The organism is Streptomyces sp. NPDC002324 (genome assembly GCF_053593335.1).
In genome coordinates this window covers 1-56694 of sequence record NZ_JBSFCF010000008.1, presented here as the reverse complement: position 1 = coordinate 56694, position 56694 = coordinate 1, and the positions used below count along the sequence as shown (strand labels likewise).

46 protein-coding genes and 1 pseudogene (1 of these 47 only partly in view) are annotated in these 56694 nt (G+C 71.2%); 19 read left to right on the top strand and 28 right to left on the bottom strand.

Going from position 1 to position 56694, the window contains the following annotated elements:
- From ACWCRJ_RS13530 to ACWCRJ_RS13520, 3 genes are all read right to left on the bottom strand, one after another.
- On the bottom strand, positions 1 to 53 hold the 5' end (the start) of the coding sequence (locus tag ACWCRJ_RS13530) for a hypothetical protein (protein ID WP_237547582.1). Its footprint begins 232 nt before the window's first position; only the first 53 of its 285 coding nucleotides appear in the window; its start codon is at positions 51 to 53; its stop codon lies off the left edge, out of view.
- A 256-nt stretch (positions 54 to 309) separates the two neighbouring features.
- On the bottom strand, positions 310 to 1299 hold the full coding sequence (locus ACWCRJ_RS13525; RefSeq protein ID WP_450939440.1) for a serine/threonine-protein kinase: 990 nt from the start codon (positions 1297 to 1299) through the stop codon (positions 310 to 312).
- 415 nt (positions 1300 to 1714) lie between these two features.
- Positions 1715 to 3541 carry a phosphoenolpyruvate carboxykinase (GTP) gene (locus ACWCRJ_RS13520; RefSeq protein ID WP_450939439.1) on the bottom strand — a complete coding sequence of 609 codons (1827 nt, stop codon included), beginning with the start codon at positions 3539 to 3541 and terminating at the stop codon, positions 1715 to 1717.
- 348 nt (positions 3542 to 3889) lie between these two features.
- On the opposite strand from ACWCRJ_RS13520, the gene trhA reads away from it, so the two are divergent.
- The 7 genes and pseudogenes from trhA to ACWCRJ_RS13485 all read left to right on the top strand — a co-directional run bounded on the left by trhA (position 3890) and on the right by ACWCRJ_RS13485 (position 8901).
- A complete protein-coding gene (trhA, locus tag ACWCRJ_RS13515) occupies positions 3890 to 4648 on the top strand; it encodes a PAQR family membrane homeostasis protein TrhA (RefSeq protein ID WP_450939438.1) in 759 nt (252 codons plus the stop codon).
- Positions 4649 to 4798: 150 nt separating this feature from the next.
- Positions 4799 to 5573, top strand: a pseudogene (locus ACWCRJ_RS13510) (MFS transporter).
- Positions 5574 to 5577: 4 nt separating this feature from the next.
- Complete coding sequence (locus ACWCRJ_RS13505; protein ID WP_450939437.1) at positions 5578 to 6231, top strand: TetR/AcrR family transcriptional regulator; 654 nt, start codon at positions 5578 to 5580, stop codon at positions 6229 to 6231.
- A gap of 33 nt (positions 6232 to 6264) precedes the next feature.
- Positions 6265 to 6990 (top strand): Mut7-C RNAse domain-containing protein, encoded by a 726-nt coding sequence (locus tag ACWCRJ_RS13500; protein ID WP_450939436.1) that lies wholly within the window; start codon positions 6265 to 6267, stop codon positions 6988 to 6990.
- Between the two features lie 199 nt (positions 6991 to 7189).
- Complete coding sequence (locus ACWCRJ_RS13495; protein WP_450939435.1) at positions 7190 to 7825, top strand: hypothetical protein; 636 nt, start codon at positions 7190 to 7192, stop codon at positions 7823 to 7825.
- A 3-nt stretch (positions 7826 to 7828) separates the two neighbouring features.
- Positions 7829 to 8245, top strand: coding sequence for a phage holin family protein (locus ACWCRJ_RS13490; protein WP_450939434.1), 417 nt, complete (start codon positions 7829 to 7831; stop codon positions 8243 to 8245).
- The gene (locus tag ACWCRJ_RS13485) at positions 8221 to 8901 is read left to right on the top strand and encodes a DUF3618 domain-containing protein (protein ID WP_450939433.1); all 681 of its coding nucleotides are present in this window, start codon (positions 8221 to 8223) and stop codon (positions 8899 to 8901) included. The genes ACWCRJ_RS13490 and ACWCRJ_RS13485 overlap by 25 nt, the downstream gene beginning before the upstream one ends.
- Positions 8902 to 9089: 188 nt before the next feature.
- Here ACWCRJ_RS13485 and ACWCRJ_RS13480 read toward each other — a convergent pair whose 3' ends face one another.
- From ACWCRJ_RS13480 to ACWCRJ_RS13460, 5 genes are all read right to left on the bottom strand, one after another.
- The gene (locus ACWCRJ_RS13480; RefSeq protein WP_450939596.1) at positions 9090 to 11582 is read right to left on the bottom strand and encodes a galactose oxidase-like domain-containing protein; all 2493 of its coding nucleotides are present in this window, start codon (positions 11580 to 11582) and stop codon (positions 9090 to 9092) included.
- A 23-nt stretch (positions 11583 to 11605) separates the two neighbouring features.
- A complete protein-coding gene (locus ACWCRJ_RS13475; RefSeq protein WP_450939432.1) occupies positions 11606 to 12847 on the bottom strand; it encodes a glycosyltransferase in 1242 nt (413 codons plus the stop codon).
- Positions 12844 to 14646 carry an ArnT family glycosyltransferase gene (locus ACWCRJ_RS13470; RefSeq protein WP_450939431.1) on the bottom strand — a complete coding sequence of 601 codons (1803 nt, stop codon included), beginning with the start codon at positions 14644 to 14646 and terminating at the stop codon, positions 12844 to 12846. The genes ACWCRJ_RS13475 and ACWCRJ_RS13470 overlap by 4 nt, the downstream gene beginning before the upstream one ends.
- Positions 14643 to 15857, bottom strand: coding sequence for a glycosyltransferase (locus tag ACWCRJ_RS13465; protein ID WP_450939430.1), 1215 nt, complete (start codon positions 15855 to 15857; stop codon positions 14643 to 14645). The genes ACWCRJ_RS13470 and ACWCRJ_RS13465 overlap by 4 nt, the downstream gene beginning before the upstream one ends.
- Positions 15858 to 16117: 260 nt before the next feature.
- Positions 16118 to 18166, bottom strand: a complete 2049-nt coding sequence (locus ACWCRJ_RS13460) for a thioredoxin domain-containing protein (protein ID WP_450939429.1) — start codon at positions 18164 to 18166, stop codon at positions 16118 to 16120.
- Between the two features lie 235 nt (positions 18167 to 18401).
- On the opposite strand from ACWCRJ_RS13460, the gene ACWCRJ_RS13455 reads away from it, so the two are divergent.
- The gene (locus tag ACWCRJ_RS13455; RefSeq protein ID WP_450939428.1) at positions 18402 to 21686 is read left to right on the top strand and encodes a tetratricopeptide repeat protein; all 3285 of its coding nucleotides are present in this window, start codon (positions 18402 to 18404) and stop codon (positions 21684 to 21686) included.
- Positions 21687 to 21899: 213 nt separating this feature from the next.
- Here ACWCRJ_RS13455 and ACWCRJ_RS13450 read toward each other — a convergent pair whose 3' ends face one another.
- Both ACWCRJ_RS13450 and mca read right to left on the bottom strand, forming a co-directional pair.
- Positions 21900 to 22145: a hypothetical protein gene (locus ACWCRJ_RS13450; protein ID WP_450939427.1), complete on the bottom strand. Its 246-nt coding sequence runs from the start codon at positions 22143 to 22145 to the stop codon at positions 21900 to 21902.
- Positions 22146 to 22166: 21 nt separating this feature from the next.
- Positions 22167 to 23018, bottom strand: a complete 852-nt coding sequence (mca, locus tag ACWCRJ_RS13445; protein ID WP_046915681.1) for a mycothiol conjugate amidase Mca — start codon at positions 23016 to 23018, stop codon at positions 22167 to 22169.
- A 250-nt stretch (positions 23019 to 23268) separates the two neighbouring features.
- On the opposite strand from mca, the gene ACWCRJ_RS13440 reads away from it, so the two are divergent.
- Both ACWCRJ_RS13440 and greA read left to right on the top strand, forming a co-directional pair.
- Positions 23269 to 23667, top strand: coding sequence for a DUF4307 domain-containing protein (locus ACWCRJ_RS13440; protein ID WP_450939426.1), 399 nt, complete (start codon positions 23269 to 23271; stop codon positions 23665 to 23667).
- A 247-nt stretch (positions 23668 to 23914) separates the two neighbouring features.
- Positions 23915 to 24415, top strand: coding sequence for a transcription elongation factor GreA (greA, locus tag ACWCRJ_RS13435; RefSeq protein WP_013001180.1), 501 nt, complete (start codon positions 23915 to 23917; stop codon positions 24413 to 24415).
- A 118-nt stretch (positions 24416 to 24533) separates the two neighbouring features.
- Here greA and ACWCRJ_RS13430 read toward each other — a convergent pair whose 3' ends face one another.
- From ACWCRJ_RS13430 to ilvA, 3 genes are all read right to left on the bottom strand, one after another.
- On the bottom strand, positions 24534 to 25379 hold the full coding sequence (locus tag ACWCRJ_RS13430) for an ABC transporter permease (protein ID WP_450939425.1): 846 nt from the start codon (positions 25377 to 25379) through the stop codon (positions 24534 to 24536).
- A complete protein-coding gene (locus ACWCRJ_RS13425; RefSeq protein ID WP_450939424.1) occupies positions 25376 to 26392 on the bottom strand; it encodes an ATP-binding cassette domain-containing protein in 1017 nt (338 codons plus the stop codon). Before ACWCRJ_RS13425 ends, ACWCRJ_RS13430 begins: the two co-directional genes overlap by 4 nt.
- Positions 26393 to 26566: 174 nt before the next feature.
- Positions 26567 to 27796 carry a threonine ammonia-lyase gene (gene ilvA, locus ACWCRJ_RS13420; RefSeq protein ID WP_450939423.1) on the bottom strand — a complete coding sequence of 410 codons (1230 nt, stop codon included), beginning with the start codon at positions 27794 to 27796 and terminating at the stop codon, positions 26567 to 26569.
- Between the two features lie 164 nt (positions 27797 to 27960).
- On the opposite strand from ilvA, the gene ACWCRJ_RS13415 reads away from it, so the two are divergent.
- The 3 genes from ACWCRJ_RS13415 (at position 27961) to ACWCRJ_RS13405 (ending at position 29332) form a co-directional block, all read left to right on the top strand.
- Positions 27961 to 28455, top strand: coding sequence for a MarR family winged helix-turn-helix transcriptional regulator (locus ACWCRJ_RS13415; RefSeq protein ID WP_450939595.1), 495 nt, complete (start codon positions 27961 to 27963; stop codon positions 28453 to 28455).
- Positions 28456 to 28595: 140 nt separating this feature from the next.
- Positions 28596 to 29087 carry a sigma factor-like helix-turn-helix DNA-binding protein gene (locus tag ACWCRJ_RS13410; RefSeq protein WP_450939422.1) on the top strand — a complete coding sequence of 164 codons (492 nt, stop codon included), beginning with the start codon at positions 28596 to 28598 and terminating at the stop codon, positions 29085 to 29087.
- Positions 29084 to 29332 carry a hypothetical protein gene (locus ACWCRJ_RS13405; RefSeq protein ID WP_450939421.1) on the top strand — a complete coding sequence of 83 codons (249 nt, stop codon included), beginning with the start codon at positions 29084 to 29086 and terminating at the stop codon, positions 29330 to 29332. Before ACWCRJ_RS13410 ends, ACWCRJ_RS13405 begins: the two co-directional genes overlap by 4 nt.
- 16 nt (positions 29333 to 29348) lie before the next feature.
- On the opposite strand, the gene ACWCRJ_RS13400 is transcribed toward ACWCRJ_RS13405, so the two are convergent.
- Positions 29349 to 30503, bottom strand: a complete 1155-nt coding sequence (locus ACWCRJ_RS13400; protein WP_450939420.1) for a cystathionine gamma-synthase — start codon at positions 30501 to 30503, stop codon at positions 29349 to 29351.
- A gap of 143 nt (positions 30504 to 30646) precedes the next feature.
- On the opposite strand from ACWCRJ_RS13400, the gene ACWCRJ_RS13395 reads away from it, so the two are divergent.
- The 3 genes from ACWCRJ_RS13395 to ACWCRJ_RS13385 all read left to right on the top strand — a co-directional run bounded on the left by ACWCRJ_RS13395 (position 30647) and on the right by ACWCRJ_RS13385 (position 34677).
- Positions 30647 to 31765, top strand: a complete 1119-nt coding sequence (locus ACWCRJ_RS13395) for a hypothetical protein (RefSeq protein ID WP_450939419.1) — start codon at positions 30647 to 30649, stop codon at positions 31763 to 31765.
- Positions 31766 to 31942: 177 nt separating this feature from the next.
- Entirely contained in the window at positions 31943 to 33583 is a 1641-nt protein-coding gene (locus tag ACWCRJ_RS13390; RefSeq protein WP_450939418.1) for a M48 family metalloprotease, read from the top strand.
- A complete protein-coding gene (locus ACWCRJ_RS13385) occupies positions 33580 to 34677 on the top strand; it encodes a hypothetical protein (protein WP_450939417.1) in 1098 nt (365 codons plus the stop codon). The genes ACWCRJ_RS13390 and ACWCRJ_RS13385 overlap by 4 nt, the downstream gene beginning before the upstream one ends.
- A gap of 237 nt (positions 34678 to 34914) precedes the next feature.
- Here ACWCRJ_RS13385 and msrA read toward each other — a convergent pair whose 3' ends face one another.
- The 4 genes from msrA to ACWCRJ_RS13365 form a co-directional block, all read right to left on the bottom strand.
- Entirely contained in the window at positions 34915 to 35427 is a 513-nt protein-coding gene (msrA, locus tag ACWCRJ_RS13380; protein ID WP_450939416.1) for a peptide-methionine (S)-S-oxide reductase MsrA, read from the bottom strand.
- Between the two features lie 157 nt (positions 35428 to 35584).
- A complete protein-coding gene (locus ACWCRJ_RS13375) occupies positions 35585 to 36037 on the bottom strand; it encodes a DUF5707 domain-containing protein (RefSeq protein WP_450939415.1) in 453 nt (150 codons plus the stop codon).
- 569 nt (positions 36038 to 36606) lie between these two features.
- Entirely contained in the window at positions 36607 to 37449 is an 843-nt protein-coding gene (locus tag ACWCRJ_RS13370; protein ID WP_450939414.1) for an MBL fold metallo-hydrolase, read from the bottom strand.
- Between the two features lie 246 nt (positions 37450 to 37695).
- On the bottom strand, positions 37696 to 38739 hold the full coding sequence (locus tag ACWCRJ_RS13365) for an NAD(P)-dependent alcohol dehydrogenase (RefSeq protein WP_450939413.1): 1044 nt from the start codon (positions 38737 to 38739) through the stop codon (positions 37696 to 37698).
- A gap of 171 nt (positions 38740 to 38910) precedes the next feature.
- Between ACWCRJ_RS13365 and ACWCRJ_RS13360 the strand changes: the two genes are divergently transcribed.
- Complete coding sequence (locus ACWCRJ_RS13360; RefSeq protein ID WP_046916392.1) at positions 38911 to 39837, top strand: helix-turn-helix transcriptional regulator; 927 nt, start codon at positions 38911 to 38913, stop codon at positions 39835 to 39837.
- Between the two features lie 173 nt (positions 39838 to 40010).
- On the opposite strand, the gene ACWCRJ_RS13355 is transcribed toward ACWCRJ_RS13360, so the two are convergent.
- From ACWCRJ_RS13355 to ACWCRJ_RS13335, 5 genes are all read right to left on the bottom strand, one after another.
- Complete coding sequence (locus ACWCRJ_RS13355; protein ID WP_450939412.1) at positions 40011 to 43451, bottom strand: S8 family peptidase; 3441 nt, start codon at positions 43449 to 43451, stop codon at positions 40011 to 40013.
- Positions 43452 to 43678: 227 nt separating this feature from the next.
- A complete protein-coding gene (locus tag ACWCRJ_RS13350) occupies positions 43679 to 44362 on the bottom strand; it encodes an ABC transporter ATP-binding protein (RefSeq protein ID WP_450939411.1) in 684 nt (227 codons plus the stop codon).
- 60 nt (positions 44363 to 44422) lie between these two features.
- Complete coding sequence (locus ACWCRJ_RS13345; protein WP_450939410.1) at positions 44423 to 45928, bottom strand: ABC transporter permease; 1506 nt, start codon at positions 45926 to 45928, stop codon at positions 44423 to 44425.
- 148 nt (positions 45929 to 46076) lie between these two features.
- A complete protein-coding gene (locus tag ACWCRJ_RS13340) occupies positions 46077 to 47345 on the bottom strand; it encodes a L,D-transpeptidase (protein ID WP_450939409.1) in 1269 nt (422 codons plus the stop codon).
- A gap of 215 nt (positions 47346 to 47560) precedes the next feature.
- Complete coding sequence (locus ACWCRJ_RS13335) at positions 47561 to 47905, bottom strand: hypothetical protein (protein WP_450939408.1); 345 nt, start codon at positions 47903 to 47905, stop codon at positions 47561 to 47563.
- A 110-nt stretch (positions 47906 to 48015) separates the two neighbouring features.
- Between ACWCRJ_RS13335 and ACWCRJ_RS13330 the strand changes: the two genes are divergently transcribed.
- Positions 48016 to 48333: a hypothetical protein gene (locus ACWCRJ_RS13330; RefSeq protein ID WP_450939407.1), complete on the top strand. Its 318-nt coding sequence runs from the start codon at positions 48016 to 48018 to the stop codon at positions 48331 to 48333.
- 231 nt (positions 48334 to 48564) lie between these two features.
- Here the strand turns inward: ACWCRJ_RS13330 and hutH are convergent, their stop codons facing one another.
- The 3 genes from hutH to ACWCRJ_RS13315 all read right to left on the bottom strand — a co-directional run bounded on the left by hutH (position 48565) and on the right by ACWCRJ_RS13315 (position 52801).
- Entirely contained in the window at positions 48565 to 50139 is a 1575-nt protein-coding gene (gene hutH, locus ACWCRJ_RS13325) for a histidine ammonia-lyase (RefSeq protein WP_450939594.1), read from the bottom strand.
- Positions 50140 to 50638: 499 nt separating this feature from the next.
- A complete protein-coding gene (locus tag ACWCRJ_RS13320) occupies positions 50639 to 51811 on the bottom strand; it encodes a diguanylate cyclase domain-containing protein (RefSeq protein ID WP_450939406.1) in 1173 nt (390 codons plus the stop codon).
- A 150-nt stretch (positions 51812 to 51961) separates the two neighbouring features.
- A complete protein-coding gene (locus tag ACWCRJ_RS13315) occupies positions 51962 to 52801 on the bottom strand; it encodes an enoyl-CoA hydratase/isomerase family protein (protein WP_450939405.1) in 840 nt (279 codons plus the stop codon).
- Positions 52802 to 53421: 620 nt separating this feature from the next.
- On the opposite strand from ACWCRJ_RS13315, the gene ACWCRJ_RS13310 reads away from it, so the two are divergent.
- Positions 53422 to 53997 carry a hypothetical protein gene (locus tag ACWCRJ_RS13310; protein WP_450939404.1) on the top strand — a complete coding sequence of 192 codons (576 nt, stop codon included), beginning with the start codon at positions 53422 to 53424 and terminating at the stop codon, positions 53995 to 53997.
- A gap of 153 nt (positions 53998 to 54150) precedes the next feature.
- Here the strand turns inward: ACWCRJ_RS13310 and ACWCRJ_RS13305 are convergent, their stop codons facing one another.
- Both ACWCRJ_RS13305 and ACWCRJ_RS13300 read right to left on the bottom strand, forming a co-directional pair.
- Positions 54151 to 55314, bottom strand: a complete 1164-nt coding sequence (locus ACWCRJ_RS13305; RefSeq protein WP_450939403.1) for an adenylate/guanylate cyclase domain-containing protein — start codon at positions 55312 to 55314, stop codon at positions 54151 to 54153.
- A 212-nt stretch (positions 55315 to 55526) separates the two neighbouring features.
- Positions 55527 to 56399, bottom strand: coding sequence for a biotin--[acetyl-CoA-carboxylase] ligase (locus tag ACWCRJ_RS13300; protein WP_450939402.1), 873 nt, complete (start codon positions 56397 to 56399; stop codon positions 55527 to 55529).
- Between the last annotated feature and the right edge of the window lie 295 nt (positions 56400 to 56694).

The window sequence follows — 56694 nt, the reverse complement described above, 5'->3', positions numbered from 1 at the left end:
CGGAGGAAATGCCCGTCCGTCGCGAAGGCCACGAGAAGTCTTTTGGTGGTCATGAATCTCACCGTGACCATCCGCCCCGCCTCGGGGAGATCGAATCGCAGGGACACGGATACGGTGTCGTGGACCGTGTGGTAATTCCGCCGGGCGACCCAGTTCTGCACCAACTGCCGCCAGTGTGTGCCGAGGTCGTGTATCTCGGCGTTGACCGAGGGATACGCCTCGCGGCCCCCGGAGGACTCCCGGCCCGTGGACGATTCCCGGCCGGAGTAGGAGCCTTGGCCCGGGTGGGAGCTGTGACCCGGGTAGGAGTCAGGCACCGTCACGGACCACCGCCCCGGCGACCATGGCGTCGGTCAGACCGGCGTCGAGCAGTGCCTGTGCGTGGAGCAGCAGGCAGGAGGGGACGGACTCGCTCGTCGTACGGCGCAGGTGGCGCTCCTTCAGCTCCTCGTACCGCACCTCGATGGTCCGGGCCACCTGCGGGGGCGGCCACACCTCGGCGCTCGCGTCCTCCTCCACCAACTCGGCCAGGATCTCGGCGAGTCGGGGCCGGTCCTCGGGCCGCTTGGCCAGACAGCGGGCGATCAGGGGCCGCAGTCCCGCCGGTACGCCGTCCAACCGGGGCTCTCCTCGTACGACCTCCACGCGCACGCCTTCGCCACTGCCGTGCGGGGAGCGGCCGGTGAGCGCGTACACCAGGACGCCGCCCAGCGAGAAGATGTCGCTCGCCGGTCCGACCCGGTCGCCGCGGATCTGCTCGGGCGACATGAACGGCGGGGTGCCGACGACGACACCGACGCGGGTGAGGCCGGGGGCGCCGTCGACCCGGGAGATGCCGAAGTCGATGACGCGGGGGCCGTCCTGGGCGAGCAGGACGTTGGCCGGCTTGAGGTCGCGGTGGATCACGCGCGCGGCGTGGATGGCCTGCAACGCCTCGACGAGTCCGGCGCCGAGGGGGCGGACCTGGGCCTCGGGAAGGGGGCCGTCGGCGCGGACCGCTTCCGCGAGGGAGGGGCCGGGGACGTACAGGGTGGCCAGCCAGGGGAGTTCGGCGGTCGGGTCGGCGTCGACGACGGCTGCGGTGTAGGCGCCGCTGACCACACGGGCGGCGGCGACCTCGCGGGCGAAGCGTTCGCGGAACTCGGGTTCCGCGGCGAGTTCGGGGCGGGCGACCTTGACGGCGACCTCGCGGCCGGCGGGTGAGCGGCCCAGGTAGACCCAGCCCATGCCGCCCGATCCCAGGCGGCCGACTATCTTGTACGGGCCGATCTTCAGGGGGTCACTTACGGGTGTACACACCCCGCTCACCTCATTTCGGGGTTCGGTGCGGATGTCCCGAGTGTCCCGCGAAATCCGTTGCGCGGCAGCCCTTTTCGCCCCCTCCGCCCCTACCCGTCCCATCCTTCAGGGGCTGCGCCCCTTCAACCCCCAGCCGCCGACCCGGTGGGGGCTTGTCGCGCAGTTCCCCGCGCCCCTGAAAAGCAGGGGCTGCGCCCCGTGCTTTTCGGCCCGAAAGGGCCGTAGGCCCTCTAGGGGCGCGGGGAACTGCGCGAGAAGCCCCACCGGAGCCGCACTCGCCGACGAAACCCGCACCCCCGAGCGACTGGGCGCACCACATCCCGACGCGCGCACAAAAAATCCGCGATCGGCCGAAGGAGACGTCGCTGGTCAGGGCAACCCATATCCGGCCGATCGCGGAGCACACACGCGGACGTCAGCCCAGACGGCTCACCAGCGCCCGGTACTCGTCCCACAGCTCCTTCGGCGTGTGATCACCGAAGGTGTTGAGGTGTTCGGGCACGAGCGCGGCCTCCTCCCGCCACACCTCCTTGTCGACGGTCAGCAGGAAGTCGAGGTCGGACGCGGACAGGTCCAGCCCCTCCGTGTCGAGCGCCTCCGGCGTCGGGAGGATGCCGATCGGCGTCTCCACACCCTCGGCCTTGCCGTCCAGCCGGTCCACGATCCACTTCAGGACCCGGCTGTTCTCGCCGAACCCGGGCCAGACGAACTTGCCCGCGTCGTTCTTGCGGAACCAGTTGACGTAGTAGATCTTCGGCAGTTTCGCCTGGTCCTTGCCCTTGGCGACATCGACCCAGTGGCCCATGTAGTCGCCCATGTTGTAGCCGCAGAAGGGCAGCATCGCGAACGGGTCGCGGCGCAGCTCGCCGACCTTGCCCTCGGCCGCGGCGGTCTTCTCGGACGCCACGTTCGCGCCCAGGAACACCCCGTGGTTCCAGTCGAAGGACTCCGTCACCAGCGGGACCGCCGTGGCGCGGCGGCCGCCGAAGAGGATCGCCGAGATCGGCACGCCCTTGGGGCTCTCCCACTCGGGCGCGATGATCGGGCACTGCGAGGCGGGCACCGTGAACCGGGCGTTCGGGTGGGCGGCCGGCGCCTCGGCGTCCGGCGTCCAGTCGTTGCCCTTCCAGTCGGTGAGGTGGGCCGGAGTCTCCTCCGTCATCCCCTCCCACCACACGTCGCCGTCGTCGGTGAGCGCCACGTTGGTGAAGACCGAGTTGCCCCACAGCGTCTTCATCGCGTTGGCGTTGGTGTGCTCACCGGTGCCGGGTGCGACGCCGAAGAACCCGGCCTCGGGGTTGATGGCGTAGAGCTGCCCGTCCTCGTCGAAGCGCATCCACGCGATGTCGTCGCCGATGGTCTCGACGGTCCAGCCCTTGACGGTCGGCTCCAGCATCGCCAGGTTCGTCTTGCCGCACGCCGACGGGAACGCGGCGGCGACGTACTTCGACTCACCCTGCGGCGGGGTCAGTTTGAGGATCAGCATGTGCTCGGCCAGCCAGCCCTCGTCCCGCGCCATCACCGACGCGATGCGCAGGGCGTAGCACTTCTTGCCGAGCAGCGCGTTGCCGCCGTACCCGGAGCCGTAGGACCAGATCTCGCGGCTCTCGGGGAAGTGGGAGATGTACTTGGTGCTGTTGCAGGGCCACGGCACATCGGCCTGACCGGGCTCCAGCGGGGCACCGAGGGTGTGCACGGCCTTCACGAAGAAGCCCTCGGAGCCCAGCTCGTCCAGCACCGGCTGTCCCATACGGGTCATCGTGCGCATGGAGACGGCGACGTACGCGGAGTCGGTGATCTCGACGCCGATGGCGGAGAGCGGGGAGCCGAGCGGCCCCATGCAGAACGGGACGACGTACATCGTGCGCCCGCGCATCGCGCCGCGGAACAGACCCTTCTCCCCCTGGAAGAGGTCCCGCATCTCGGCGGGGGCCTTCCAGTGGTTGGTCGGGCCCGCGTCCTCCTCCTTCTCCGAGCAGATGAACGTCCGGTCCTCGACCCGGGCGACATCGGTCGGGTCGGACGCGGCGTAGTAGGAGTTCGGGCGCTTGATCGGGTCGAGCCTTCGGAAGGTGCCCTTCTCGACGAGCTCCCCGCACAGGCGCTCGTACTCGGCCTCGGATCCATCGCACCAGACCACGTTGTCCGGCTCGGTCAGTTCGGCGATCTCGTTCACCCACGCCACGAGTTCTCGGTGGGCGGTCGGGACGGTTGAAGGGGGAGCCGCGATGTCGCGCGCCACGATTGCTCCTAAAATGAGGGATTTTTTGTGGGAGGCCCCGTGGGGGCTGCGACCCGGATGCTTCATCAGTGGTGCCCTTGGCGCTCATCCGGTGCCGACTGCACTCATTTGATCATCCGACGAGAGTGCCCATATGTCCATAGGGCCTCACACGTGAGCATGGTGACCATCACCACTCACCCAACCGCGCCCGAAAGGTTTCTTTGCGTCACCGCCGGTTCACCGCAGGTATCCATACGAGCGGCCGGACGCCCTCCGAGGGCTACCCGTGAGACGATGGCCACTTCCGAGCGGGCGAACAGGACGCGCGGTCCCGTAAGTTACGGTTCCGTAGGTACGATGCAAGGTATGACAGCGTCCGTCCCCGATGCGCACCCGGAGACGCCGGCCGACAGCCGCACGTCCGACGCGCGATCCCTGCCGCATCAGATCGCCCACCAGATCACCGACGAGATCCATCAGATCACCGACGAGATCAAGCCCAGACTCCGCGGCTGGCTGCATCTCGGCATGTTCCCGGCCGTACTCGTGGCCGGTCTGGTACTCACCGCCCTCGCCGACTCCACACGCGGACGCATCGCGTGCGGGGTCTTCGCGCTCACGGCCTGCCTGCTGTTCGGCGTGAGCGCGCTGTACCACCGGGGCACCTGGAGCCCGAAGATGGACGGCGTCCTGCGCAGGCTGGATCACGCCAACATCTTCCTGATCATCGCGGGCTCCTACACCCCGCTCACGATGCTGCTCCTGCCCGGCGCCAAGGGTCAGTGGCTGCTCTGGGGCATCTGGGGAGCGGCGGTCGCCGGCATCGCCTTCCGGGTCTTCTGGGTCGGCGCCCCGCGCTGGCTCTACACCCCCTGCTACATCGCGATGGGCTGGGCGGCGGTCTTCTTCCTGCCCGACTTCATGCGCACGGGCGGCATCGCCGTCCTGGTCCTGGTGATCGTCGGCGGCCTGCTCTACAGCATCGGCGGAGTCATCTACGGCCTCAAGCGCCCGGACCCGTCACCGCGCTGGTTCGGCTTCCACGAGGTGTTCCACTCCTTCACGCTCGCCGCGTTCGTCGTGCACTACGTGGGGATCTCGATGGTGGCGTACCAGCACGCCTGACCCTCCGGGACGACCGGACACGCCCACTCTTCCGTGGCCGCGGCTCTCAAGCCGCGGCCACTTCCGCATGCCCGCCCGCGCAGCACTCCCCGTACCGATCAACCATCCAGCAATTGGCATACGCCATCTTTTGAGAGCTATTGTCATTTCATAGAGACTGCCATCACCCCTTCCCGGGCTCGGCCCGGCCCCCGCCGCTGGTGGGCCCTCGGCGCCCTCGTCGCGAGCATGCTGGTACTCGGTTTCGACATGACGATCCTCAACGTGGCGCTGCCGACCATGGCCGGACAGCTCGGCGCCACCACCGGTGAGCAGCAGTTCATGGCGGACGCGTACATCGTGGTCCTCGCGGCCCTGATGCTCCCGGCCGGGCTCCTCGGCGACCGGTTTTCGGGCGACGGCGGATGCTGATCACCGGGCTCGGCATCTTCCTCGCCGGGTCGGTGGTGGGCGCACTGGCCCAGTCCGGCGCCCTCGGCACCCCGCCCGCCGACCGGGTGGGCTGGGGGTCCCCCCACGCCCCTAAGGCAGCGGGGGAGGCTCCGGCCTGCTGATGACCTTGCGTCAGGTGGGCGGCGCGATCGGCATCGCCCTGCTCGGCAGCCTGCTCGCGGGCGTCTTCCGGGACCACATCGACACCGCCGGGCTGCCCGCGCCGGCCGCCGACACGGCCGGGGACTCGGTGGTGGCCGCCCACATGGTCGCCGAACGGACGGGCGCGGCCGATCCCCTCACCTCCGCGAACGCCTCGTACGTCCACGGGATGGGCCTCGTCCTGCTGGTGTGCGGCGCCACGGCCCTGGTCGCCGCGCTGCTGGCCATGGCTCTCCTGCCGAGCGCGCCGACGGCGAACGAGGGCGAGAGCACCGGCGGCGCGGAAACCGGGCCTGACCTGGCCGACTCGCGGGCCGATGCCCGACAATGACCGCATGACGGCCGCACGCCCCAGCACCCCCACCGGCACCCCCACCGGCACTCCCGCCGACCGCCCGCCGCTCGGACTTCGTGAGCGGAAGAAGATCAAGACCCGCGAGGCGATCCGCGCCGCGACCTACGCGCTGGTCGAGGAGCAGGGCTACGACGCCACGACGATCGAGCAGATCGCCGACCGGGCGGAGGTGTCGCCGTCGACCGTCTTCCGCTACTTCCCCACCAAGGAGGACATCGTCCTCACCGACGAGTTCGACCCGGTCCTCCTGGAGGAACTGCGGACCCGGCCGGCGGACGAGCCCTGGACGGACAGCATCCGTCACGTGATGCGGGAGGCCGTCCGCACGGGCGTCGAGGAGGACGCGGCGGTGGCGCGGCTGCGTACGCGCCTCATGGTCCAGATCCCCGCGGTGCGCTCGCGCATGATGGAGAGCATGTCGGTCACGGGCCGCATGCTCTGCACCGCCGTCGCCGAGCGCACCGGCCGGGACCCGGACAGCCTGGAGGTACGGGTCTACGCCATGTCCCTGATCGGCGGTCTGCTGGAGACGTCCCTCTACTGGGCCGAGAACGACCACCGCGACGACTTCGCCGAACTCGTCGACCGCACCCTGACCACGCTCCAACACGGCCTGCCGAGGGGAAATCCCTGAGTCCGCCCCCCTCCCCCGTGCCATCCTGACCTGGTGAAAGCCGCCGAGATCCATATCGAAGTCGCCCCCGAACTGGCCCTGTTCGTCCCCCACGGCCGCCGCGCGGGCGCGACCCCGCTGGCCACGGACGGAATCTCGACCCTGGGCCACGTGGTCGAGTCCCTCGGCGTCCCACTGACGGAGGTGGGCGCACTGGTCGTCGACGGCCGCGAAGTCCCGGTGTCCCACATCCCGACGCACGGCGAGTCGGTCACCGTGCGCCCGGTGGAACGCCCCCAGCGCGTCCCCGGCGCCCCGCTCCGCTTCCTCCTCGACGTCCACCTCGGCACCCTCGCCCGACGCCTGCGCCTGCTGGGCGTGGACACGGCCTACGAGTCGACGGACATCGGCGACCCCGCGCTGGCCACCCGTTCCGCCGCCGAACAGCGGGTGCTGCTCAGCCGCGACCGGGGCCTCCTGCGACGACGCGAACTGTGGGCCGGCGCGTACATCTACAGCACCCACCCGGAGGACCAACTCCAGGACGTACTGGCCCGCTTCGCCCCCGACCTGCACCCCTGGACCCGCTGCACCGCCTGCAACGGCCTGCTCAAGCCGGCCACGAAGGAGGAGGTCGCCGACCGACTGGAGGGCGGCACCCAGAAGTCGTACGACGTGTTCGCCCAGTGCGACGCATGCGGCCGGGCGTACTGGAAGGGCGCGCACCACGAGCAGTTGGAGGCCATCGTGCGGGAGGCGTTGAGGACGCGTACGGGCTGACTTCGAGCCGAGTGCCGAAGCGCCGCGCAGGCAGTCCGATCGGGCACCGCGCACAGCCACCACACCTGCTGCGGTGCATATGCCGGCCGCCGACCCATAAAACCCACCGAAAGGGTGTGAACGGGCACAAAACAGTCACTCGCTTACACAACGGATCAAACGGATCAATAGTTCGTGATCTTGTGAGGAGGAGTGGCTGATGAGCGAGGCAGCGCAGGGCGACACGACGAGGGTGCGGCAGACCGGGGAGACGGCCAGGGCCGAGGCGTCCGCCACCGCCGATCAGGCCAGGCAGGCCGCGGGACAGGTCGCGGGTACCGCCATGGACCAGGCCAGGACCGTGGCGGACGAGGCCCGGCAGCAGGTAGGGGCGGTCGCCCACGACCTGCGGAGCCGTGCGATGAACGAGGCCGAGGAGCAGACCCGACGGGCTTCCGGTTCGTTGCGCCATTGGGCGGACGACCTGGCCGGGATGGCGGAGAACGCCCAGGGCGACTCGCCCGCCCGTAGCCTCGCCGCTCAGGCGGCCGACGGCGGGCGCCGGGCGGCCGACTATCTGGACGAACAGGGAGTCGACGGGATCCTCACCGACGTGCAGGACTTCGCCCGCCGGCGTCCCGGCATCTTCCTGGGCAGCGCGTTGCTGGCAGGGCTGGCCGTCGGGCGGCTGGTGAAGGCGGCGAAGCCCGACGGGGCGGGTGAGCGAGGACAGCAGCCCGCGGCTCCGGCCTCGGGGCTGCCCACGGCGCTCCCGTCCGGTCCGCCGCCGGAGCTGCAGCCGTCCGTCGGCATGCCCCCGGGTGGCGCGTCCGCTCGCCCCTATTCGGAGGTGTGAGCGATGTCCACGCTCCACGCCCGCCCGGTGGAGGTACGCGGTCGGGACGCCTCGGTGGGCGAGTTGCTGTCCGCCGTGACCTCCGACGTCCAGACCCTGTTCCAGCAGGAGGTCGAACTGGCCAAGACCGAGGTCAAGCGGGAGGCGACCAAGGCGGGTAAGGCGGCCGGCATGTACGGCGGCGCGGGCTTCGCCGGGTACATGGTTCTGCTCTTCCTGTCGGTGGCCGCGGTGCTGGGCCTGGCCAACGTGATGGACGGCGGCTGGGCCGCCCTGATCGTGACCGCGGTGTGGGCGGCGGTCGCGGCGGTGTTGTACCAACGGGGCCGCACCCAGATGCGCACCGTGCACCCGAAGCCCGGACAGACAGTCGAGACGTTGAAGGAGAATGCGCAATGGGCACGTCACCCGACCAGATGAGGGCCGAGATCACCGCGACCCGGGACCGGCTGTCCGCCGACGTGGACCGGCTCGCGGATCGGGCGAGCCCCCGCCGCATGGCCCGTCGTCGCACCCGCAGGATGCGCGGCGCGGTCTCGGGCCTGGGAGAACGGGTCATGGGATCCGCCTCCCAGACCGCCCATGGAGTCGGCGGCAGCGCACAGTCCATGGCCGGATCCGTCCAGGAGGGCGCCCAGCAGGCGGTCGACACCGCGCGTGAGGCGGGGGGCCAGGCCGGTGAAGCCGTACGGCAGGCTCCGGACCAGGTGATGCGCCAGACGCAGGGGAACCCGCTGGCCGCCGGTCTGATCGCCTTCGGCACCGGTTTGCTGGCGGCCTCGATGCTGCCTGCCTCCCAGATGGAGCAGGAGAAGGCCACCGAGCTGATGCAACGCGGCGGCGAGGCGCTGGAACCGGCGAAGCAGGCCGTCCTCGATTCCGCGCAGAACCTGAAGGAGGGCGCCAAGGAGGCCGCCCAAGGCGCGGCGCAGGAGGTGAAGGACACCGCCGCGGAGGCCGCCCGCGCCACGCAGGACGAGGCCCAGGACCAGGCCGCCCAGGTGACCGAGCAGGCACGCGACTCCGGAAGGCAGGTCGCCGACGAGGCCCGGCCGCCACAGTCCGGCCCCGGCTGAGCGGCGCCGCAGGCGCCCGGTGACGCGCACACGCCTCCCCGGCTCCGGCCGGGCGGTGACGCGCGGTCCGCCCTGCCCCTGGCATGGCCCGGTGCCGCGCACATCGTCCGTCCCGCGTCACCGCCACGGCCCCGTATCCGGCGGACCACCGCCGGATACGGGGCCGATCGTGCCGACCTCATCGATCGTCAGCCGCGTTTCACATCCCCCTTCCCGCAAGCCAGACCATCCCTGTTCCGGTCCAGCTTCAGCGGGTCGTCCCCGCCGTTGACCTTCAGACGGCCGTAGTCGTTCTCCTTCAGCCACTCGCAGCGGGACCCCGTCGTCTTCTCGACCTCGTCGGGGAAGGTGGTCGGAACGCAGATGTTGGCGCTGCCGTAGTGGCGGTCGCAGCCGGAGATCGTCGGGCTGACCTTCTTCGACCTCGTCTTCTTCTGCGGGCCGGTGGTCCTGCCCTTCGGGGCGTCCGCGAAGTCGTGGACATGGGCCGAAGGGGCGTCGCCGGAGGCCGCGGCCAGGGCGGACGGGCCCTGGAGGTGGACCCATTCCGCGACGGACGGGACGCCGTTGGCGTCCACCGCGAAGAGCATGTACCAGCCGGGCGGCGCCAGGTTGGGGTTGCTCGTCACGTTGAGGTCGATGTTGTTGCCGTCGACGGACAGCGGCAGGTCCACGAACCGCTGGTTCGGGTCCGAGGAGTGCGTGACCGCCGCGGGGCGGATCAGTTCCGCCTTCACGATCGGCCGGTCCACCGTGATCCGCTGCGTGTCGCCGTACACCCACTCCTTGTCGATCACCGATGTGATCTTCGGGCGGGGACCCTTCAAGAGGTACGGCGGGGTGTAGACCGACACGTCGTGGTTCCAGGTGCCGTTGCCCGGGTTGTCGCCCGTCGTCATGACACGGCCGTCGGGGAGCAGGAACGCCGAGGAGTGGTAGCCGCGCTCCTCCGGGTCCGTCGCCACCGGGTCGAAGGTGTTGGTCGCCGGGTCGTAGATCGACGACTCGTAGACCGGGTCGGCACGGTTGTGCAGGGCGCCGCCCGTCTCCAGGACCTTGCCGTCGGGCAGCAGCACCGCCGAGACGTACATCTTGCCCTGGTTGCCCGTCTGGGCGACCTTGCCGTTGCCGAGGTCCACCGTGCCCTGCGGGATCGGCGGGCCCGCGACGTACGCCGGGTTCGCGGCCTTCAGGTCGATGACGTCCGTCAGGCGGTTGGCGTCGGGGTTGGACTCGATGTTGCCGCCGCCGAGCGTGAGGACCTTCTGGTCCTGTGCGGGCGGCAGCAGCACGCTCGCGGACTGGTCGCGCTGATCCTTGTTCTGCAGGCCGGGGATCTGGGTGATCGTGTTGGCGCCGTAGTCGTAGATCGCGCTGCCCGTGCCGGGGATGTTGTTGCCGAAGACATGGCTGCCGGAGTAGAAGAGGCGGCCGTCCTGCATGAGGATCATCGACGGGTACAGGCCCCAGTACGACCAGGTCTGGTGGACCTTCCAGAGTTCGAGCCACTTCTGCTCGGCGTCCGACCACAGCTCGGCCGTCACCGAACCCGTGGAGTCCTCGCGCAGTCCGCCGAAGGAGATGACGTCACCGTTGCCGAGGATCGTCGCCGACGGATACCAGTGGCCGTCGTTCATGTCGTTGGTCTTGCTGTAGGACTCGGTGACCGGGTCGAAGACGTACGAGTCCTTGTAGCCCTCGTAGCCGTGACCGCCCGCCACCGGGTACGCCTTGTTGCCGCTCATGACGAGGACCCGGCCGTCGTCCAGTTGCACATGGCCCGCGCAGAACATGTCGTCCGGAGTCGGGATCTGCTTGTACGTGCCGTTCTTCGGGTCGTAGACCGCGGAGGTGAACGTCCCCGCCTCGAACATCTGCTCGCTGTTGCCGGAGCCGGCGATGAGCAGCACCTTGCCGTTGTTGAGGACGACGGAGTGCATGGAGCGGACGGGGTTCTTGGTGGGCAGCACGTCCCAGCGGCCGTTCAGGCACTCGTCCGGCGTGCCCGTGCACTGCGGCTGGGGGACGGGGTCGGCGACCTGGTCCATCGTGTAGTCGTCGGTGGTGACCGAACCGGTGCCGTAGACCGAGACGCCCCAGGTGATCCGGTCGGTGCCCGCCGGGATCTCGGGGGTGCGGACCGTCGCCTCGGTCCAGCTCCCGGCCATGTCCAGCGTCTTGAGGTCGGTCCAGTACTGCCAGCCGGCCGTGGTGTCGTGCCGGAAGAGGGTGACGGACGTGTCCGGGGTCGTCGACTTGTACCAGAGGGCCAGGTCGTACTGCTTGCCCACCGTGACCGTGGGCGCGCAGGCCGCCGACTCGGTGATGAGGGCCTTGCGGTCACCGGAGACCCGGCGGGTCAGCTCGACCTTCATGGCCTTGGTGCCGGAGTGGGCGCCCGCCACCGTGGTGAAGGTGAAGTCGTTGTCGCCCCAGCCGGACTTCTCCCAGCAGTACGGCATGCCGTCGGTGCCGGCGGTCTCGAAACCGGGGTTCTGGACCAGGTTGGCGGCGGACGCGGACTGGGGCGAGACCAGCAGGAGGCCGGCGGCGAGCGCCCCGACCGCCAGCAGGGCCGTGCTCCGTCTGACCCTGGGCAGGGGCCCGGGTCTGCGGCGGATCCCGAAGCGGCCCCGCAGACGGAAGCGGCCCAGATGCGAACGGCCCCGCAGATGGCTCATCGGATGGCTCATCAAATGGTTCTTCACACGGCTCTCCTTGCCGGCTCGGCCTGCTTCTGCTCGGCCTGCTTCTGCTCGCCGTGCTCCCCACGGCGAGACGCCTTTCGCGGCAGATAGACCAGCGCCTCGACCGCCACGAAGCGCAGTACGAACGTGGTCACCAGGGCGAGCGCGGTCGCGGACAGCGCCCCCATCCCGAAGCGGCCGACGAACAGGGCGATCAGCGGGATGCGCAGCACCAGATCGGCGTTGGCCAGCAACGCGAACCGGCCGACGCGGTCCCACCCCTTGCGGTGCCTGCGCCGCTCGCGGAAGCACAGGTGCTCGATGAGGAAGAAGTTCCAGAGGACCCCGAGCTGGTTGGCGAGGATCTCGGCCGGGAGGTAGTGCATGCCGGCCGAGGTGAGGGCGTACAGGCCGGCCAGGTTCGGCAGGAAGCCGGTGACGCCGATCAGCCCGAAGACCAGCATGCGGGCCACGGGCGAGGCGGTACGCAGCCCGACGAGGTGGCGCAGGAACCTCAAGCCCTCCCGCGCGGTGGACTTGGACTCGCCGGCGTACCGGTCCTGGAAGACGAACGGCACCTCGGTGACCCGGCGCGGGCGGCTGCGCACGGCGAGTTCGAGGAGGATCTTGTAGCCGAGCGGCTGGAGGATGTCGGCGGTGACCGCGCTGCGGCGGATCGCGAAGAAGCCGCTCATCGGGTCGCTGATGCCGTGCAGCCGGCGCGGGAAGAGGGCCTTGGTGAGCCAGGTCGCCCCTCGGGAGACGGCCACGCGGTAGCTGCCCGCGAGCCCGGCCCGGCTGCCGCCCTTGATGTAGCGGGAGGCGACCACCAGACCCGCCGACGACCGCTCCCCGGTCGCCACCAGCTCCGGTACCAGTGACGGCGGGTGCTGCAGGTCGCCGTCCATGACGACGATCCAGTCGGAGCCGGCCGCCCTGATGCCCTCGACGACCGCGCCGCCGAGTCCGCCGACCGGTTCGTCGCGGTGCAGCACGGTCACGGGGAACGGACAGTCCCGCGCGGCCTCGCCGATCACCGCGGGGGTGTCGTCGGTGGAGTCGTCCACGAAGACGACCTCGCAGGGCAGCCGGGCGGGCACCGATTCCGTGATCCGGTGCAGCAACTCCCGTACGTTGGCGGACTCGTTGAAGGTCGGTACGACGATGGTGACGGCGCCGGGCTCGGGAATCTCGACGCCGCGTACGGCCGGGTCGTCCAGCTCCCCGGGGGCGGTGGACTCGTAGCTTCCGCTGTTCATCGGTCGCCTCCAGCGGCCTCGGTGTCGCGGACGCGGTCGGGGTCGGTGTCAGGGGCGGGGTCGGGGTCGGGGGCGTCAGCGGCCTCGGTCTCGACGCGATCGTCGTCCGCCTCCCCGGCTCCGCCTGCGCGGTCGTCGCCGCCGGCGGTGTCGATCCTGCGGATCTCGATCCGGTCCTCGCCGGTGCCGAAGGTGGCGACCGGCGTCGAGTTCTCCATGGCGCTCCTGACGTTGGGCAGGTCGACCGCGTCGCGCCGAACGGTCGGGGAGGCGACCACGTAGTCGAGGTCGCGCCAGCCGCGCGGCATCGTCTTCGTCACCGCCGGGTCGAGGTCGGCCTTGTAGAACCAGATGACGCCGAGCCCCGGCTCGTACCCCTCGTGGACGAGGTCCAGCCAGAGTGCGTCGTCCACCAGGACCCGGGTGCCCTCGGGATCGTCGACCTCACGCCCGAGCCACTCGGCGGCCTTCTGGTAGGGCGCGTTGGCGTTGAACGTCATCGCGGTGTGGTTGCCCTCGTACCAGCGGGGGGCGACGTACGCCGTCGCGAGGGCGGCCAGGGCGACGGCGACCGTGTAGCGCGCCCAGGTCAGAGGCCGTCTCTCCGTCGCGCCGCGGCCTCTGCGCAGGACGCCGTGGGCGACGCTCGCCGTACCGCCCGCGAGGACGAGGGCCAGGAAGGGCAGGGCCTGCAGGACGTACATCGCGGGCAGATAGCCGGGGCGCAGGGCCATGCCGGCGAGGATCGCGACGGCGAGCGCGGGTCCGGCGAGGGCGCGCGCGGTCACCGACCAGCGCCAGGTGACCAGGAGCAGCAGCGCGCCGGCGAGGCCGCCGAGGGGCAGGACGCGGTCGTAGTACAGCCAGGACTGCAGGACGCCGTGACTGCCCGTGCCCTCGGTGAGGATGAAGCCGGAGCCGGGGCGGCTCATCTGGTAGACGATGCCGTCCCACAGCGAGACATGGCCGGCTCCGGGGAACAACTCGCCCTTGAGCAGGGCGAACAGCGGGTACGAGGCGCCGATCAGGACGCAGGCGGTGACCGCGCCGGTGAGGGCGAACTTCCGGGTGTCGCGATGGCTGTGCCGCCACATGGTGAGCAGCACGGCGGGCAGGACGAGGAGCATCGTCTCCTTGGTGAGCACGGCCGCGGCGGCGGCCAGCCCCGCTCCGAAGTGGTGCCAGAGGTGACGGCTCGGTGAGGCGGCGAGGCAGAACGCGAGGAGCGTCCACATCACCGCGATGTTGTCGAGGAAGATCTCCCTCTGGAGCACCACCGACAGCGGGGACAGCCCGAAGAGGACCATGCCGAGGCCGGCGGCCCAGCGGGGCAGCGAGAGGCGGCGGCCGAGGACGTAGACGAGGACGGCGCTGACGGCGCTGACCGCCAGCATCACCACGCGCATCGAGCCGACGGTCATCGACTCGGGGGCGAGCTGGGCGGGGATCCAGGTCAGGACGGCGAGCTGGATCCAGCCGAGGGGCGGGTGGTCGTACCAGTAGGTGTAGTGGGCGAGCCCTCTGCCCTCCTGCACGGCCCAGGCCTGCGCGAGGTAGGTGCCCTCGTCGTCGCTGAGGGCCGGGTAGTCGGCGATGTTCCACCCCTGCACGATCATGATCGCGACGAGGAGGAGACCGCAGAGGATCAGGTCGGGGCGCGAATCGCGCAGCCGCGTCGGTGTTGTCGGAGGGGAAGCGGACGCGGTCGTTCGACCGGTCGAACCGGTTGCGGGCGCAGCTGTCCGTTGCGCGGGGACCTTGACCTCGGTCTGGGTCGCCGCGGGAAGTGTGGAGGTCACGCAGGAACGTCCTCTCGGTTCACGTGCGCGAGATGTGCGCCGACATGACTGGTCAACTCCCAGTCGTTGCGGCCGCGTTGCTCACGCCACACCGCGCGTACGGCGGCGAGGGCGAGGAGCACCTGGTAGAAGGGGCCGCCGACGATCAGCTTGACGTAGTGGGTGAACCGGACGCGGAGGCCGTACTGCTTGCCGAAGTCGTGCAGTCCGACGACCTCGAACACGAAGGTGACGAGGGCGGTGACGGCCGGCAGGAAGGTGATGAAGGCGACGCCGACGGGGACGTCGAGGAAGAGCGCGACGGCCACGTTGAGCGGGATGATCACCCCGGAGACGGCCTGGAGATACGGTGTCATCAGCGTGTAGCGGGCCAGCAACCGCTGCCGGAAGCCGGGCAGTTGCCTCCAGTCCCTCTTCCGGTAGACCTGAAGGAAGCCCTGGTTCCAGCGGGTGCGCTGCTTCATCAGCGACATCAGGCTGCCGGGGGTCTCCTCCCGGGTCACCATGTCGGAGTCGTAGGCGACGACGACCTTCTTGCCGACGCTCGACAGCCGTACGCCGAGGTCGCAGTCCTCGGCGAGGCAGTCGGGGTCCCAGCCGCCGGCTTCCCGCAGGACGCCGGTCCGGACGAAGACGGTGTTGCCGCCGAGCGGGATGAACCCTTTCTGCGCGTGCAGATGCAGCCGGGACCGGAACCAGAAGAAGTACTCCAGGCAGTTGCGCAGGCTGTACCAGCTGGAGTGGAAGTTGATGAGCTGCACCCCGCCCTGCACGACGTCCGCGCCCGTGGTGGCGAAGGCGTGGTCGACGTGGGACAGCAGTTCGGGATGGACCTGGTCCTCCGCGTCGAAGACGCCGACGACGCCGCCGCGGCAGTGCGGCAGCGCCGTGTTCATGGCCCTGGGTTTGTTCTTCTTCTCGTGGTGGTCGACGACCACGCGGACCCGGGGGTCACGCCCCTCGGCCGCCCGGGCCACCGCGGTGGTCTCCGGGTCGTCGTGTCCGACGATCACGATGATCTCGAAGTCGTCGTGGCTCGATTCGAGCAGTCGTTGGATGGTGTGGTCGAGCACGGCCTGTTCATGGCGGGCGGGCAGCAGCAGTGAGAACGACACGTGTTCGTCGCCGTCCGGTCTGCTGAACCGGGTGGAGGCGAGCACTTCGGGCGTGCGCCAGGCGTGCATCTGCCACCACAGGGTGAAAGCCGCCATCCAGAACAGGGCAAGCGAGACGACGCCTATGAGGACGTAGGTAAGCAAAGAGATCCCCCCGGATCCGAATACCCCCTGACGCGAGGGGAGTTACTCCCGTCGCGTCACTGTGAGGAGACTAGGGGGAAACTGTGAACCCAGGGAGCCCTTCCGATAAAAAGCGTGTTTCCGTTCGAGGGAACATGTAGTCGGATGTGTCCACACACCGACCTGATTCCTGACAGTTGTTCGATCTTGTCCCGGTCTCTGACCGGCGAGTTTCAGCCGGTCGAGGCCACCCCGAGAGCCGTCCGCAACCGGTCGACATCGGTCGTGGGAGCGTCACAGGTGAAATTACGGCAGACATACGCGGCCGGTTCACCGCCGACGAGCGGACGGTCGGCCAGCAGCGGCAACTCGTCGCTGTCCGGGGTCCCGACGGCGACCACCGCACCCGGCGCGGTCCCCAGCAACGCCGTCCGGTGCAGTTCCCGCGTCCCCGGATGCCCCTGCGGCCCGACGACCGCCACCTCGCGCGGCCCGTCGAGCAACGCCTCGGCGGTCGCCAGCCCCCACCCGATGAACCTCGGCGCCCGCGGCCCCAACGCCTTCACCACGCCCAACGCCCGCTCGGCGGCCCTGCGATGGGGCTCGGAGCCGGTGTGCGCGGCATAGCCGAGCAGCGCCCCGGCCGCCGCGCTCCACCCGGACGGCGTGGCGTTGTCGGTCGGGTCCTGCGGCCGCCGGATCAGCTTCTCCGCGTCACTGGCGGTGTCGTACAGCGCCCCCGACTCCTCGTCGACGAACCGCGCGAGCACATGGTCGAGCAGGAACCCCGCGAACTCCAGCCACACCCCCTCCCCCGTGACCGAGGCAAGCGCCAGGAACCCCTCCGCGACATCCGCGTAGTCCTCCAGCACCCCCGCGTTGGCCCCCACCTGGCCGTCCTTGCTGGTCCGCGCAAGCCGCGCCCGCTCGTCCAGGTGCAGGCGTACGAGGAGGTCGGCGGCGGCGATCGCGGCGTCCACCAGGTCGGGGCGGTCGAAGTAGGCGCCGGTCTCGGCGAGCGCGGCGACGGCCAGCCCGTTCCAGGCGGCGACCACCTTGTCGTCCCGGCCCGGAGCGGGGCGCCGCGACCGTGCCGCGAGCAGCCGCTCCCGCACCGACTCGATCCTCTCGGCGTCGAACACGCCCTCCTGCTGCGGGAGTTGCAGCACGGACGCGCCCTCCTCGAAGGTGCCCTCCTCCGTGACCCCGAAGTACTGCGCGGCGAGCGCCGCGTCCTCCTCGCCGAGCACCTCGGTCAGCTGCTCCGGCGTCCAGACGTAGTAGGCGCCCTCGACGTGCTTCCCGGAACCGGTGCCGTCGTCGCTGTCTGCGTCCAGCGCGGAGGCGAACCCGCCCTCGTTCGTCCTGAGTTCACGGACCATGAAGTCGGCCGTCTCCAGCGCGACGCGCCGGGCGAGTTCGGAGCCGGTGGCCCGCCACAGATGGGCGTAGACCCGGCAGAGCAGGGCGTTGTCGTACAGCATCTTCTCGAAGTGGGGCACGACCCACTCACGGTCGACGGAGTACCGAGCGAAGCCGCCGCCGAGCTGATCGTAGATGCCACCGCGGGCCATGCGTTCGCACGTGGCCCGCGCCATCTGCAGCGCGCCCTCGGAACCGGTGCGCGCCGCGTGCCGCAGCAGGAACTCGATCACCATCGACGGCGGGAACTTGGGCGCCCTGCCGAACCCGCCGCGTGCCGCGTCGTACTCCCGGGTGAGCCCCAGCAGCGCCTGCGCCAGCTCGTCCTCCCCGGGCACGTCGACCGCCGCGAACTTCAGCTCCCGCCCGGCCAGGTCCCGCACGATCTTCCCGGCGACCTCGGCGACCTCGTCCCGCCGGTCGGCCCAGGCGGCCCGCACGCCCTCCAGCACCTGCCGGAAGGAGGGCATCCCGTGCCGGGGCTCCGGCGGGAAGTACGTCCCGAAATAGAACGGCTCCTCCTCCGGCGTCAGGAACACGGTCATGGGCCACCCACCCTGCCCGGTCGCCGCCTGCACGGCCTCCATGTACACGGCGTCGACGTCGGGGCGCTCCTCGCGGTCGACCTTGATGTTGACGAAGTGGGCGTTCAGGTACGCGGCGGTCTCCCCGTCCTCGAACGACTCGTGGGCCATCACATGACACCAGTGGCAACTCGAATACCCCACGCTGAGCAGCACCGGCACACCCCGCCGCCGCGCCTCCTCGAACGCCTCGGCCGACCAGGGCCACCAGTCGACCGGATTGTCGGCGTGCTGGAGGAGGTAGGGGGAGGTCTCGTGGGCCAGTCGATTCGCCATGGGCACCATCATTCACCAGTACCCGGGCAGCGCAGTTCAGCACAGGCGCGCGCCCCCGAAAGGGACGCGGGGAACCGCGCGAGCGACCACGACGGACCCTCGGTCGGCGAACAACCCCCGCCCCCACGGCGAAACCCCGAACCTCGTCCCCGGCAGGGATCACGCCCTCTCGATTAGTCGCGCCTCTCGCCCCACACTGGCCGGAGGCATGCCGTGCGGCGAAGGGGGACGTGTGATGCGGGACAGCCACCGGGGGGAGGCCGAAGGGCTGCTGGTCCGGGCGGTCGAGGAGGAGGTCCGCAGGTCGGGCGGCCGTACCGACGGGGTGGTGCTCCTGGGCCGCGCCCGCGCCGCGCTGGACACGATGGCGCGCAACGCGGCGGAGGAGTACGAGACGTACACCCGCGCACTGGACGAGTCGCAGGCCGGCCGGCTCACCTTCGGCCAGCGCTACGCGAAGGAGGGCGCCGGAACTCCCCTGCTGGTCGCGGGCGTTGCCGCGGGCACCGCGGTCGTGGCCGACCTCTCCTTCGGCGTCGGCGCCGGCACCGCCGTGAGCACCGGCCTGATCGTCGGCATCGCGAGCGCCGTGGCCACGGTCCTGAAGGTGACGGCCTCCCATGTACCCGCGGCCCACCATCGCGCGGGCGCCCTGGGCCAGCCCGGCGGCCCCGAGCAGCTGCGGCTGCAGTGGCTGACGGCACTGGAGGTGCGCGGGATACGGCCGTTCCTGGACCAGCAGCGCGTACTCGCCGCGTCCACGCCGCAGAAGAAGGCCCCCCGGCTGCGCGGCGCCGACAAGAGCGCGGCGGCGCGGCGGCGCAACGTGCTGGAGCAGTCGTTCCTGCAGATCCCGGAGGCGGACGACCGCTTCGCGGGCCGGCGCACGGAGATGGGGAGGATCCGCCAGTGGGTGCAGGCGGCCCGCGCCGAGACCGAGACCCGGCCGACGGTCGTCGTGCTGCACGGCGCGCCCGGCTCCGGCCGTACCGCCCTCGCCGTGCGCGCGACCCATGAGCTGCGGGACTACTTCCGCGGCGCCTGCGTGGTCGATCTGCGCGCCGACAGCCCGGAGGAGACCCCGCTCTCCACCCGGGACGCGCTGATGCATCTGCTGAACCGCCTCGGCGCCCCCCGCGACCAGCTCCTCTTCCGTGAGCGCACCTCGCAGGACCAGCAGGTCAAGCGGCTCAGCGAGCTGTACCACCAGCATCTGGCGGCCGTGCCGGTGACGATCGTCCTGGACGACGCCTCCGACCCCGAGCAGGTCCGCGCCCTCGTCCCCGAGCGCTCCGACAGCCTCGTCCTGGTCACCGCCCGCTCCGCGCTGGCCCTGCCCGCCGACCTGCCCGCCTGGGTCCACGAGCTCCCGGTCGAGGCGCTCGACGGGAAGGGCGCGCTGGAACTCCTGGAGACAACGGCCTCGGAGCCCGGGGTCCTGTCCTCGGGTCCGCCGGCACAGGCGTACGGCGGCTCGTCCTCGGCGGGCTCCGTGAAGGCGATCGACCCGCACACGTACAACGCCGAACCCCTCGCCCGGATCCGGGAGCTGTGCGGCGGCCTGCCCCTCGCCCTGCGCATCGCCGGTTCGTCGCTCGGTCCGCGCACGCCGGGCCAACTGGCCACGGAACTGGGGGCGTACGGCCCGGTCGAGCCGGTCGAACGGGCGCTGTGGCTCCGCTACACCGACCAGTCGGACCCCTCCCGACGGCTGCTGCGCCGCCTGGCGCTGGCGGGCCGCGCCTCGCTGGGCGCGGCGGCGGCCGCCTCCCTCCTCGCCACCGACGAGACGGAGGCGACCCGCCACCTCACCGCGCTGGCCCGCGCGGGCCTGATCGACCATGTCCACGGCAACCGCTACCGTCTGCACGACCTGGTGCGCGCCTTCGCCCACGCCCGCCTCCTCGACGAGGAGGAGCCGAGCGAGCGCACCGCCGCGCAGGAACGCCTGATCGTCACCTACGCCGACCTCGCCGACTCCGTCCTGCGTCTGGTCGACGGCAACATGTCGACCCGCTCGGACCGCTTCGGCCAGCACGGTTTCGTCTCCCTGGACGAGGCGCTGCGCTGGCTGGACGACGAGACCAGCTTCATCACCTCCACGCTCCGGCACGCGGAGGGCGTGAACCAGGCGGCGGTCCTCAGCCTTCTCGGCGCCCTGTGCGACTACTGCCTGCTGCGCGGCGACCTCTACCGCCTCGGTGAGCTGAGCGAGCTGGCCCAGTCGGTCGACCAGGGCCTGCTGACCCGCTCGGTGCAGTGGCGTACGGGTATCGCGGCCCGGCAGCTGGGCGAGCTGGACAAGGCCCGCACGACGCTCGCCTCGGTCGTCGGCCTCTACCGGGAGACCAACCACGACGCGGGCGCCGCCCGTGCCCTGTGCTCGCTCGGCATCACCCTGCACCACCAGGGCAACCTGACCGAGGCGGCGGAGAAGCTCCTGGAGGCGCTGCAGCTCCAGTCGGCCCCCCAGCTGGCGGCGGACCGCGCCTGGACGATGCACGCCCTGGCGGCGGTGGAACGCGACCGCTCCCATCTGGCGGACTCCCTGGACCTGTTGACCCGCGCCCTGGTCATCCACCGCCAGCAGGAGTCCCTGCACGGCGAGGGCTGGGCGTACTTCCAGCTGGGTCAACTGCTGCTGCGCATGGGCGAGATACCGCGCGCGGAGAGCGAACTGCGCACCTCCCTGGACCTCTTCGGCCGGACCCGCGACACCCGGGGCCAGGCCTGGTCCATGACCCAGCTCGCCCGCGCCCGCCTCGTCGCCGGTGACCCCTCCGCCGCCGTCGACGGTCTCCGCCAGGCCCTGTCGCGCCACCGCGACAACGAGGACGCCCGCGGCGAGGCCTGGAGCGGCTACTACCTCGGCCAGGCGCTGGAGGAGACCGGCAACCTCGACCAGGCGGTCCGCGAGCTGGAACGCTCCCGCACGATGTTCTCCCGCATGCGGGACGTCTACGGCCTGGCCTGTGCGAGACACCATTCGGCCCGCGTCACCCGCGACCAGCGGGCTGTCCAGACCGGCTCGTTGCGCAACTCCGGCTTCGCCCGCCAGCTCCTCGTCGACGCCCGCGCGGACTTCCAGCGCATCGGCGTCGCCCACGGCGAGGCCTGGACCTGCCTGGAGCTGGCCGTGGTGGACGCGGGCAACGCCCGCACCCCCCAGGCCCTGGCCCTCTGTGAGGAGGCGACCCGCCTCTTCACCTCCTACGGCGACCGCCGCGGCGAGGACTGGGCCCGCTTCCTCAAGTGCACCCTGCTGCCGTACGCGGCCCCCGGCGGTGTCGAGATCGGCACCGCCGTCGCCCAGGAGGACCTGGCCCACCTCTCCCGCACCGCCCACCCGCTGCGCGACGAGAAACTCACCGAGTACATCGAGGCGTACGAGCTGCTGCTCGAACGAGGCGTGAACCTGGAGAGCGGCTGGCGCGCCTGGACCCTCGGCATGGTCCCGAACCGCCACGCGCGGGAGGTGATGGGGGTACCGGTGACGGGCGTGCCGGGCGGGCACGGGTGAGCGAAGGGCACCGGGGCGCCTGTCCCAAGCAGCACCGGGGCACCCGTCACGGCGGAGGAGCACCGGGCGCCCGTCACGGCGACGCGCGCCGTGCGACTCCGCGACACCCGAGCGGTGCCACGGAGCCACGGCGTCGCAGAACCGCCCCGGGCGTCAGCCCTTCGCGGACGTCGCCCCGAGCGTCAGTCCTTCACGGACATCGCGCCCCGGGCGTCAGCCCTTCGCGGACGTCGCCTTCCCGCTCGCCTCCGTCGCCGTCTCCTCGACGGAGGCGTCCGTGTCCGGCGACTCCTTGAAGTCGACCTTGCCCATGTGCTTGTTCATGGACTTCATCAGGCCCCAGACGGCCAGAGCCATCACCGCGAACACGATGAAGCCGAGGACGCCGGGGGTGACCTTGTCCTTGTCCAGCTCCTTGGCGAGGGGGAAGAGGTGTGTGACTGCCAGGCTTACGCTCATGTCTGGCATTGTCCCCCAGGGCTAACGGATGCCCGCAAAGAGGTCGTCCTCGGGGAGCGAGGTGTCCACGAGGGACTTCGCCAGCTCGTACTCCTCGGTGGGCCAGACCTCCTTCTGGATCTCCATCGGAACCCGGAACCAACCCCCGTCGGGATCGATCTGCGTGGCGTGGGCGATGAGGGCCTTGTCACGGATCTCGTAGAAGTCGGCGCAGGGCACGTGCGTGGTCAGGGTGCGGTCCTTGTGCTCGGACTCGTCCCACCGCTTGAGCCAGTCGCCGTACGGGGACTCCATGCCACGGGACACCAGGGCGTTGTGCAGCGCCTCGGTGCGGGGACGGTTGAAGCCCTGGTTGTAGTACAGCTTCTGCGGCTGGTACGCCGGGCCGTACTCGGCCTCGGGGTACTTCTCGGTGTCCGTCGCGCCCTCGAACGCCACCATCGAGATGTTGTGGGTCATGATGTGGTCGGGGTGCGGGTACCCGCCGTTCTCGTCGTAGGTGGTGATCACCTGGGGACGGAACGCGCGGATCTTCCTGACCAGCTCGCCGGCCGCCTTGTCGACGTCCTCCAGGGCGAAGCAGCCGTCGGGAAGGGGCGGCAGGGGGTCGCCCTCCGGAAGGCCGGAGTCGACGAAGCCGAGCCACTCCTGGCCGACGCCGAGGATCTCCCGGGCCTCGTCCATCTCCTTCTTGCGAACCTCGTGAATGTGCTCCTCGATGTACTTGTCGCCCTGGAGTTTCGGATTGAGGATGGAGCCGCGCTCCCCGCCCGTGCAGGTCACGACCAGCACGTCCACCCCCTCGGACACATACTTCGCCATGGTGGCCGCACCCTTGCTCGACTCGTCGTCGGGGTGTGCGTGCACGGCCATCAGTCGCAGCTGGTCAGTCAAGACTCATTCCCTCGTAACTCGGCGCCCGGCCTGAACTTCGGTGACTCGGCCCGGCGCGATCCGGAGAGTCCATACTGCCGTCCCGCTCGGACACCCGGTGCGGGGCGGCCGTCAGGCGCTGGGCGGGGGGCTTCTATAGTGACGGCATCGGGGGGCGGGATATTCCCGGTCCGATGCGTGGACGCCCCTGCCGGGAGCACGCTCCCGGCCCCTTTCCGAGAGGACGACCATGACGACGGCGAGCACGCGGCTTCCCGAGGGCCGCTACGGCCGCTCCGCGGACGAGCGCGCCGACCGCAAGCTCAAGGTCATCGGCAGCGTCCTCGGCGCCGCCCTTCTCGTCCTGATCGGCTGGTTCGCCTACCACTACGTCGCCGAAAACAGGATCAGCGTCGAGATCTACACCTTCGATACCTCCGCGCACGCGGTGAAGGTGCACCTCAGGGGCGAGAAGGACGCCGGTGTCGACGGCTATTGCACCGTGCGCTCCCAGTCCGAGGACGGCGCCGAGGTCGGCCGCGCCGACTTCCGCTTCGCCGCCGATGTCACGGACATCGACAAGATCGTCACGCTGAGGACGACCTCACGCGGCACCACGGCCGAGCTCCTCGGCTGCCACGCCGGCTGACCCGGTCCCGGACCGCTGAGCACCGCACCCGGACCCGGCCCGGCCTCCCTCTGGCCCGCGCATGCCCTCCGCCCCTCCGTATGTACGCCGTGACCTGCGCGGTGACCTGCGCCGACGTAATGCTTGTGGTTTATGTCCTCCCCCTTCGGCCACCGAATTGTTAGGCTCGTGGTTTCGCCCACTCGAGAAGGAACATTCTTCTGTGTAGGGCGATGCTTTGTATTCCCAGTACCTACGAGGAGCACCTGTGACCCAGACCAGCGAGAACGTCACCTGGCTGACCCAGGAGGCGTACAACCAGCTCAGGGCCGAGCTGGACTACCTGTCTGGTCCCGCGCGCACGGAGATCGCCGCCAAGATCGCGGCCGCGCGCGAGGAGGGCGACCTGCGCGAGAACGGCGGGTACCACGCGGCCAAGGAGGAGCAGGGCAAGCAGGAGCTCCGGGTGCGCCAGCTGACCCAGCTTCTGGAGAACGCCAAGGTCGGCGAGGCACCGGCCTCCGCGGACGGCGCGGTGGCGCCCGGCATGGTCGTGACGATCGCCTTCGACGGCGACGAGGACGACACCGTGACCTTCCTGCTCGCCTCCCGTGAGTACGCCAGCTCCGACATCGAGACCTACTCGCCGCAGTCCCCGCTCGGCTCGGGTGTGACCGGCAAGAAGGTCGGCCAGGACGCGCAGTACGAGCTGCCGAACGGCAAGTTCGCCTCGGTGAAGATCCTCAAGGCCGTGCCCTACCAGAGCTGATCGCCCCCGCTCGTCCCGTGGCCCCCGGCGCCCCCTCGGCGCCGGGGGTCCGGTCGTGCACCGGGCCGGCCGGCGCTCACGCCACGCCTCTCACGCCACGCCTCTCACGCCACGCCTCTCACGCCGACGCCGAGCGGTACTTCCGTACGGACAGGGTCCGGAATATGACGATGATGAGGACCGACCAGATCAGTGAGGCCCACACGGGGTGCTGCATGGGCCAGGCGTCCGACGGCGACACCCCCGGGTTGCCGAACAGCTCGCGGCAGGCCTGGACGGTGGCGCTGAACGGGTTCCAGTCGGCGACATGCTGCAGCCAGGGCGTCATCCGGCTGGAGTCCACGAACGCGTTCGAGATGAACGTGACCGGGAAGAGCCAGATCAGCCCGCCGGAGGTGGCCGCCTCCGGGGTGCGCACCGAGAGACCGATGAGCGCGCCGACCCAGGTGAACGCGTACCCGAGCAGGAGCAGCAGGCCGAAGGCGCCGAGCACTTCGCCGAAGCTGGTGTGGGTGCGCCAGCCGACGAGGAGAGCGACCACGGCCAGCACGGCCAGGGTGAGTGCCGTCTGGACCAGGTCCGCGAGGGTCCGTCCGGTGAGGACGGCCCCGCGTGCCATGGGCAGGGAGCGGAAGCGGTCGATGAGCCCTTTGTGCATGTCGTCGGCGATGCCCGCGCCGGCACCGGCGGTGGCGAAGGTGACGGTCTGCGCGAAGATGCCGGCCATCAGGAACTCGCGGTAGACGGCGGGGTCGGTGGTGCCGCCGACGTTCATGGAGCCGCCGAAGACGTAGCTGAACAGCACGACGAACATGACCGGCTGGATGAGCCCGAAGATCACCATCTCGGGGATCCGGCTCATGCGAATCAAATTTCTCTTGGCGACGACCAGCGAGTCCCTGACCGACTGGGTGATCGGATTGCCGGGCGGCACGACCCGCACGGCGCCTTTGACGATGCTCACCTCGCCCCCTCCTTCCTGCGGCCCCGCCCTTTGGCGTCGGCGGTATCGGCCTGCCCCTCGGCCTCGTCCTTCACCTCGGCGAGATGTCCCGTCAGCGAGAGGAACACGTCGTCCAGGGTGGGGCGGCGCAGACCGATGTCGTCGATCTCGATGCCCCGGGTGTCCAGCTCGCGGATGACCTCGGCGAGAAGCTTGGCGCCGCCGGTCACGGGCACGGTGAGCAGTCGGGTGTGCTCCTCGACGGTGGTCTCGCCCTTGCCGAAGCCGGTCAGCACCCCGATGGCGTCCGGGATGCGTTCGCGCTCGTGCACGACGACCTCGACGCGCTCGCCGCCGGTGCGGGCCTTGAGCTGGTCGGAGGTGCCGCGGGCGATGACGCGGCCGTGGTCGACCACCGCGATGTCGTGGGCGAGGTGGTCGGCCTCTTCGAGGTACTGGGTGGTGAGCAGCAGGGTCGTGCCGCCGGAGACCAGCTGCTTGATCACCTCCCACAGCTGCTGGCGGTTGCGCGGATCGAGTCCGGTGGTCGGCTCGTCCATGAACATCACCGGCGGCGACACCACCAGCGCGGCGGCCAGGTCGAGCCGGCGGCGCATACCGCCGGAGTACGTCTTGGCGGGCCGGTCGGCGGCGTCGGCGAGATGAAACTGCTCCAGCAGCTCGCCCGCGCGCACCTTCGCGTCCTTGGCCCGCATCTGGTAGAGCTGGCCGACCATCTGCAGGTTCTCGCGGCCCGTCAGATACTCGTCGACCGCGGCGAACTGGCCGGAGAGGCCGACCGAGCGCCGTACCGCGTCGGGGTTCTTCAGCACGTCGATGCCGGCCACGACGGCTCTGCCGCTGTCGGGCCGCAGCAGGGTGGTGAGGCAGCGGACGGTGGTCGTCTTGCCCGCGCCGTTCGGCCCGAGCAGACCCAGGACGGTGCCCTCGGGAACATCGAGGTCCACGCCGTCCAGGGCTTTCACATCACCGAAGGTCTTCACCAGGCCTTCGGCATGAATGGCACCTGGCATGTGATTTCTCCACGTCTTTGGGGTTCCTTCGCAAAGCCTAAGTTTGTACGTTTTGTTCTGTCCGACTCGCAGCGTGGGCCGCGCCGCCGAACCGATCGTGACACACCATAACGCGATGTATCGCGTCTCTCAATGGACTTCCCCGAACGAGTGACGGACGGCGGGCCGTCGGCCTCAGTCGAGGACGGTGTAACCCGCCTCGCGGAGGGCGTGGTCGACCTCGGCGCAGTGCTTCGGTCCCCTCGTCTCCAGGTGCAGTTCGACCTCCACCTCCGTGAGCCCGAGCCGGGGGTCGGTCCGCACGTGGCTCACGTCGAGGACGTTGGCGTCGACCACTGACAACACCCCGAGAAGGGTCGCGAGAGCACCGGGGCGGTCGGTCAGCCGGAGGCGAACCTGCAGGTAGCGGCCACCGGCGGCCATGCCGTGCCGCAGGATGCGCTGCATGAGCAGCGGATCGACGTTGCCGCCGGAGAGCACCGCGACGACCGGGCCCTCGAAGGACCCCGGGTCGCGCAGCAGGGCGGCGACGGGGCTGGCGCCGGCGGGTTCCACGACCAGCTTGGCCCGCTCCAGGCAGAGCAGCAGGGCGCTGGAGAGGTCGTACTCCGAGACCGTGCGGACCTCGTCCACCAGTTCCGCGATGATCCCGAACGGCACGTCGCCGGGCCGTCCGACCTTGATGCCGTCGGCCATGGTCGCCGGGTTCGCCACGGCCATGGGCAGCCCGGCGGCCAGCGAGGGCGGGTACGCGGCCGCGCCCTCCGCCTGGACGCCGACGACGCGCACGTCCGGCCGCAGCGACTTCACCGCGACCGCGATTCCCGCCGCGAGTCCGCCGCCGCCGACCCCGACGACGATCGTGCGCACCTCGGGGCACTGCTCCAGGATCTCCAGGCCCACCGTGCCCTGACCTGCGATGACGTCATGATGGTCGAAGGGGTGGATGAAAACCGCGCCCGTCTCGGCCGCGTACTCCTGGGCGGCGGTCAGCGTCTCGTCGACCACCGTGCCGTGCAGACGCACCTCGGCGCCGTACTCCTCGGTCGCGCTGATCTTCGGCAGCGGGGCGCCCTTCGGCATGAAGACCGTGGAGCGCACACCGAGCAGCGAGGAGGCGAGGGCGACGCCCTGGGCGTGGTTGCCGGCGCTCGCGGCGACGACTCCGGCGGCCCGCTCCTCGGGCAGCAGGCCCGCGATCCGGACGTACGCGCCCCGCAGCTTGAACGACCCCGTCCGCTGGAGGTTCTCGCACTTGAGGTGCACCGGCGCGCCGACGAGCTGCGTCAGATGCCTGCTGCCCTCCATGGCGGTGACACGTGAAACACCCGTAAGCATCTTCTGCGCGCCCCGCACGTCGTCGATCGTCACGCGCGGAAAGGAGTCAGCCGTGCTGTAGCCCATGACCACAGTCTCGCAGTTCACAGGGCCCGAACGCGGGTGTGACCAAGGGGCGGGACCGGGTTTCACCGGGGCCCGTACACCCCACGCCCGGTCCGCGTACTCTGTCCCCCAACCCAGCGCCCCACGCATGAATTGAGCCTTTGGCCATGCCCACAACACCTGAAATGTCGATGGACATGACGACCGTCGGTGAGAACGGTCTTCTCGACACGCTGCAGCACGAGGTCGCGGTCTTCGCGCGCCGTGCCGAACAGACCCGGCTCGGCGGCGTCGGGCAGGTGCGCAACTCCATGGACCGTGCCGCCTACCTGCTGCTCAACCGCCTCGACAAGGAAGGGCCGATGGGCGTCAAGGCGCTCGCGGCGAGCATGGGGATCGACTCCTCGACGGTCACCCGCCAGGTGGCACCGCTCGTGGACACCGGACTCGTCAAGCGCACCTCGCACCCGGAGGACGGCCGCGCCGTGGTGCTCCAGCTGTCGCCGCGAGGGTTGTCCCGCCTTGAGGAGGTACGTTCCTCCAGGCGTCAGCTGATGGACGAACTCACCCAGGACTGGGCCCCCGAGGAGCGCGAGGCGTTCTGCTCCCTCCTCACCCGTTTCAACACCGCGCTCTCGACCCGCATGGCCGCCGCGCCGGAGGCACCGTCGCCCTCCTGACCCTTGACCGCGCCCCCGCTCCTGGCCTCATATGAGACCGGGCCCTCGTCGTACGCGGCCGACGTATCCGTACGCGGCAGACCGATCCGCGCGCGACCGGGCTGCGTTCCCCTCAGGGTCGGCCTCAGGCGGGAGGCGTGGTGCGAGATCGGCAGGTGGCCCAAGGCGCCCGCCGGGCCAGGGAGTTCGAGGCGTTCGTCGCGGGTGCTGCGGGGCGGCTGCTGCAGACCGCCACCCTGCTCACGGCGGAACCGCCGGACGACAACCCGCGCGCGCGGCGGTTGCTGACCCATGCGCTCGCCCACACGTACGCCACCTGGGACCGGCTGCGCGGCGAGGACCCCTACGACCGGACGCGGCAGCAGCTGGCCGTCCGCTTCGCGCGCGGGGCGTGGCATCACCACGGTCTCTTCCGCCCGCCGCCCGGCGGGGCACTGGCCTTTCTCGGCCCGCAGGAGCGGCTGATCCTCGTCCTGCGGCTCTACGAGGGGGTCGCCGCGGAGCAGACGGCCGCGCTGCTCGGGCTGCCCGTGGAGCGCGTGACCACGATCTGTCTGCGCGCGATGGCGACGGTCCTGCATCCCCCGCGCGAACCGGCCCTGAAGAAGGTGGTGAAGGTGGCGCCGTCATGAGTCTGCGGGACCGCGAGGCGGCCGTACGGCAGATCCTGGAGCGCCAGTCGGTGCAGGTGCCGCCCGACCTGTGCGGGGCGGCGGTACGGCGCGGCGGGCGCATGCTGCGGCGCCGCGCGGTGGCCCGGCACGTGCTGTGGGTGCTGCTGGGGGCCGCCGTGGTCGCGTTCGTCGTGTGGGCGCTGACGGTCCGCCCCTGGGTGGAGCCGCCGTCGACGACGACCCCACCCGTGTCGGGCTGGTGAGCGCCCGGGCCCGGGTCTAGCCGAGGGCCTGCTGGAGGTCCTCCAGGAGGTCGTCGACGTTCTCGATGCCCACGGAGAGGCGTACGAGGTCGGCGGGCACCTCCAGGGCCGAACCGGCCGCCGAGGCGTGCGTCATGCGTCCCGGGTGCTCGATCAGGGACTCCACGCCGCCCAGGGACTCGCCGAGGGTGAACACCTTGGCGCGGTTGCAGACCTCGACGGCCGCCTCCTCGCCGCCGGTGACCCGGAAGGACACCATGCCGCCGAACGCCTTCATCTGCTTGGCGGCGACCTCGTGCCCGGGGTGCTCGGGCAGCCCCGGGTAGAGCACGCTCGACACGCGCGCGTGCCGGGTGAGCATGTCGGCGACCTTGGTGGCGTTCTCGCTGTGCCGGTCCATGCGGACGGCGAGGGTCTTGGTGCCGCGCAGCACCAGCCAGGAGTCGAAGGGTCCGGCGACGGCGCCCATCGCGTTCTGGTGGTACGCCAGTTCCTCGCCCAGCTCCTGGTCGCCGACGATCAGTGCGCCGCCGACGACGTCGGAGTGGCCGCCCATGTACTTGGTGAGCGAGTGCACGACGACGTCCGCGCCGAGCGCGAGCGGCTGCTGGAGGTAGGGGGTGGCGAAGGTGTTGTCGACGACCAGCCTGGCGCCCGCCTCACGGGCGATCTGGGCGACGGCAGGGATGTCGGTGATGCCGAGCAGCGGGTTGGAGGGGGTCTCCACCCAGACGACCTTGGTGCGCGGGGTGAGGGCGGCCCGGACGGCAGTCGGGTCGGCGGTGTCGGCCACCGACCACTCCACGCCCCAGCGGGAGACGACCTTCGCGAAGAGGCGGAAGGTGCCGCCGTAGGCGTCGTTGGGGATGACCACGTGATCGCCGGGGCTGAGCAGCGTACGCAGCAGGCAGTCCTCGGCTGCCAGGCCTGACGCGAACGCGAGACCGCGGCGACCGCCCTCCAGGGCGGCGAGGTTCTCCTCCAGCGCGGTGCGGGTGGGGTTGGCGCTGCGGCTGTACTCGTAGCCGCCGCGCAGGCCCCCTACGCCGTCCTGCTTGTAGGTCGAGACCTGGTAGATCGGCGGGACGACCGCGCCGGTGAGGGGATCCGCGGTGTTGCCCGCGTGGATCGCGAGGGTCTCGAAGTGCTGGCTGGTGTGGCTGTCGCTCATGGGTACCGAGCGTAAGCGGTCGCGGGGGTTCGGGGCGCCTCGTGTCCCTGCGGCTTCGCCGGGAGCCGTGTGGGGACCGGAGTTGTCCACAGGGCGACGGGCCGGGTTGGGCAATTGTCGGCCGGGTCTGGAACCCTTGTGGCATGGAGATTCTCTGGGTCCTGATGGCGATGCTCATGATCGGCTTCGTGGCGTGGCCGATCCTGGCGCGCCGCAGGGCCGGCATTCAGCAGGTGGAGGCGGGGCACCCGGACGCGGCGGACCCGGCGGACTACGGGTTCGTGCGGCAGGAGCTGCTGGACGTGCGGATGCCGGGCCCCGACCAGGATCTGCTGGACGTGCTGGACGTGGTGCAGCGTTCCCACGACTACCGGGCGGCGAAGCAGTTGCTGGCCGGTACGGAGGCGGCCGGCGAGGTCCGCTGGCAGCGGGTGCAGGCGTTCGCGGGTGCGGCGGCGCTGGAGCTGGCGCAGCGGCCCGGCGGGGTGGGCGAGACGCCGGGCGGGCAGTGGCTGCGGGTGTGGCGCGCGGAGGCGCCCAAGGATGCGGGCGGTGCCGCGGTGCACGCGGAGTTCCTGGTGCAGCAGGCGTGGCGGACGTCGACGCCCGGCACGGACGACTTCCGGATCATCATGGAGGAGGCCAGGTCGGCGTGCGGTGACGCGGCGCTGCTGGCCCCCGGCGACCCGATCCCGTACATCATCGAGCTGTCGGTGGCGCGTGGCCTGGCGTACCCCCGCGCGGAGTTCGAGCAGCTCTGGCTGAAGATCCTGGACCGTGCCCCGGACCACATGGGCGCCCACATCGCGGCCCTGCACTACTGGTGCGAGAAGTGGCACGGCTCGCGGGAGCTGGCGTACTCCTTCGCCGAGGCGGCGGCGGCCCGTGCCCGGCAGGGGTCGCTGCTCGCGGCCATGCCGCTCTTCGCGGTCTTCGAGCACCTGCCCGAGGTGAACCTGGTGCAGGGCTTCTACCGCAGCGAGGTCGTCACCAAGGCGATCCACGGCGCGCTGTTCGCGGTGCACGCGGCGCGGCCGGACGATCCGATGCTGGCCCATGTCCGCCACCTGCTGGTCTTCTTCCTGGTCCGCTCCGAGCGCTGGTCCGAGGCCATGGACCAGCTCATGCACGTCGACGGGCACGTGGGCGCCCTTCCCTGGACCCTCACCTCCGACCCGGCCGCCGACTACGCGATATACCGGGCCCTGGCGGTGGCGGGCTACGAGGCGAACGGGGGGAGTCCCGCGACGCTGCCGCACTGACCGACCGGGTCGCGGGGCCCGTCCCTCAGGCCGGCCCTTGCGACCCCGCACATCCGTGCGAAATACTCCGCCCCTCACACCTTTTGGTCATGGACACGCCTCAAGCCGTCCGACTTTGACCATTTTCAACGCATAAATGATCGTTCGCGATCTTTCCCGTGGGGGGACCTCTGCCCAATGGGCGCGACCCTGCGCGCACTGCGCGCCCTCGTGCTGCTCGCCGGCTTCTATCTGCTCGGCGTGCTCCTGCTGGCGGCGCTCGCCGGCGCCGACTACCTGCTCTACCTGCATGCGCCCTCCAGCCTCGCCGCCAAGCTCTACGTGGTCTCCGTACTGCTGGCGATCCCGCTGGTCCGCGGCCTGTTCATGCTGCGGACGCCGAAGGGCGAGGATCCGCCGGGCCTGCCGGTGACGGAGGCCGACGAGCCCGCGCTGTGGCGCACCGTACGGGAACTGGCTGCCGCGGTCGGCACCCGGGCGCCGTCCCGGATCGTCCTGACGGCCGACGTCAACGCCGCCGTCAGCGAGGACGCCCGGCTGCTCGGCCTACTGCCCGGACCGCGCCACCTCTACCTCGGCATACCGCTGACGCAGGGCCTGACCGAGGCGCAGCTGCGCGCGGTCCTCGCCCATGAACTGGGTCACTACTCGAACGCGGACACCAGGCTCGCCGCGATCACCGCCCGCGGCCGGGCCCAGGTGCTGCGCACCATCGGGGACTTCGAGGAGCGGGCCGACAGGACCGCGGGACGCGAGCGGGCCCGGCTGGAGAAGAAGAACGCCAAGACCGCGGCCAAGGGGAAGAAGACCAAGGAGATCGACACGACGGGCGCGGGCATCACCTACCGCGCGATGGCGTGGATCTACGCCGGCTACGGCAAGCTCTACATCCGCGCCACGCTCACCGGTTCGCGCCGCCAGGAGTACGCCGCCGACGCCGCGGCCGCCCGGATCGCCGGCCGCGACGCCACCGCCTCGGCGCTGCGCGAGATACCGGCGCTGGACGCCGCGTTCGGCTTCTACATGAACAGCTACGCCACGCTCGGCGCCGAGGCCCGGCTGCTTCCGCCGCGCGGCGAGTTCTTCGGCGGCTACGGGCGGATGCTCTCCGCCCGCCAGCTCGAACTGGTCGGTCTGCGCACCGAGTTGCCCACCGAACCTGCCTCGCCCTACGACTCGCACCCGCCCATCGCGGACCGGGTCGAGCGGATCGAGGCGCTGCCCGCCGACGGCCGCGCGGACGAGGCCCGGGGCGCGGCGCTCGGACTGCTCACCGACCCCGACCGGACCCTGGCAGCGCTGGAGGACGCGGTCCTCACCGAGGACGTCCTGCGGTTCCGGCGCACCGCCGACTGGCAGGAGCTGCTCGACGGCGCCATGGTCGCGAACCTCGCCTCCCTCGACACCGCGCTGCACCGGGCTCTGGCGATGTACACCAAGGGCCACCCGTCCCTGCCCGCGCTGCTCAAGGTCATCGACGACGGTCAGCTGTGGCAGCTGGCACGGCGGCTGCCGCTGTCGGACCAGGCTGCCGAGGCGCAGGGCCGGGCCTTCCGCGAGTTCGCGCGGCCCGCGCTGGCGGACGCGATGCAGGGCATGGTGCTGGCCGAACTGAGCGCCCACTCCCGGCTGAGCTGGGAGTTCTCCTGGTCGGAACCGGCAGCGGTACGGCTGCCGCCCGCGCCGGACGGCACGGAGGCCGACCTGGGCAGCGCGATCGCCGCGGCGGTCGCCGACCACCCCGACACGGGCCCGCTGCGCACGCTGCTGCCCGCGCCCCAGGACCCCGCGAACCGAGAGACGGACGCACCGCGATGACCGTACTGCTCTGGATACTCGCCGTCCTGGCGGTACCGACCGTGCTCTTCGGCCTCTGGATGGCCTGGGTCTTCCTCAAGGAGTTCTTCTCCCCCGGCACCGACGCCGCCCCGGACGTCGCCGAGGCGCTGGGGCTGCTGCCGGCGGAGCGCCAGAACTCCGGGCTCTCGGGTCCCCTGCCGGCGGGCCACGATGCGGCGCTGGCCGCCGTCCGCGGCGGCGACTGGAAGGCGGCCGCCAAGCTGATGCACGACGCCGGCCGGGACTGGGAGCGCCGGTCGTTCACCGCGTATCTGCTGGGCGAGATCGCGGCGAAGGAGGACGACTGGCTGCTCGCCTGGGAGGCGGACCGCCCCGACGACCCGGACGCCGCCGTCGTACGGGCCCGCAGCACCGTGATCCTGGCCTGGAACCTGCGCGGCGGGAAGAAGGCCAAGTACACGACCGGCGAGCAGTTCGGCGGCTTCCACCGGATGCTGGAACGTTCCCGCGAGGAGATCGGCCGGGCGGCGGCGCTCAACCCCGACGACCCCACGCCGTACATCACCGAGATCTGGGTCGCGCTGGGGCTCGGCTACCCGAACTCCGAGATGGACGGGCTGTGGGCGGAAATCACCGCCCGCGCCCCGCACCACTACGAGGCCCACTTCTCGGCACTGCAGTACTGGTGTGCGAAGTGGCGGGGTTCGGAGAGGCTGGCGGTGGAGTTCGCCGAGCGCGCGGCGGCCCAGGCCCCCCTCGGCAGCCTGCTCACCGCGTTCCCGCTCATCGCGCACTTCGAGCACGACACGTCGGACGACAACAGCGTCGACCGTACGCCGCGGATGATCGGCCGCGTGGACGCCGGCCTCGCGGACGCCGCCGCCGCCGACCCCGCCCACCCGCGCCTGCCCGAACTGCGGCACCTGCTCGCGTACTACCTCGCCCTGCAGGACCGCGACGACGCCGCGCTCGAACAGTTCAGGCTGGTCGACGGGTACGTCAACGCCCTGCCGTGGCGCTATCAGGGCGACGGCGAGGCGATGGCCGCGTTCTACTGCCGCATCCGGAACGCCTCGGCGGGGGCGGTGGCGGCGGCGTCCGCGACAGACTGAACGGGCTGTGCGGGCTGTGCGGGCTGTGCGGGACCGAGCCCGCGCGGACGCCGGACAGAACGCGGGGCGGTGCCAGGAACGTTCACCAGGCACCGCCCCGCGAGGCCGCGCCGAGCTGTCGTTCACCGTGCCCGACCGCCACACCGTCCTCAGCGCCCCGCTCGGCACCACCGGTCCCGGATGCCGGGCACCGGCCGGCTGCGGGGCCTCCGCCTTCCGCCGGGCCGTCTCGCGGGGTCAGCCCTCCGTGCGGGCGGGCAGCCGCCATCCCGGACGCGGGAAGTGGCAGGTGTAGCCGTCCGGGTAGCGCTGCAGATAGTCCTGATGCTCGGGTTCGGCCTCCCAGAAGGGGCCGACCGGCTCCACCTCGGTGACGACCTTGCCCGGCCACAGACCGGAGGCGTCCACATCCGCGATGGTGTCCTCGGCGATCCGCTTCTGCTCGTCGTCCACGTAGTAGATCGCCGAGCGGTAGCTGAGGCCGATGTCATTGCCCTGGCGGTTCTGGGTGCTCGGGTCGTGGATCTGGAAGAAGAACTCCAGGATCGCGCGGAAGTCGGTTCCCGCAGGGTCGAAAAGGATCTCAATGGCCTCCGCGTGCGTGCCGTGGTTGCGATACGTCGCGTTCGGCACGTCACCCCCCGTGTATCCGACCCGGGTCGCCACCACCCCCGGGAGCCGGCGGATCAGGTCCTGCATTCCCCAGAAACACCCGCCCGCCAGCACGGCCCTCTGCGTCTGCGCAGCCATTGTGGCCCTCCCATACGTGTCAGCTCGGTGGCTCGGCGTACTCGGCTCGTACGCCATCGCCATCCGACGCCCACCGACCTCAACGCGCGAGGGCGCCGGGCGATTCCACCCCCACCCAGCGGGGTCGCGCCCGCTCCTGGTCGCGTACCCGGCCGGGTCACCGGACGGTGAAGTCCGCCGCCTCGGTGTCCATGGTCGTGGTGCCGTCCTCGGCGGTGGCCAGGACGGCGACGTGCCAGGCGCCCCGCGGGGAGGACTTCGCGTCGGAACCGGTGACCTTGACGCCGTACGTGCAGTGCACGGTGTCCTTTCCGGAGGACTTGCATACGGCAGACTCCGCGCCGGCCATGTCCTTGGCGGTCAGCCCGTCCTTGGCGAAGGACGAGTCCTGCGGCCATGCCAGCACCTTCACGCTCTTGACACCGGAGGACGCCGTGACGTCGGTGGCGAAGGTGAGCGAGCCGTCGCGGTCGCCGTGGGGAGCGGCGTAACGCGCGGCGCTGTGCGCCAGCTTCACCGACTGGTCTCCGGCGTAGGCAAGGGTGAGGGCACCGGCACCACCGAGGACAACGACACCGGCGGCCACGGACAGAGCAGTACGTCGGGACATAGGAGACTCCATAAGAATCCGAGCTGAATCGGGACGGCACTCTCTGCGCCGCTCCCCCGATACTCGCCGCGCAGGGACCCGCCGGACATGAGCGCACCTACTCAACTCAACCTGAGTAGACGGGTGTTGCACCCTGGTGCGCATGGCAGCGACGGCTCCGCAGTTGCCGACGGCCGTGTACGGCCCAGACGGCTCCTACGCCGACCTCTCGCTGCGCTCCACAGAGTGATCCGCGAGCCGGTCACGCACCCGTGCCGTCGCCGACTCCGCCAGCCGATGAAGCGACGAACACCGCCAAGCAGCGGTCCAGCCCCACTGTGTCCCGAACGAACTGCAGGCGGGCGAGGTCGGCGGCGCCATGTGCCTTCAGGGCGAAGCCCTCGACCAGAGCGCCCGCCCTGCCGGTCCGTATCCTTCGGCGCGCTCCATCGTGGAACCCTGACGCCGCTGCTCGATCATCCCTTGGGATGATGTCCCGCTGCGGCAGGCACCAAGGCTGGTGGCGGCGGGAAACGGGCAGGCCACCGCGGCGATGCGAGGTCCAGCCCGCTGCCGGCGCCGGCTCGCGCTCACCGCCCGTGGCCGCCCCCGTTCGGCTCGAATCCCGCCAGCATCTGTTCCAGGGCCGCCTGGTCGGGGCCGGTGAAGGGCGGGGCGTCGGGGGCGGTGGCGAGGGTGTCGAAGAGGGAACCCGTGATGCCGGTGGCCGGGGGGAGGTGGGTGGAGAGGACGAGGTCGGGCTCGCGGTCCTTGAGCGGGCCGAAGGTCGCCAGGTACTTGTCCTTGTCGACCGTCCTGACCCAGGGGCTGTCCACCGTGGCCCACAGCAGCTGAGCCATGCGCAGGTCGTCGGCGGGCACCTCGCGGACGTCGTCGACCTGGGCGAGTCCGGCCGTGGGAAGGGGCGCGCCGAAGCAGTCGGAGCTGAAGCAGACGCCGGAGCGGTCGTCGAAGAAGCCGACGGTGGCGGGGTTGTCGAACAGGGGCGGGCGGAAGCCGGTGAGGGTGCGGTCGCCGATGTCCATCGACTCACCCGGGTTCAGCAGATAGCAGCGGTCCAGGGGCAGGGGGCGTTCGCAGGAGAGGATTCCCGCGCCGACGAAGGTCGTCACGACCCGGGCGTCGGGCGCCGCCGCGAGCAGGTCGAAGAGGCCGCCCGTGTGGTCGCGGTCGGGGTGGGTGAGCCAGATCCAGCGCACGTCCGCCGGGTCCAGGACGGTGGCGAGCGTCTCGACGAAGTCTCGGTCGGGCAGGCCGAGCCCGGTGTCGACGACGACCGGCTGGGCGGCCGACAGCACGAAGGCGTTGACCGGGATGTGGCCGATGCCCGGGACCTCCAGGCTGTCGGCGAGGACGGTGATGTCCGGGCGGACCGTGTGGACGGTGCCGGGGCGGACCTTCTGAAGGGGCATGTCGCCCTCCTCCGCACCCCCCGGGTGGTGATCGCTGCGCGGCCGCGTGCCGTGTGTCTTCTCCCCGCTCCATCGTCCGGCTGTGGGGGTGAGCCCGCATCCGGACGGGATGGGTCCGCATCCGGACGGGGTGGGTCCGGGGGTCATGGGTAGGGGGCGGGTGAGGTGTCTCGCCCCGCCGCCCCTGCTCATGCCCAGCACATGGGAAAGCAGCGGCCGCGGCCGCTGCTTTCCGGACCGGCTTTCTCAGATCGTCGACGTGTCGATCACGAAGCGGTAGCGGACGTCGCTCGCCAGCACCCGCTCGTACGCCTCGTTGATCTGGTCCGCGCGGATCAGTTCGATCTCGGCGCCGAGGCCGTGCTCGGCGCAGAAGTCGAGCATCTCCTGGGTCTCCTGGATGCCGCCGATGCCGGAGCCCGCGAGGGTCTTGCGGCCGGCGATCACCGAGAAGAGGTTGAGGGCGACGGGCTCCTCGGGAGCGCCGACGTTCACGAAGGCGCCGTCGGTCTTCAGCAGGGAGAGGTAGGCGTCGAGGTTCAGCGGGGCCGAGACCGTCGACACGATGAGGTCGAAGGTACCCGCGAGCTCCTTGAAGGTCGCCTCGTCGCTGGTCGCGTAGTAGTGGTCGGCGCCCAGCTTCAGGCCGTCCTCCTGCTTGCGGAGGGACTGCGACAGGACGGTCACCTCGGCGCCGAGCGCGTGGGCGATCTTGACGCCCATGTGGCCGAGGCCGCCGAGACCGACGACGGCGACCTTCTTGCCGGGGCCGGCGTTCCAGTGCCTGAGCGGCGAGTACAGGGTGATGCCGGCGCACAGCAGCGGCGCGGCCTCGTCGAGGGCGATGCCGTCGGGGATGCGAAGGGTGAAGGCCTCGTCGACGACGACCTTCTCCGCGTAGCCGCCGTAGGTGGGCTCGCCGTCCTTGCCGATGGCGTTGTAGGTGCCGACGTTGCCCTTGAGGCAGTACTGCTCCAGGCCCGCGCGGCAGTTCTCGCACTCGCGGCAGGAGTCGACCATGCAGCCGACGCCGACCTTGTCGCCGACGGCGAACTTGGTGACACCGGAGCCGACGGCCTCGACGACACCGGCGATCTCGTGGCCCGGGACCATCGGGAAGATCGCTTCGCCCCAGCCCTCGCGGGCCTGGTGGATGTCCGAGTGACAGATACCGGCGTACTTGATGTCGATCAGAACATCGAACTCACCGACGTCGCGGCGCTCGATGGTGGTGCGCTCCAGCGGAGCCTTGGCGGCGGGCGCCGCATAGGCGGCAACAGTGGTGGTCATGCCGGGATTCTCCTGATCGTCGTCCCGCAACCGGCCTGCCTTCCGGCCGGGTGCGGATACCAGCCTGCCCGAAGTCACAGGGTTCACCCAGGCCACGGCTTTGCGTACGTCCGCTGGTCCTACCACTGGCGGGGTCAGGCTCCCCGGCGTACGACCGTGAATACTTGCCGTATGGACGAACAGCCCGAAGCAGCGCAACTGCCACCCCTCGGTGAGGCCGGAGCCGCCGGTGCCCTGGACCGGCGCGCCGAGCTGAGCGAGTTCCTGCGCACCCGCCGGGCCCGGCTGAAGCCGGAGGACGTGGGGCTGCCGGCTTTCGGGCGGCACCGGCGGGTCCCCGGGCTGCGCCGGGAGGAGCTGGCGCAGCTCGCGGGGGTGTCGGTGGCGTACTACACGCGGCTGGAGCAGGGCAACGGGCGCAATGTGTCGGCGGAGGTGCTGGACGCCATCGCGCGCGCCCTGCGGCTGACCGACGCCGAGCACGCGCACCTCACCCACCTCGCGAAGCCGAAGGCGCACAAGAAGAAGCGGTCGGCCCGCCCCCAGCAGGTGCGCAGCTCCCTGCGGCAGCTGATCGACACCTTGGACGTGGTCCCCGCGTACGTCACCGGCCGGCGCTCGGACATCCTCGTCTGGAACCGGATGGCGGCGGCGGTGTTCGGGGACTGGTCGGAGTTGCCGGCGCAGGAGCGGAACTGGGCGCGGATGGTGTTCCTGCGGCCCGACTACCGGGATCTGTACCTCGACTGGGACCAGAAGGCGGCCGACATCGTCAGCTATCTGCGGATGGACGCGGGCTGTCACCCGGACGATCCGCTGCTGTCGGCGCTGGTGGGCGAGTTGTCGGTGAAGAGCGAGGAGTTCCGGCGGCTGTGGGCGACGCACGACGTGAAGGAGAAGAGTCACGGCGTGAAGCGCATGAGTCACCCCCTGGTCGGTGAACTCACCCTCTCCTTCGAGACGTTGCAGCTGCCCGACGATCACGAGCAGAGTCTGATCACTTACCACGCCGAGCCGGGATCCCCTTCGGCCGACGCCCTCCGCCTCCTGGCCAGCTGGGGCACGGACGCGCCTCGGGCACCGCGGGTGACGCCGTAGCCGGGTGCCACGACGTCACCCCGGATGCCCTCTGCCACGTCCCGTCTGCCGCGGCGTGGCTCGTCTGCCGCGGCGCGGCTCGGATGGAAGTCCTCAGACGGGTGCCTCAGACGGGTGCCTCAGACGGGTGCCTCAGACGGGTGCCTCAGACGGGGTGCCTCAGACGGGGTGCCTCACCTGCCGAAGTACGCGTCGTGGATCGTCACCGTCGACGTGTTCCCCTGCTTGTCGGTCACCTCGGCGCGCAGCGAGACGCTCTTCCCCGCCGCCGGGGTCCGGTGCGTGAACGCGCCCTTCTTCACCGCGACCTCGGTCCACTTCCGGCCGTCGCCCGACACGTACACGGACAGTGACCTGAGGTTGTCGCCTGCGGCCGCGCCCTGCACGGTGACACGGACGGTGGCCCTGCCGCCCGCCGGAGCGGTGCTGTCGAGGCCGAGGAACGGGGCGCCGAAGCGGACCGTCGACACCGGCATCTTCGTGTCGCGCGCGGTCTTCTCGGAGGTGAAGGTCCAGCTCGCGTCGATCCGGGACGAGGCCCTGGCCAGGTCGGCGGAACGGGTGAGGGAGGTCGTCAGCCGGTAGGCGGCGCGGCCCGCCGGGAGCCTGAACTGGCCCGACCCGTCCAGCGCGTCCTCGCCCGCAGCGAACTTCTCGCCCTCGCGGTACAGGATGGTCGTCACCTTCTCGTAGACGGACGCTCCCGCGTGCCCCCGGCCGTCGGCGAACATCGGCAGCAGGCCGTACAGGTACGCGCCGTCACGCCGGATGCCGTGGCTCCCGGCGATCCGCGGTCCGAAGATCCCGACGTTGAAAGTCTGCGCGTACGTCCGGCCCGCCTCGAAGGTGCGGCTGTCGCCGGTCGTGTAGTAGGCGTCCAGGAGCGGGAAGCCCTGCTCGTCCTCCGCGCCGTACTGCTCGAAGTCGAGGACCCATGACACCCCGTTCGCGGCGGACAGATACAGCGTGTGCTTGCCGGGCACCGGCTGCGGGACGCCCACGGCGGGCGAACCGGAGCTGCCGGGAAGCTGGGCCCAGGCGAGGACCGCGCCCTTCTTTCCGGTGCCGGAGGCGCCCAGGCCGGTCCGCACGGTGGCCAGTTCGCCCTTCTTCCAGTGCTTGGTGCAGCCGGTGGCGAGCTTCTCGACCTTGCCTCCGCCGGCGGTGGCGTACTGCGCGGTGCCGCCCCCGGTCCACTGGCCGGCCCAGGTCTGGCTGAGCCTGCCGCCGGCGGTACGCGGGCCGAGGTGCGCGGTGCGGAACCCCGCGTACGTGTCGAGCAGCCAGCCGGAGGAGTACTGTTCCTCGCCCACCGTCAGGGCGAACTCCGGTGCCGCGAGGACCTGTCGGGCGGCGGGATCGGGCACGGAGATGTCCACCGGTTTCGTCGTGCGGGCGTCCAGCGTGAGGGAGATCCGCCGGTCGACGGTGAGCGTCGGCCGGGCGAGCCAGTCCACGCCCTTGGCGGAGTCCTCCGGGTCCACGACGATCCCGGCGTTGAGGATGTAGTCGCCCTCCGGTACCCGGAGATCGACCGTGCCGTCCTGGTCGTACGGCGTGAACCACGTGTTCCGGGCGAGCCCGGAGACGCCGGTCAGGTCGAGCACGTGGTGCACGGCCGGTGCGCCGTCCCGGCCGACCGTCTTCAGCGTGACGTCGTACGACTCCGCCTCGCGCTGTACGGCCGCCGCCGTGCGGACGCCCTGGCCGCCGCCCTTGGCGGTGACGTACGCGGAGTAGGCGCCGTCGAGGTTCCCGCCGAGCCTGGTGTTCACGATGAGGTCGACGGTGGCCCTGCCGCGGGCCGGGACGGTGACCTTCCTGGCGCCGAGCTTGAAGAAGCCGGCCGGGGCGGGTTTGCCCTTGGGGTTCATGCCGGTCACCGCGAGGGTGAGGGTGACGGCCTTCGTGCCGAGGTTCTTGTAGGTGAGCTTCTTGGCCACCGGCTTGTCGTCGGTGTGCGGCCACCGGTGGACGCCGAAGTCGACCGAGACGGGCCGGGCGACGACCTTCTGCTTGATCGCCCTGTCGACGCGGATACGGCCCGATCCCTGCTCGAAGGGGGTGTACGCGCCACCCTTGGCGGACGCGACGAGGGCGGCCTTCAGTTCGGCGTACGTCCACTTCGGGTGCTGTTGCTTGAGGAGGGCGGCGGCGCCGGCGACATGCGGGGTCGCCATCGACGTACCGGAGATCGTCAGGTAGCCCTTGGGCTTCTGGCCGACCTCGCGCTCGATGACGCTGCCCGGGGCCGCGGCGGCGGTGATGGCGACGCCGGGCGCGGTCACGTCGGGTTTGATCCGGCCGTCGAGGGTGGGACCCCGGCTGGAGAAGGAGGCGAGCCGGTCCTTGTCGTCGACCGCGCCGACGGTGAGCGCGGCGGCGGCGCTGCCCGGCGAGCCGACCGTCCCCGCGCCCCAGTCGCCCTCGTTGCCCGCGGCGACCGCGAAAAGGATGCCCTTCTCGGCGGAGAGCTTGTTGATCGCCGCCTCCATCGGGTCTGTCTCGGGGGTGTCGCCGCCGCCCAGGCTGAGGTTGACCACGTCGGCGCCCTGCGCGGCGGCCCAGTCCATACCGGCGACGATGCCGGAGTCGTCGCCGTAGCCCTCGTCGCCGAGCACCTTGCCGTTGAGCAGCTTGGCGCGGGGCGCGACGCCCTTGTACGTGCCCCGGGAGCCGGCCCCGGTGCCGGCCGCGATGGAGGCGACGTGCGTGCCGTGGCCGTACTTGTCCGTGGTGTCGGGTGAGGTGGAGAAGTTCTTGGCGGCCTTCACCTGGCCCTTGAGGTCGGGGTGGGTCGCGTCGACGCCCGTGTCGAGTACGGCGATGGTGACGCCCTTGCCGTCGAAGCCGGCCTTCCATGCCTTCGGGGCGCCGATCCGCGCGACGGACTTGTCGAGGGTGACCTCGCGGACGCCGTCCAGCCAGAGGTGGGCGATCCCGGTGGCGGTGGTGCCGTCGGCGTCGGTGACCGCCTTCCACAGCGCGGCGGCGTCGTCCCCGGGGGTGAGTACCGCTTCGGCGTTCAGTGTCCGCAGGGTGCGGCGGACCTTGGTGTCGCCCGCCGCCCGCACGTCGGCCCGGGCGTCGGCGGCGGTTCCGGTGTAGCCGACGATCAGCTTCAGGCCCTGCTGCTGGGCGGCGCGGGTCGCCGACGTGTTCAGCGCGGTGATGTCGAACAGCCGTCTGTCGACCCGGCCGGCGGAGATGAGCCGGGCCGCGTCGGCCGGCAGGACATAGGTGTGGCCGTCGGCCTCGCGCACCGCCAGGGGGACGCCCTCACGGCCTTTGGCCCGCTCCAGGCCGAGCACGCGACCCCCGGCGTCGACGAGGACGCGGTCACCGGTGACGAGCGTGATGCGACGGCCTGCCGCGAGGCCGGCGGCGGTCACGCCTCCCACGCCTCCGACGCCGGTCACGCCCGCAAAGCCCGCAATGCCCGTCACGCCCGCCATGCCCGCCATGCCGGTCACGCCGGTCACGCCCGCCACGCCCGCCACGCCGGTCATGCGCTCGGATATCGCGGACGCCGGGCTGGTCGGGCCCGCCGTCAGCGCCACGGCGGACACCATGGCGATCGCACCCGTGCACGCGCTCTTGGTGTGTCTGCGCAAGTCTCCCCCTTGATCCGGTTCATCCGGCCAGGGGACCTTCCGCACACATACACGTCAATTCCCCCGGTCTACGCAGTATGACCGGGGGTCAACTCACGTCACATACCTCGCGAGTGGGCGCAAAGCGGCGAACCCGGGCCACGCACGGCCCGCACGCGCCCGGGCTCCACACCAACGCGCCCCACGCCCTGGGAACTCACCGGATTCCACCCCATGAGGGCAGGCGCTCACGCCCCGGCGTTCTCCTTCACCGTGATGCGCCCCTTGCGGATGGTCGCGACCCGAGGGGCCTTCCTCGCCAGCGTCGAGTCATGGGTGACCATGATGAACGTGAGGCCGTGCTCCTTCCACAGCGTCTCCAGGACCTCCATGATCTCGTCGCGCATGGACTCGTCGAGGTTGCCGGTGGGCTCGTCCGCGAGCAGCACCTTCGGCCGCTTCACCAGCGCGCGGGCGATCGCGACGCGTTGCTGCTGGCCGCCGGACAACTCGGCCGGAAGATGTCCGAGCCGCTCCCCGAGCCCCACCGACCCAAGCGCCTCCGCGGCCCGCTGCCGCCGCTCGTTCGCCCTGACCCCGAGCGGCACGAGGGCCGTCTCGACGTTCTCCTGCGCGGTCAGCGTCGGGATCAGGTTGAAGCTCTGGAAGACGAACCCGATGTTCTCGCCGCGCACCCTCGTGAGCTTCGCCTCCGACAGCCTCGCCAGATCGGTCCCGTCGAGTTCGACGCTCCCGTCGGAGGGCTTGTCCAGCCCCCCGAGCATCTGCAGCAACGTGGACTTCCCGCCCCCGGTGGGCCCCTGGATGACCAGACGGTCCCCGTCGGCGATGGTGAGATCGACCCCGTCGAGGGCGGTGACGGTGTCCTTGCCGCGCGCGTAGCGCTTGGTGACGCCGGTCAGTACGTACATGTGGACTCCCTGAATTCGGATGGACCTGGCTGTGGGGCGGGCGCCTTGGCCGCCGCCGGACTACTCCACGCGCCGCAGCGCGTCCGCCGGCCGCAGCCGCGAGGCCCGCCACCCGCCGAACGCGCCCGCGATCAGCCCGCCGGCCACGGCGAGCCCCACCGCGATGCCGATGGTCGTGACGCTGACGGGTGCCGTGAGGGCCACGTCCAGCGCGTCGGAAGCCGCCTGCCGCCCTCCGCCGGGCCCGCCCCCGCCGGGGAAGCCGCCTCCGCCGGGCCCGCCGGCACCGGGTCCGCCGAAACCGCCGCCCGTCGCTCCGATCTCCGCCTGCAGCGTCGGACTGATCGCCGTGACGGCGTACGCGCCGCCGAGCCCCAGCGCGATACCGAGCGCACCGCCCACCAGTCCGTTGACGACGGCCTCACCGACGACCTGCCGGGTCACCCGCCCCGACTTCCATCCCAGCGCCTTGAGCGTGCCGAACTCCCGCACCCGCCGTGACACGGCCGACGAGGTGAGCAGCCCGGCCACCAGGAACGCGGCCACGAGCACCGCGATCGACAGCCACTTGCCGACGTCGGAGGCGAGGTCCGAGGCCGTCGACAGCGATCCGGAGACCGTGTCGGCGAGGTCGGCGGAGGTGGTGACGGTCGTCCCGTCGATGTTCTTCTGGATGGCCGCCTTCACGCCGTCGATCCGCTGCGAGTCGCTCGCCCTGACGTAGATCGTGGTGACCTTGTTCTTGGAGTCGCTGAGCGTCTGCGCCTGCTTCAGCGGCATGTAGAGATCGGCCGCCGCGTCCCCGCTGTCGGGTGTCGCGATCCCGATGACCTTGTACTTGACGCTGTTGACGGTGACGCTGTCACCGACCTTCAGCTCCTTCTCCTTGGCGTACGACCTGTCCGCGACGACGACCTCGGCGTCGGTCTCGGACGTCTTGAACGTACGACCGCTGGTGATCTTCGACGAGGTCAGGGGGCCCAGGTCGGGCTCGGTGACGTCCGTGCCGTAGACGGAGTAGTTGTCGACGTCGAACTGCGCGCCGCCGCCCTCGACCCGCCCCTCGGGCTGCCCCGTGCCCCCGTTCCGGCCACCGGCGCCCGAACCGCCTCCCGGCCGGCTCCCGGTGCCCTCGTCCTGCTGGAACTGTCCGCGCCGGAACTGCCCGTCGACCTTGATGACCTGGAGGCTGAGACCGCCGACGGCCTGCGCGACACCCGCCTGTCGGCCGACCTCGGTGACGGTCGAACTCGCCAGCGTCTGGAAGCCCTGCACCCGGACGAGGTCACTGCTCTGGTTCTCGTCGGAGTCGTCGTCCTGCGCGTCGAACTCGAACCGCGGGCGCTGGCCGCCGTTCTCGCCCGCCGCGGCGGCGGCCTTGGTGACGGTCATGTCCGTGCCCAGGCCGTACAGGGATTCGAGGACCGTGCCCTGCGCCTTCTCCATGCCCGAGGACACGGAACTGACCACGATGACCAGCGCGATGCCCAGGGCGAGCCCGGAGGCGACGACGAGCGCCGCCTTTCTGCGGCGGCGCAGTTCGCGCCTCAGGTAGGTGAAGAACATGGCGGCAAGCTAGGGACGCCGCGTGATGACGGGATAAGTCCTCGATAAGAGCCTGATGAGAACCCTGGGCACGACCCCGGAAACAACGGTGCCGCCCCTGGGTGTCCCAGGGGCGGCACCGGCCGCGCGTCCTACGGATGACGGTGGATCAGACCGCCGAACCGGCCTTCCAGTCGGCCCAGTTCATGTTCCAGCCGTTGAGGCCGTTGTCCGGGGCGACCGTCTTGTCACCGGTGTTCCGGATGTCCACGACGTCGCCGACGATCGAGTTGTTGTAGAACCAGGCACCCGCGGTGTCGGGATCGTTGGCACCCTTGGTGTCGTTCAGGCCGACACAGCCGTGGCTGGTGTTGGCGCTGCCGAAGATGGAGTCGGCCGCCCAGTAGTTGCCATGGAGGAAGGTGCCGGAAGTCGTCAGACGCAGGGCATGGGGTACGTCCTTGATGTCGTACTCGCCCTTGCCGTCGTCGTCGGTGAAGCCGACCGTCGCGCCGTTCATCCGGGTCTCCTTGAACTTCTCGGAGATCACCATCTGACCCTGGTACGTCTTGTTCTCGGGCGAACCGGCGGAGATCGGGATGGTCTTGACGACCTTGCCGTCCTGCGTGACCTTCATCGTCTTGGTCTTGGCGTCGACGATGGAGACCTGGTTGCGGCCGATCTTGAAGGTCACGGTCTTCTGCTGCACACCGAAGACGCCCTCGGCGCCCTCGACTCCGTCGAGCGCGAGCTTGAGGGTGACGGTGGAGCCGCCCTGCCAGTACTCCTCGGGGCGGAAGTCGAGGCGGTTGGCGTTGAACCAGTGCCCGACGACCTCCTGGCCGGAGCTGCTGGAGACGGTGATCCCCTTCTGCACGGCGGCCTTGTCGGTGATCGCCTTGTCGAAGTTGATCGAGACCGGCATACCGACGCCGACGGTCGAGCCGTCCTCGGGCGTGAAGTTGCCGATGAAGCTGTTGGCGGGCGAGACCGTGGTGAACGCGGCGTTCTCGTGGGCCTTGCGCCCCTCGGAGTCCTCGGCGGCGGCGGTGATCTTGTAACCGGTGGACCGCTCCAGCTGCCCGCTCGGCGCCCAGCTCTTCTTGTCCGCGGATATCTCGCCGTCGACGGCGGTGCCGTCGGAGGTGGTCATCTTCACCTCGGTGAGCGTGCCCTTGCTCACGGTGACCTTGGCCGAGTTGTTGATGGAGGCGTTGTCCGAGCCGTCCTTCGGCGCGATCTTGATGTCGGCCTCGGAGGTCTTCTCCGCCGCCGCCTTGTCGGCCTGGGACTGCGAGGAGTCCCCGCCGTCGCTCCCGGACCCCTTGTCGCCGTCGCCCCCGCTGCACGCAGAGAGCACCAGCACCCCGCCGAGCAGTGCGGACGCGACCGTCAGGCCCCTGCGCCGCTTACTGTTCGTCATCACACGCTTCTCCATCGTTGCCGAATCCCCAAAACCCCGAAGATCCCCGTAAGCACTTAAACACCACGACGGCACCGGGCCGTTCCGCTCCCGCGGATATGTGGGATACGCCACTCCACCCGCATCGGATCGTCGGCGACCCGGCGGTGCACAAGTGACTGGTGCGCCTCGTGAGACGAAAGAACCCCGGGCGGCGGTTGCCGCCCGGGACCATCAATTTCCCCGACCGCTCAGCCGCGGGCGTCTTCCTCTTCGCCCACTCCGTCATCATCCTCGTCGAGACCCCATTCCGGCGAATCGGGGTCGTAGTCGATGCCCTCACTGCTCCAGGAGGCCTGGGCCAGTTCGACCCCGGGGACTTCTCCGACCAGGTCGAACGGGTCGACCAGATAGGCGAGGGCCTCCGCGGTGTCCTCGGTGACCGCGCTCTCGGCGTGTACCCGCTCATCGGCAGGCATATCGGAATCGGTCGCGATCCGCCGCAGAGCGGCCCCGGTGATGGCCTCGACGTCCTCGACCTCCACCACCAATTCGACGCGTAGCCGGACAAACTGTGATGTCTCCGTTGTACTCATGCTCCGGAGCGTACGGCTCACAGGTCACGCGACTTTCCCACGACCCGCGCCTTTCATTAGCATCGCTCTCCACGGCCAATTCGCCAGCGTCACAAGGGGATCGATATTCCGTGTCCGTCGCACGTCGCGCGTCGTCCACCACCCGCCGGTCGTTGGTGACCGCCACCGCCGCCGGCACCCTTCTGGGTGCCCTCTGGTTCGTGCCGTCCGCCAACGCGACCCAGGAAGTGGCCGTACGCGAGCAGACGACCACGACGTCGGACACGGCCTCGACCACCGGCGACACCCGCGAACTCGCCGACACCGGCAGCCCGAACACCACCCCCTACGTCATCGGCGGCACGGCCATGCTCGGCCTGGGCGCGGCGTTCGTCGCCTACTCGATCCGCCGCGAACGCGAGGACTTCGAACTCCCGCACGCCCCGTAGAAGAGCGAGGAGCAAGGGCCGCAGCCCTGCTCCTCGCAACCGCACGAGCAACCACGCCCTCAGGGGCGCGGGGAACTGCGCGAGCAGCCAGACCCTCAAGGGGGCGCGGGGAACTGCGCGAGCAACCACATCCCACCCGCACCCGACCACCCACCCGTCCCTACCCGGGGGGCAGCAGGGGCGCAGCCCCTTGAGGACGGGACGGGTAGGGGCGGCGGGGGCGAGAAAAAGTCAGGCGAGCACCCCGGTCACGGACTCGGCGGCCACCACCAACCGCCCGTCCCGCACGAACGCGTCGGCCAACGCCAGATCAGGCGCGAGGAAACGATCCGCCCCCGGCCCCTCGACCCCAGCCCCCCGCAGGGCCTCCACCACGGCCCGGGTGGCCGGCGCGGCCACCAGCCCCTCCCGCAGCTCGACCCCCCGCGTCCCGGCGTACAACTCCACGGCCAGCACCCGCGTCAGGTTGTCCACGGCGGTCCGCAGCTTCCGCGCCGCCGCCCACCCCATCGACACATGGTCCTCCTGCATCGCGGAGGACGGGATCGAGTCCGCGGAGGCCGGCACGGCGAGCCGCTTCAGCTCACTCACCAGCGCAGCCTGCGTGTACTGCGCGATCATCAGCCCGGAGTCGACCCCGGCGTCGTCCGCGAGGAACGGCGGCAGCCCGTGCGAGCGGTTCTTGTCGAGCAGCCGGTCGGTGCGCCGCTCCGCGATCGAGGCGAGGTCCGCCACGGCGATGGCGAGGAAGTCGAGGACGTAGGCGACCGGCGCGCCATGGAAGTTGCCGTTGGACTCGACCCGCCCTCCCCCACTCTCGGCTCCGCTCGAGCGGGAGGTGCCCCCAGGCAGGACGACGGGGTTGTCGACCGCCGCCGCCAGCTCCCGCTCGGCGACGAGCCGCGCGTACGCGACGGTGTCCCGCCCGGCCCCGGCCACCTGGGGAGCGCACCGCACCGAGTACGCGTCCTGCACGCGGGGCGCGTCGTCCTGGTGGTGCCCGGTGAGCCCCGACCCCTTCAGCACGGCGAGCATGTTGGCCGCGGAGGCCGCCTGCCCGGGGTGCGGGCGGATGGCGTGCAGTTCGGGGGCGAGGACCCGGTCCGTGCCGAGCAGTGCCTCCAGGGAGATCGCGGCGGTGATGTCCGCCGACGTGTACAGCTTCTCCAGGTCGGCCAGCGCCATGACCAGCATGCCGAGCATGCCGTCGGTGCCGTTGAGAAGGGCCAGCCCCTCCTTCTCGCGCAGCTCTACGGGGGCGATGCCGTGCTCGGCGAGCAGCTCGCCGGCCGGCCGTACGACCCCGTCCGGGCCCTCGGCGTCGCCCTCGCCCATCAGAGTGAGCGCGCAGTGGGAGAGCGGGGCCAGGTCGCCGGAGCAGCCGAGGGAGCCGTACTCGTGGACGACGGGGGTGATGCCGGCGTTGAGGACGTCGGCCATGGTCTGCGCGACCTCGGGCCGGACGCCGGTGCGGCCGGAGCAGACGGTCTTCAGTCGCAGGAACATCAGCGCGCGGACGACCTCGCGCTCCACCCTCGGTCCCATGCCGGCGGCGTGCGAGCGGACGATGTTGCGCTGCAGGCGGGCCCGCAGTTCGGGGCTGATGTGCCGGGTCGCGAGGGCGCCGAAGCCGGTGGAGACCCCGTAGACGGGCTCCGGCTTGGCCGCCAGCGCGTCCACGATCTCGCGGGCCGCCGCGAGCGCGGCCACCGCCTCGTCGGAGAGCTCGATCCGGGCGTCGGCGCGCGCCACGGCGAGGACGTCGGCCGCGGTGACCCCGGACGTCCCGAGGACCACCGTGTCCACAGAGTGCATATCCATATTCAGGATCGTAGGGACTGAATCGCCGAATGTCACGACCGCGGCGGGGAGGGACTCCTTACTCCCGTCGCGCGACCCCTCCCGGAGCGGACCCACGGCCCCATCGACCGGTCCCCGTCCCGACCGACCGGTCCCCGTTCCGACCGACCGGTCCCCGTTCCGACCGACCGGTCCCCGTCCCCATCCCCACCGACCGATCCCGACTGGCCACTGTCCGCCATCCGCTATCCGCGTAGATCAGAGACAGATCGGAGAACGGTCGGAGATTCCTCCGAGGTTGCTCAGAATCACCAGGTCAGAGCCCTGGCCGCGGGCACGCGCGCGTAGGGTCGAAATACCGGACGCCGCAGGGCGCGTGCCCCACCGGAGCCACCCTCCCTCTGCCCTGCCCCTTCCGAACCACAGACCGGCCCACGGCCCACTCCCCCCTTGGCCGTGGGCAGCCCAGGACCGCGCGTCGACTCGACCCCGCGCGCGGCCCGCCCTAGGAGGACCGGCGCCCTCGAATGCGGCGCCGGTCCCCCGGGTGCGCGGGATCGACGGGTGCGGGCGGGCGGTCCGCGAGACTGACCACCGGATCCTCGGCGCCGCCCCCCTCCCGCCCCGCGACGACCGGCTCCACGGATCCGGCGGCCTTGGCCCGGTACTGCGCCGCGTCGGCCAGCCGGAACAGCCGCCGGGCCGAGCGCAGCGGCCCGATCGGATCGCCGGTGGACGCGACACCGCAGGCGACCCCGTCGCCCGGCTCCAGCTCCCGGGCCCGTACACAGAGGTCACCGGCGACCCGTACCACCTCGTCCGCCGACGGCCCCACCGCCAGCAGGCAGAACTCGTCCCCGCCGAGCCGCGCGACCAGCACCCGGGGCAGCTCCGCCGCACAGCGCGACAGCACGGACCCGAACCGCTCCAGCAGTTGGTCCCCCATCGCGTGTCCGTGGGAGTCGTTGACCTTCTTCAGGCCGTTGAGGTCGCAGACGACGAGGCTGATCACCGTGCCGTCGCGCCGGTGAGCCTCCATCGCCTCGTCGAGACGGAGATCGACCGCGCGCCGGTTGCCGAGCCCGGTGAGGGGGTCGGTGAAGGCGAGGCGCCGGGCCTCCTCCAGCCGCTCGGACTGCGCGAGTCCGGCGGCCACGACCGAGGCCAGCACGGTCGCGAAGGCGGCGTCACCGCCGTTGAAGACGGGCTCCCCGGCGGGCCGGGCCACATACAGCTCGCCCCAGGCCCGGCCGTTCATCACGACGGGCGCCACCACGCAGCAGCCGCGACCGCGCCGGCGCAGGGCGGCGACCCGCTGATGGCAGTAGCCGCCGGGGCGCCGCCCGCCGACCGGCCCGGCGGCCGTCTCCACCCAGGCGTTGGGCTCACCGCCCTCCAGCCAGCGCTCGTGCAGGAACTCCGCGATCTCCGGGAACTCGTGCACCGGATACGTCTCCCGCTCGGGAAACTCCTCCTCGTCCGCCGCCCGGTTCCCGACGTTCACGAGCACCCGTAGCAGCCCGCGGTCCCGCTCCCACACGGACAGCGCGGCAAAGCTGCCCGACAGGGCCCGGCACGACCCGTCGGCGGCCGCCCACCACGTCTCCGGCGACGTACGCGCCCCAGCCATCCCACGCGCCAACGCCACCACGGCCCTCAGCCGCCTGTCCTCTCCCATCACCCCAGGCTAGGGAGCTTTGAGGTGATTTGGGAGATTGGTGAAGCGAACAGGGGTACGGGCCACCCGTGACCCACGCCGGCCACCGGTGCCCCACGCCCACACCCCGACCGCCCTCCGACACCGGACCCGCTCGCGCCACCTCGGCCCTCACTCGCCCGGCCAGTCCGGCTTCCGCTTCTCGTTGAAGGCCGCCACGCCCTCCGCCCGGTCCCCCGAGAACGCCACCGAGCGCCAGGCCGCGTCCTCGACCTCCAGGCCGGCCCGCAGATCCAGCCCGTGCCCGAGCCGCAGCGCACGCTTGGCCGCGCGCAGTCCGACCGGCGAGTTCGCGGCGATCCGCGCGGCCAGCGCCAAGGCCTCCGACCGGTCCCGCCCCTCCTCCACCAGCTGGTCGACGAGGCCCAGATCCCGCGCCTCCTCGGCCTCCAGCCGACGCGCGGTGAAGATCAGCTCCGCCGCCCGCGCGGCCCCCACCCGACGCGGCAGCAACTGCGTACCGCCACCGCCCGGGATCACCCCCACCGACACCTCGGGCAGCCCCACGACCGCCGTACGGTCGGCCACGATCAGGTCGCAGGACAGGGCGAGTTCGAAGCCGCCGCCCAGCGCGAAGCCGTGCACGGCGGCGATCGTGGGCATCGGCAACTCCAGTACGCCGGTGTACGCCCCCCGCGCGACGGGCCGCTGCCGCAGCAGATCGGCGTCACTGAACGAGTTCCGCTCCTTCAGATCGGCCCCCACACAGAACGCCCGCTCGTGCGTCGACGTCACCACGACCACGCGTACGTCCCGGTCGGCGGCCAGCGCCCCGCACGCCGCCGTGACGGAGCGGGCCATGTCGGTCGACACGGCGTTCATGGCCTTGGGCCGGTCGAGCGCCAGCTCGGCGACGAACCCGTGCCGCCGCACCGCGACGAACTCCCCGAACCGCCGCTCCTCCTCGCCCTCCACCCCGGCCGCCCGCTCCACTGCCGCACCGTCACCCATAGAACCCTCCCGGTTAACGCGGGTTAACTCCGTGCCCCCGATCATCGCAGCCGCCCCGGCCGACGCAAACCCCCGACGGAACCGGCGGCAAGCGCGGACCCGGACGGACGGCCGACGCGTCATCCCCGCACCCGGCGCCCACCCCAACGAGAGCCCTCGCGGGGTGTCCCCTTGACAAACCCCGGCGAACTTCTCCCCGTACGAGTGACACCGGGGCCTTCTCCGGCCATACCGCCCTCCCCTGCGCATAATCTGCGCTCCGCCACAGGCGCACCGGCGGACACGGGCGCGTAGGGGAGGGACGAACCATGACGACGGACACGGCCACCCGGCCGGCATCGACCGCACCACGAGCGCGACAGGAGTCACCGACGCCGGCCACCACCGCGCCCACGGCACCACCGGCATCCGCACCGGCGAGGACGGCAGCACCGGACTCTCCGGCGCAGTCGGCGCCCTGGCGGCCGTCGGCGTCTCCGGCACGGCCGGCCGTGGCGTTCTCGCCCTTCGCATCCGGCCCCTGCGACCCGGCCGGCGGCGCTCCCGACGAGCCGGCGCCCCGGCCGCGCGGTCGGCACCGGCGTCCCCGGCCCCGGAAGCTGCTGCTCGCGGTGGGCGGGATGGCGCTGGCAGCGGGCGCGCTGAGTCTGTTGCGGGTGGCGTCGGACCCCGTCGGCGGCGGCGCCGGCGCGGCGGGCCCGGCGCCGAGCGCGCCGGACGGGGTCACGGACGAGGCGACCGACGCCGGTAAGACGGTGGGCGACGAGCCCCCGGCCGACGCGGGGACCCCGACCGCCGACACCCCCATGGGCGGCGAGAACCCGGCCCCGACCCAGCCGCCGTCCCCGGGAGCGGCCGTCCCCACCCCGGCCCCCTCCACCTCCCCGCCCGACCCCGCCATCGGTGTCGAGGTCCCCTCCGACCCCTACGCTCCCGGCGCACGCGACGACCTCGACGGCACCCCGCCCGCCCCCGACGCTCCCCGGGCGGACACCCCCGAATTCCCCCGCCCCGCTCCCCCCACGCCCACCCGGCCACCAGCGGCAGCACCCCAGCAGCCGTCCGCACCCCACTCCCCGGACTCCCCGAACACGCCGACCACCCCCGGCGACACGGCCACCCCCACGAAGCCCACCAAGCCGGGCCTGTGCGTCCCGATCGTCGGACTCTGTGTCGACGACGCCCTGAGCAGGTGAGAGGGCTCCCGCAGTCACTGACGGAACACCCCACAAAGCACCGGCACCGGCACAGGCACAGGCACGGGGCCCCGGACACCCGCCCGTCAGACCTGCCGCCGAACGTGCCCCACCGAACGTGCCCCACCGAACGTGCCCCCTCCAGGCCGCCCGTCAGACCTGCCCCGGCCTCCGCGTGAGCAGCCACGGCTGGACGACTCCCAGGCCACGCACCGGGCGCTGCCACATCGGCTGGAGCGCGAAGCGGTACGTCGGCGGTTCCTCGCCCTCCTTCTCCGCGGCGGCCGCGGCTTCGGCGGCCTCGGCCTCGGAGGCGGGGGCCTCGCCCGTGCGGGTCAGCTCCTCGGCGAAGGCTCCGTCGACGAGGACCGCGTCCTTCGGCGCTATCGAGGTGAGCCGGCTGGCGAGGTTCACGGTCGAACCGAAGACGTCACCCATCCGGGTCGTCACCGTGCCGAAGGCCATGCCGACGCGCAGCTCGGGCATGGTCTCGTCGTTGGCCATGGTCTCGATGAGGCGCAGCGCGATCTCGGCGGCGACGCCCGCGTCGTCCGTGGCGTACAGGACCTCGTCGCCCAGGGTCTTGATGAGCCGCCCGCCGTTCGCCGCCACGAGGTCCGCCGCCGTGGTCTCGAAGGCCTCGACCAGTTCGCCGAGCTCCTCCTCCTCCATACGACGGGTGAGACGCGTGAACCCGACGAGGTCGGCGAAGCAGACCGCGAGGCGCCGATCGACCATCTCCTCGTCGTCCGCGGCCTGGACGACCCGCCCGGTGGCGGCGGCGAGCTGACGCCGCCAGACGTAGACGAGGAACTCCTCCAGCTCGGGCAGCAACAGCTCGATCAGCGGATACGTCACCTCGGTCCGGGTCATCCCCGGCTCCGGCGGCTCGGTCAGGCCCTCCAGGAAGGAGTCGATCTGCCACTCGGCGAGCCGCGCGGTGGTCTGCCCGGTCGACCGGGCCACCTGCACCGCCATGGCCTCACTCAGCAGCCCCGCCTCCACGAGTCCGGCGAGCCGCCGCAGTGCGAGGACGTCCGCCTCGGTCAGCGCCTTGGCCTGGCCGATGTCCGCGAAGCCCATGGCCCGCCAGAAACGCGACGCCAACTCCATGGAGACGCCCGCGCTGCGTGCCGCCTGAAAGGGGGTGTACCGGCGCTCGGCCCCGAGGATCAGCCCTTCGAGGCGCAGCGCCAGCGGGTCCTCCTCGTCGGCGTCCACGTCATGGGGTTCCGACCGCTCGAGCGAAGCCGAGAGCGGGGGCGGCTCCACGCGGTCATCCGCGTCCGTGCCGGAGCCCGTGTCCTCGACGCTCACTCCTGCTGCCCTTCCGATCTCCCGCGGTCACGTACTCGACCGGCCTCAACTCTACGGCAGGTGTGCGCCAGCTCACTCCGGGAGGTGAGCCGAAGGGGGCGTACGCCTTCCGGCGGACGGCACCCGGCGCCGGCGGGGGCCACCGGAGGCCGGCGCTCCGAGTCCCCTCGTACACGCGACACCGGGTGCCCAGGCCCCATCATCCCCACACGTCACACGGGCCGCAGATGCACGATGTCCCCCGCCCCCACCGGCTCCTGCACCCCGGCCTCCGTGGCGAGCACCAGCCTGCCGTCCCCGTCCACCGCCACGGCCTCCCCCACGACCGACCGGTCCCCGGGCAGCTCGGCGCGCACCTTGCGCCCCAAGGTCGCGCACCCGGCGGCATAGGTCTCCTGGAGTCCGCTCACCGAGGGGTCGCCGCCGGCGGCCCGCCACCGCCCGTACCACTCCTCCAGCGCCCGCAGCACGGCCCGCAGCAGCGGATCGCGGTCCGTGGTCACGGCTCCGGCGAGCAGCAGGGACCCGGCGGCGGGCACCGGCAGCTCGTCCTCCCGCAGGCTGACGTTGATGCCGACCCCGATCACCACGCCGTCCGCTCCGGCCCGCTCCGCGAGGATGCCACCGGCCTTGCGCTCCTGACCGTCCACGGTCACCAGCAGGTCGTTGGGCCATTTGAGTGCCGTGTCGATCCCGGCGGCCCGGGACAGCCCGGTCGCGACGGCGACGCCGGTGAGCAGCGGCAGCCATCCCCAACGCTCGACGGGCACCTCGCCCGGCTTGAGGAGGACGGAGAAGAACAGGCCGGAACGCGCAGGCGCGGTCCAGGTGCGGTCCAGGCGTCCGCGGCCCGCCCGCTGCTCCTCCGCGACGAGCACGGCACCCTCGGCGAGGCGGTCGGCGCGCCCGGCGAGGTCGGTGTTGGTGGAGTCGATGACGGGCACCACGTCCAGGGAGCTCCACAGCCCGCCGTCCCGGACCAGCGCCCGGCGCAGGGAGGCGGAGTTGAGGGGCGGCCGGCCGAGGTCGGACCACCGCCCGCCGGGCTGGTCGTTTCCGTCGTCTGAGGCATCTCGCGGCGTCATGCAACCCACCCTAGATGTGGTAAACGCCGCACTGCCGAACGGTAGGCGCAGCACTACGCTACGGATGAGTAACCCCACACACTTCTGAGCACGTACGCAGCACCCCCTACGCGCTCAGCAGCACGTACCGATCTTTCACGTCCCCATGAGCAGGCAGGGAGCCGCATCCCGATGTCCGAGCCGGAAGCGCCAGCAAGCATCGACATCCACACGACCGCGGGGAAGCTCGCGGACCTGCAGCGTCGTATCGACGAGGCGACGCACGCCGGCTCCGAGCGCGCGGTGGAGAAGCAGC

What these genes read in the sequence shown, in the direction of transcription:
- ACWCRJ_RS13395 (WP_450939419.1), top strand. Translation starts at nt 30,647, where the DNA reads ATGGAGATTCTCTGGGTCCTGATGGCGATGCTCATGATCGGCTTCGTG.
- ACWCRJ_RS13455 (WP_450939428.1), top strand. Translation starts at nt 18,402, where the DNA reads ATGCGGGACAGCCACCGGGGGGAGGCCGAAGGGCTGCTGGTCCGGGCG.
- ACWCRJ_RS13440 (WP_450939426.1), top strand. Translation starts at nt 23,269, where the DNA reads ATGACGACGGCGAGCACGCGGCTTCCCGAGGGCCGCTACGGCCGCTCC.
- ACWCRJ_RS13390 (WP_450939418.1), top strand. Translation starts at nt 31,943, where the DNA reads ATGGGCGCGACCCTGCGCGCACTGCGCGCCCTCGTGCTGCTCGCCGGC.
- ACWCRJ_RS13415 (WP_450939595.1), top strand. Translation starts at nt 27,961, where the DNA reads ATGTCGATGGACATGACGACCGTCGGTGAGAACGGTCTTCTCGACACG.
- ACWCRJ_RS13460 (WP_450939429.1), bottom strand. Translation starts at nt 18,166, where the DNA reads ATGGCGAATCGACTGGCCCACGAGACCTCCCCCTACCTCCTCCAGCAC.
- ACWCRJ_RS13350 (WP_450939411.1), bottom strand. Translation starts at nt 44,362, where the DNA reads ATGTACGTACTGACCGGCGTCACCAAGCGCTACGCGCGCGGCAAGGAC.
- ACWCRJ_RS13490 (WP_450939434.1), top strand. Translation starts at nt 7,829, where the DNA reads ATGTCCACGCTCCACGCCCGCCCGGTGGAGGTACGCGGTCGGGACGCC.
- ACWCRJ_RS13340 (WP_450939409.1), bottom strand. Translation starts at nt 47,345, where the DNA reads ATGGAGAAGCGTGTGATGACGAACAGTAAGCGGCGCAGGGGCCTGACG.
- ACWCRJ_RS13465 (WP_450939430.1), bottom strand. Translation starts at nt 15,857, where the DNA reads ATGGCGGCTTTCACCCTGTGGTGGCAGATGCACGCCTGGCGCACGCCC.
- ACWCRJ_RS13505 (WP_450939437.1), top strand. Translation starts at nt 5,578, where the DNA reads ATGACGGCCGCACGCCCCAGCACCCCCACCGGCACCCCCACCGGCACT.
- trhA (WP_450939438.1), top strand. Translation starts at nt 3,890, where the DNA reads ATGACAGCGTCCGTCCCCGATGCGCACCCGGAGACGCCGGCCGACAGC.
- ACWCRJ_RS13345 (WP_450939410.1), bottom strand. Translation starts at nt 45,928, where the DNA reads ATGTTCTTCACCTACCTGAGGCGCGAACTGCGCCGCCGCAGAAAGGCG.
- ACWCRJ_RS13495 (WP_450939435.1), top strand. Translation starts at nt 7,190, where the DNA reads ATGAGCGAGGCAGCGCAGGGCGACACGACGAGGGTGCGGCAGACCGGG.
- ACWCRJ_RS13475 (WP_450939432.1), bottom strand. Translation starts at nt 12,847, where the DNA reads ATGAACAGCGGAAGCTACGAGTCCACCGCCCCCGGGGAGCTGGACGAC.
- ACWCRJ_RS13315 (WP_450939405.1), bottom strand. Translation starts at nt 52,801, where the DNA reads ATGGGTGACGGTGCGGCAGTGGAGCGGGCGGCCGGGGTGGAGGGCGAG.
- ACWCRJ_RS13450 (WP_450939427.1), bottom strand. Translation starts at nt 22,145, where the DNA reads ATGAGCGTAAGCCTGGCAGTCACACACCTCTTCCCCCTCGCCAAGGAG.
- ACWCRJ_RS13370 (WP_450939414.1), bottom strand. Translation starts at nt 37,449, where the DNA reads ATGCCCCTTCAGAAGGTCCGCCCCGGCACCGTCCACACGGTCCGCCCG.
- ilvA (WP_450939423.1), bottom strand. Translation starts at nt 27,796, where the DNA reads ATGGGCTACAGCACGGCTGACTCCTTTCCGCGCGTGACGATCGACGAC.
- ACWCRJ_RS13385 (WP_450939417.1), top strand. Translation starts at nt 33,580, where the DNA reads ATGACCGTACTGCTCTGGATACTCGCCGTCCTGGCGGTACCGACCGTG.
- ACWCRJ_RS13405 (WP_450939421.1), top strand. Translation starts at nt 29,084, where the DNA reads ATGAGTCTGCGGGACCGCGAGGCGGCCGTACGGCAGATCCTGGAGCGC.
- ACWCRJ_RS13375 (WP_450939415.1), bottom strand. Translation starts at nt 36,037, where the DNA reads ATGTCCCGACGTACTGCTCTGTCCGTGGCCGCCGGTGTCGTTGTCCTC.
- ACWCRJ_RS13425 (WP_450939424.1), bottom strand. Translation starts at nt 26,392, where the DNA reads ATGCCAGGTGCCATTCATGCCGAAGGCCTGGTGAAGACCTTCGGTGAT.
- ACWCRJ_RS13310 (WP_450939404.1), top strand. Translation starts at nt 53,422, where the DNA reads ATGGCGCTGGCAGCGGGCGCGCTGAGTCTGTTGCGGGTGGCGTCGGAC.
- ACWCRJ_RS13320 (WP_450939406.1), bottom strand. Translation starts at nt 51,811, where the DNA reads ATGGGAGAGGACAGGCGGCTGAGGGCCGTGGTGGCGTTGGCGCGTGGG.
- ACWCRJ_RS13480 (WP_450939596.1), bottom strand. Translation starts at nt 11,582, where the DNA reads ATGAGCCATCTGCGGGGCCGTTCGCATCTGGGCCGCTTCCGTCTGCGG.
- mca (WP_046915681.1), bottom strand. Translation starts at nt 23,018, where the DNA reads ATGGCCGTGCACGCACACCCCGACGACGAGTCGAGCAAGGGTGCGGCC.
- msrA (WP_450939416.1), bottom strand. Translation starts at nt 35,427, where the DNA reads ATGGCTGCGCAGACGCAGAGGGCCGTGCTGGCGGGCGGGTGTTTCTGG.
- ACWCRJ_RS13485 (WP_450939433.1), top strand. Translation starts at nt 8,221, where the DNA reads ATGGGCACGTCACCCGACCAGATGAGGGCCGAGATCACCGCGACCCGG.
- ACWCRJ_RS13300 (WP_450939402.1), bottom strand. Translation starts at nt 56,399, where the DNA reads ATGACGCCGCGAGATGCCTCAGACGACGGAAACGACCAGCCCGGCGGG.
- ACWCRJ_RS13335 (WP_450939408.1), bottom strand. Translation starts at nt 47,905, where the DNA reads ATGAGTACAACGGAGACATCACAGTTTGTCCGGCTACGCGTCGAATTG.
- ACWCRJ_RS13400 (WP_450939420.1), bottom strand. Translation starts at nt 30,503, where the DNA reads ATGAGCGACAGCCACACCAGCCAGCACTTCGAGACCCTCGCGATCCAC.
- ACWCRJ_RS13365 (WP_450939413.1), bottom strand. Translation starts at nt 38,739, where the DNA reads ATGACCACCACTGTTGCCGCCTATGCGGCGCCCGCCGCCAAGGCTCCG.
- ACWCRJ_RS13360 (WP_046916392.1), top strand. Translation starts at nt 38,911, where the DNA reads ATGGACGAACAGCCCGAAGCAGCGCAACTGCCACCCCTCGGTGAGGCC.